This is a genomic window from Virgisporangium aurantiacum, assembly GCF_016863635.1.
GTDB lineage: Bacteria > Actinomycetota > Actinomycetes > Mycobacteriales > Micromonosporaceae > Virgisporangium > Virgisporangium aurantiacum.
In genome coordinates this window covers 57,268-113,346 of the sequence record NZ_BOPG01000023.1, presented here as the reverse complement: position 1 = coordinate 113,346, position 56,079 = coordinate 57,268, and the positions used below count along the sequence as shown (strand labels likewise).

Here is a 56,079-nt window from a genome sequence, read left to right as displayed (position 1 = left end):
TGATGCTGTTCCCGCGCCGGCGGGGACGCGTCGCCACCGCCGCCTCCGGCGTGGTCGCCAACCACGTGTTCCTGGCGCCGTTCTTCGTCCTCTGGCTGGCGCTGCCCGCGTCCGACCCGACCCGGGACGCCATAGGGACGTTGCTGCTCCTCGGAATCGGGCAGGCGTTGTTCAACTACCTGCCGATGCCGACCCTCGACGGGCTCCATATGGTGGCCCACCTGTTGGGGTTGTCGCGCCTCTCCGAGGAGTCGCGACGGTACACGCGCCTGCGCGTCGCGGCGTTGCTGGGGCGCCGCCCGGCGCCGGACGGTTACCCGCGCTGGGTCCGCCGGACGTACGTGGGCTTCCGCGTCTGGGTCCTCCTGGCCGGGACCGCGTCCGTCGTCCTCCTGGCGCTGCTCGGGTTCGCCGTGCTGCCGACCGGGGTGGCGTGGGCGCTGGCCGGCGTCGCCGCACTGTTCATCGCCTGGCGTCGGTACGCCGGGTGGAAGAAGGGAATCGCGACGTGAGCACACGTCAGTCAGACCGCCCGGCGGTCGTCGCCCGGGGCGTACACAAGGCGTACGGCGACGTGCGGGCCGTGGACGGGGTCTCGTTCACCGTCGACCGCGGCGAGTTCTTCGGCGTCATCGGCCCCAACGGCGCGGGCAAGACCACGCTCATCGAGATCCTGGAGGGCCTGCGCCGCGCCGACACGGGCGAGGTCGAGGTGCTCGGCCTGTCGCCGTGGCCGCGGAATCCCGCGCTACTGCCCCGGTTGGGACTGCAGACGCAGAACTCGGCGTTCTTCACCCGGCTCACCGCGATCGAACACCTGCGGACCGTCACCGCGCTCTACGGCGTCGACCGCCGGCGGGCCGACGACGTGCTGGCACTGGTGGGCCTCACCGGCAAGGCGTCGACGCGCGTCGACCGCCTCTCCGGCGGGCAGCGGCAGCGGCTGGCCATCGCCGCGGCGCTGACCCACGACCCCGAGCTGCTGTTCTTCGACGAGCCGACGGCCGCGGTCGACCCGCAGGCCCGCCGCTCGCTCTGGGACCTGTTGCGTCGGTTGAAGGCGACGGGCAAGACGATCATCTACACCACGCACCACATCGACGAGGCCGAGGCGCTGTGCGACCGGGTCGCGATCGTCGACCAGGGGCGGCTCGTCGCGCTGGACACGCCGCGGGCGTTGGTCAACGGCCTCAACCGGCCCACGGTCGTCCGGGTGCCGGCCGACCGACTGTCCACAGAGGACGCCCGCGGGATCGAGGGCGTCGACGCCGTGACCCTGGAGGCCGCGGTGCTGTCGCTGAGCACGCAGGTGCCGGGACGCGTCCTCGCCGCGGTCTCCGACCTCGCCGGGCCGCACGAGGTGCGCACCCACACCGCGTCCCTGGAGGACGTCTACCTGAGCCTGACCGGACGGGAGTACCAACCGTGAACGCCTACGTCGCCCTGTCGGGGGCCGTCGCCCGGTCCCACGTCCGGGACCGGATCACCCTGTTCTTCACGTTCCTCTTTCCGCTGATCTTCCTGATGGTCTTCGGCGTGCTCTTCGACGACCTGCCCGACGGCCGCGAGGCCATCGGGTTCCTCGCGCCGGGCGTGCTCTGCTGGGCGGTGGCGAACGGCGCGGTGTTCGGCGTCGCGTACACGCTCGTGCAGTGGCGGGAGAGCGGCGTGCTGCGGCTGCTCCGGATGACACCGACCTCGGTGCTGACGGTGCTCTCGTCGCGGTTCGTGGTCGCGGTGGGCGTCGCGCTCGCGCAGACCGTGTTCTTCGTCGGCATCGCGGTGCTGCCCCCGCTGGGGCTGCGGCTGGGGTCGCAGGCGGTCTTCGCGCTGCCGGTCGTGCTGTGCGGTGTCATGGCGTTCTTCGCGATCGGCATGGTGATCGGCAGCCACGGGACCTCGTCGGAGGCCATCGCCGCCATCGCGAACTTCCTGCTCGTGCCGATGGCGTTCCTGTCCGGCACGTTCTACCCGCTCGACCAGGCGCCGGGGTGGCTGCAGGGCGTGGCCAAGGTGCTGCCGCTGCACTACATGATCGAGGGGACCAGCGGCGTGCTGACCGGGACCGACGGTCCACAGTCGACGGTGCTGCCGTGCCTGGCGCTGCTCGGGTTCACCCTGCTGATGGTCGGCTTCGCCGCGAAGCTTTTCCGCTGGAGCAAAGACGCATGACCGAGAAGTTGTTGCACGATCTGCTCGCCGTGCGGGCGGCCCGCGCCGGGCTGCCGGCACCGCGGGTCGCGACGCTCGGCATCGAGGACGCCACCGCCGTCGTCGACGGCGTCGACCGGCACACCGCCACCGTCCACCTCACCCCGAACGCGGTTCTCGTGGGCCCCTGGGGCGGCCCGCCGACCGGCGGGGCCTGCGGGCACTGCCTCTCCATCCGGTGGCAACGGCTGCGCCCGGTGCCGACGCGGGACGCGCTGGAGACCGGACCCGGCTTCCAGTCCGCCGGCGAGTGGCCGTTGCCCACCCGGCACCTCGCCGACGCGGTGTGGGCCGTGTACGCGGGCACGTTCACGACGACGCCCACCGACGGCCCGGCCCGGGTCACGTCCGTCGACGTGCGGACGCTCATCGCGTCCACTTTCCCGGTCCTCCCCGAGGGCCGCTGCCCGCGCTGTTCGGTCGAGCGCGCGCCCGACCGCGCCGCCGCCGATCCGCGGCTGCGGTCGCGGACCAAGCCGGGCCCGGACACGTACCGGCTGCGCCGGCCGTCGGAGTACCACCTGCCGGTGGCCGCGCTCGCGAACCCGGTGAGCGGCGCGATCGGTGCGGAGTCGGTGTTGAACCTGGCGTCGACGACGACCGCACCCGTGCTCGGCATGTGGCGCAACCGCGCGCGGCACGGCCTGGCCGACATGAACTGGAGCGGGCAGACCAACAACTTCGCACGCAGCCGCGAGGTCGGTTTGCTCGAAGGGCTGGAACGCGACGCCGGCTCGCTGCCGCGCCAGAACGTCGCGCCGGTGATCGGCTCGCACCGCCAACTCGCCGGCGAGGCGCTCGATCCGCGCGACTGCGGCGTGTACAGCGACGAGGCCTACGCGTCGAGCGACCGGCTGGAGCCGTTCGACCCGGACCGCGCGATCCCGTGGGTGTGGGGCTGGTCGCTGCGCGACCGGCGGCCGATCCTCGTCCCGCGCCGCATCGCCTACTACAGCACCGGAACCGACACCGACCGCTTCGTCGACGAGTGCTCGAACGGCTGCGCCAGCGGGGGCAGCGTCGAGGAGGCGATCCTGTACGGCCTGCTCGAACTGATCGAGCGCGACGCGTTCCTGCTCGGCTGGTACGGCGCCGCCGAGCTCACCGAGATCGACGTGGCCGGCACGGCGACGCCGGCGGCCCGGGCGATGCTCGACCGGGCCCGGTTCCTCGGCTACCACGTGCGGCTGTTCGACAACCGGATCGACCTCCCGGTGCCGGCGGTGACCGCCGTCGCCGAGCGGCTCGACGGTGGCCCGGGCCTGCTCGGGTTCGCGGCGGGCGCGAGCCTCGACCCCGACACCGCCATCGAGGGTGCGCTGGAGGAGATCTGCAGCTACGTACCGAGTTTGCCGGTGAGCCACCGCCGCCGGCAGGCCGAACTGGAGGCGATGGCCGGCGACTTCAGCCTGGTGCGGACGCTGCGCGATCACGCCGAACTGTTCACGGTTCCGGCGATGCGCGAGCATGCCCGCCGGTACCTGGAACCGGCCCGCCGGCTGCCGAAGGAGGCGGTGTACGCGCGCCGGCGACCGGCGTCGACAGACCTGCTCGACGACGTGCGGTACCTGTGCGACGCGGTGACCGCGGCGGGCCACGACGTGATCGTGGTCGACCAGACGTCGCCGGAGCAACGGATGGTCGGGCTGCACAACGTCTGCATGATCGTGCCCGGCCTGATTCCGATCGACTTCGGCTGGAGCCTCCAGCGGGCATTACACCTGCCGCGCATGTTCACCGCCCAGCACCGGGGCGGCCTGCGCCCGGCCGCGCTGACCCCGGCCGACCTGCACCGCGTCCCCCATCCGTTCCCATGACCGGTTCCATGAGCGGGGACATGCTGGAGCTGTACGTCGATCTGCACCGCCACCCGGAGCTGTCCGGCGCGGAGGAGCGGACGGCGGCGCGGGTGGGCGGCGCGCTCGACCGGGCCGGGTTCGCGGTGACGTCGCGCGTGGGCGGGCACGGCGTCGTCGGCCGGCTGCGCAACGGCGACGGCCCGGTCGTGCTGCTGCGGGCGGAGCTCGACGCGCTGCCCGTGCGCGAGCGGACCGGGCTCCCGTACGCCAGCACCGGCCCGGCCATGCACGCATGCGGGCACGATCTGCACCTGGCCGCGTTGTGCGGTGCGGCCGAGGCGCTGTCGCGGTCGCGGGACCGGTGGCGCGGCACGGTCGTCGCGGTCGGCCAACCGGCGGAGGAGACGCTGACCGGGGCCGCGGCGATGCTCGCGGACGGCCTCTACACGCGGTGGGGGAGACCGGACGCCGCGCTGGCCCAGCATCTGGGCCCGTTCCCGGCCGGCTGGGTGGCCCACGCCCGGGACACCGTGACGGCGGGCAGCGCCTGGCTCGCGGTCACCGTGTTCGGTCGCGGCGGCCATGCCGGCCTGCCAGGCGCGGTGTCGAACCCGATTCCGGTCGCGGCCGCGATCGTGACCCGGCTCGGCGAGCTGTTCCCGGCCGAACCGTCCACATCGGACGGTGTGGTGCTGACCATCGGCGCCGTGCGGGCCGGTGACCGGGCGAACGTGGTGGCCGACCGCGCGACGATCCGGTTGACGGTGCGCAGCCTCGATTCCGCCGCCCTCGACCGCGCGGTGGCCACGGTCGACGCGGCCGTACGGGAGATCTGCGCGGCGGCGGGAAGCCCGGCGGAGCCCGAGATCGTCGTGACGACGCGGTCCGCGCCGGGCGTCAACGAGCCGCTGGCGGCCGAACGGGTCCGCGCCGCCCACGTGGCGACGTTCGGCGCGGCGCGGGTGCTGCCGGTGCCGCCGTCGATGGCCACCGAGGACTTCCCGTTGTTCGGCGCGGACGCGACCGTGCCCACCGTCTACTGGGCGGTCGGTTCCGTGTCGGCGGCGGCCTGGACGCGCGCGCCCGGCGCCGACTTCGTGGAGAAGCTCCGGAGCGTGCCCGTGAACCACTCACCGGAGTTCGCCCCCGACCCCGTGCCGACCCTGCGAACGGCGACCACGGCGATGCTCGCCGGCGCGCGGGCACTGCTCGATTCTCTCGAAGAGACGGAGACCCCGACATGAAGCACGGAATCTCGCTGCTGCCCGACTGCCGGCCCGAGCGCCGCTCCGCCACCGAGTACTACGCGGACGCGCTGGCGATGGCGCGGCTCGCCGACGAGGCCGGAATGCACTACGTCAAGATGACCGAGCACTACCTGGGCAACTACGGCGGCTACTCGCCCAGCCCGCTCACGTTCCTGGCGGCCGTGGCGGCACAGACCAGCCGGATCCGGCTGATGACGGGCTGCGTGCTGCCCGCGTTCCACCACCCGATCCAGCTCGCCGCGCACGCCGCGATGGTCGACGTGCTCAGCGGCGGCCGGCTCGACGTCGGCTTCGCCCGGGCCTGGCTGCCGTACGAGTTCGCGGCGCTCGGCGTGCCGATGGACACCAGCCGGGACCGCTTCGAGAAGACCATCGACGCGGTGCTCCGCCTGTGGACCGAGGAGAAGGTCACCGCGGAGTGCGACTACTTCTCGTTCACCGACGCGACGTCGTTGCCGGCCGTGGTGCAGGAACCGCACCCGCCCGTCTGGGGTGCCGCGATCGTCTCGCCGCAGAGCTTCGAATGGCTGGCGCGGCAGGGGATGGGCCTGCTGGTGTCGCCGTCGCTGTTGCAACGCGACCTGCCGCACACGAAGAAGCTCATCCGGATCTACCTCGACACGTTCCGCGAGACCCACCGGGGCACCGGCCGGGAACCGCGGGTGGCGGTGAGCATGCCGCTCTACGTGGCGCCGAGCGACGCGCGGGCGCGCGAGGCGGCGATCCCGCACCTGCTCGAATACAACAACGTCACCATCGAGGCGGCGGACGCGTGGACGCACGTCACGTCGAGCAGCTACCCCGGCTACGAGTCCATGCGGGACCGGCTCGCGGCAGTGACCGACGAGTCGTTGCGGGACGGCGCCTGCGCCGTCGTCGGGTCGCCGGAATCGGTCGTCGACACGATCCGCGCGGTGACGGAGTATCTGCACGCCGACGTGTGGCTGTGGAACATCGACTACGGCGGGCAGCCGCGCGAGACCATGGAAAGCAGCCTGCGGTTGTTCGTCGACGAGGTGCTGCCGCACGTCTCGGATTGACCCGCGTCGGGGTCCAGCGAAGTGTCACCGGTCTGTCCACCGGTGTCGGTTGTACTGGTGACCACCGAGTCATCGAGAGGAGGGAAACCCATGGGAGACGTCAAGAACCTGGCGACGCTGGCGAAGGAGCTCCAGGAGCTGGAGTCGGAGACGTTCGAGCTGCACGACTACGCCGAGGACATCGAGATGCTCATCGGCGCCTGCAGCTGCAGCAGCACCAGCAGCACGACCAGCAGCACCTGCGCCTGAGCGACACCGCACATCGAGATGGAGACAGTCATGGAAAGCACCACCACGTTGGCGTCGTTGGCGCGTGAGCTCCTGGAGCTCGAGTCCGACACGTTCGAGCTGCACGACTACGCCGACGAAACCGAGATGCTCATCAACAGCAGCTGCAGCAGCACCAGCAGCACGACCAGCAGCTGCTGCGCCTGAGATAGGGAGACCGACATGCACGAGGATCTGAACCTGGGCGTGCTCACGAAGGAGCTGCGCGCGCTGGAGGTCGAGACGTTCGAGGTCGTCGACCACGCCGAGGCCGACGAGATGCTGGTGGTTCCGCTGTGCAGCACCACCAGCAGCACGACGAGCACCACGAGTTGTTCGGCCTGACATGAACGAGGACCTCAACCTGGCCGTGCTCGGCGCCGAACTGCGGGCGCTCGAGACCGACACGTTCGAGCTCGTCGATTACGTCGACGAGGTCGACATGATGATCGTCTCGACGAACAGCACGAGTTGCAACTGCAGCACCTGCAGCAGCACCACCAGCTGACGCACATCCGACGGGCAGGGTCACCGCGCGGTGATCCTGCCCGTCTCAGGCGGGTCGGTAGGAGCACCGGGTGCCGGTGTGGATGCTCGCGCGCAGGTGCGTCGCGATCACCGAGTCGGCCCGGTCGACGGTGGCCAGCGCGCGGCGGATCGCCTTGCCCACAGCGATTCTGGCGCGTTCGGACTCCGTGGTGAACGACCGGATCCGGCCCGTGATGCCGGTGGCGGAACGGAGCTCGCCGAGGATCCAGTCGCGTTCGGCCGTCACCGCGGCGAGTTCCTCCGATTCCTCCGCGCGTCCCGTCCGCAGCCGGTCGAGGCGCTCGGTCAACTGCTCGACGCGTCGCCGGTACTGCTGAACGGCGGCCTGGTCGAGGACGGCATGGCCGGTGCGTCGGGTGCGGGATCGGGTGTCCGGTCCGGCGGACAGGTCGAGCGCGGACACGTCGCGGCTCGGATCCGTCAGCAGCGCGGCGAGATACGACATCCCGACGCTGTGCGGGATCAGCGCGGTGCGCCGGCCGTACCGAACCAACCACTGCTGTCCGGTGCGGACGCAGGTGGCGATGCGGGCCTCGCCGGGGACGCCGTCGGGGAACCGCGGCACGGGAATCCCCAGGATCGCGGCCACGTCGCCGGCCGCCGCGAGCGCCATCCGGGCCAGCGTCGCGTCGCCGTCGTGGTGCCGCCGGGCCAGCGCCTGCGCGTACCGGGCCCGCGACAACAGTACGGCCGGGCGGTGCCACAGCGCGAGGTTCGCGCGGATCGCGGCCGCGAAATGGTGGACCGCGCGGTCGGGCCGGCCCATGGTGAGCGCGGCGACACCCAACAGATGCTCGGCCGACCCGAGACACAACGAGCCGGCGCCGGTCACCGCGGGACGGTGCGCGTACGGGGTCACCAACTCGTAGACGCGGGCGCTGGTCTCGACGTCGTCGAGCAGGTGGGCGGCCTCGGCGAGGCCGAACATCGCCGGCAGCCACCCGCTGGTGTGCGGCAGGTCGGCGAGGTCGCGTCCACAGAGGACACCGATGGCGCCGGTCGCCGTCAACCGGTCTCCGGCCGTGGCGGCCGCGACGGCCAGCGCCGCGAACATCGAACTGTCGACGCCGCGCAGGTTCGGCGAGTGCACCTGCGTCTCGAGCAACGGCAGCAGGTCCGCCATCCGGCCCCGGTACCAGTGGACCGCGATGAGGTGGGCGGCGTAGAACCCGTCCGCGTCGACGTCTCCGAACTCCGTGCCCGCGTCGAACGCCGCCTTCGCCAGTGCCTGCGCGCGCTCGAACCGCCCGGACCGCACCGCGAGCGTCGCCTCGACGACGCCGGCCCGGTGCCCGACAATGCCGTGATCCCCCTGTGCCAGCAGGGATCGCAGCTCCGCCAGCTGGCGACCGGTCTGCGGATCGCCGTCGGCGAGCAGGTCGAGGGTGTACCACAGCATTCCGGCGAGCAGTTCGTCGCGCGTGCGGGTAGGTTCGCCGATCAGGTCGAGCGCCAGCCGTCGCCGCGTCTCGCCGTGGTCCGGGCCGAGGAGGCAGTGGTGCGCCAGGCTCAGCGCCAACGCGCGCGCCCGCGGGTCGCCGGCCCGGGTCGCCTCGTCGAGGGCGGCGAGGATCGCGGTGTGCGTGCCGGCGCGGTGGTCGCTCTCGCCGGCGAGGCGCACCCTGATCCGTAACGCGATCGCGGGATCGACGCGTTTCTCCAGCCGCCGCAACCGGTCGAGCATCACCGCGCCGTCGACCCCGGCGACCTCGGCCGCGCGCAGGCCACCCTGACCCAGCACGGCGAGCGCCATCGCGTCGGCGTCGCCGGCCCGCTCGGCGATCTCGTAGGCGTGTTCGAACCGCTGCCGCATGACCATCCTTCCCGCCACCACACCGCTCCCGGGAGGCACGCGGATATGCGGGTCTGCGTTCAGCCGAGTCGGATTTCCGGCAGGCCGGATCCGGCGCCCGCGGTGCGGGCCGGATCTACCGCTTGCGGGGGTGGGCGACGAAGAAGTCCCACACGATGTCGGTGGCGCTCATCGGCGCGTTCGGCACCGAGACCTGTCCGCCGCCGGTTCCGGGCCAGACGTGACCCATGTCGGGGACGACGTACACGTCGACGTCGCTGCCGTCGGCGCACCGGGCGACCGTCCGCTTGACGGGCGGCGCGGGAGCGGGCGCGGCGGCCGGCGTGCACCGCAACCGTTGCTGCCAGGTGGCGATGCCGGTCTCGAAGGTGGAGAAGTACCGGTCCTGCGTGCCGATGATGGTCACCACCGACACCGGACGGGTGGGGACGTAGGTCGTCGCCTCCGTGCGCGGGCCGCCGTAGCCGCCGCTGACGACCCCGACGGCGGCGAACGTGTCCGACGCCTCGACGGCGCCCCGGAAACTCATGTCGCCGCCGTTGGACATGCCGGTCAGGAACACCCGGTCGGGGTCGGCCCGCCACCGGTCCACGAGGTGTCGGCTGAGCGATGTCAGGAAGGCGACGTCGTCGGCGGTGCCGCAGCAGACCAATGCGTTGAACCCGCGGTTCAGCCCGTCGGGATAGGCGACGAGGAAGTTCTGCTGATCCGCTTTCGCGTCCATCCGGATCAGGTCGCGCATTCCCGCGCCGGTGCCGGGGTAGACGTGCATGGCGATCACCAACGGGAGCGGCGCGTTGCCGGTGTACCCGGGCGGTGCGTGCAGGAGGTACGTGCGCCGGACCCCACCCACGTCGATGGTCAGGCTGTGGTCGCCGGGGCCGGGCCGCTCGGGCGGTACCGGCGACAAGGACGGTGACGGCGAGCCCGACGGTGCCGACGCCGGCTCGCCCCCGTCACCGCAACCGGCGGCGACGAGGACCGACACCAAGGTCATGATCACCAACCGCCGCCTCATCGCCGCCCATGGTCGGACGGTGCCCGGCCGGCGTCAACGGTTTCGGCCGACGCCGAAGGCGTGCCAGACTGCGACGGTGCTGCTGCGGCTGTGGCTCGGAGCCGCCGACCTGGCCCGGGTGCGCGTCGCCGACGTCCCGCACCCGGCCGCCACCGTGTCCTTGGCGTGCCAGGCGTTGCGTGATCCGGCGACGGCGGTGCGGCTGCCCGACCTGGCGCAGCGGATGGCGGCGGCGGCCCCGCTCGTGCGTCCGCTGCACCACCTGGTCCCGTCGCACGGCCTGATGCCCGACTTCATGACCCCGTCCGACGGCCTGGAATCGCTGGAGGCGGGCCTGGCCGCGATCCGCTCGACCGCGCCGCACCGCGTCCGCGCACAGGTCGCCACGGCCTACACGAACGTGCCGGTCACCCCGATGCGGCGCCGTTTCGCGGCGGCCGACCCCGAGGTGCTCGACATCATGGTGACCGCGCTGCGGCACTACTTCCGGGCGGTGCTCGCCCCGTACTGGCCGGCGCTGGTGCGGGACCGCGGCCACGAGGTCGACGAGACCGGCCGCCGCTTCGCCCGCTCCGGCGTCGACGGCGTGCTGGCCGCGCTGCCCGCGGGCCTCCGCTGGCGGCCTCCGGTGCTGGAAGTGGACACCTGGCCCGCGGCCGGCACCCGCGACGTCCACCTCGACGGCGGCGGCGTCCTCCTGGTGGCGTCGCCGTTCGCCGGCCCCCGCCCGCGCGTCCTCGTCCAACCCGGCCGGCCCGCGTTCGTCGTCTACCGGACCGGCTCGCCCCTGGCCGTGACCCCGCCCCGGGCCGACGCCGTGCACCGCCTCCTCGGCCACACCCGGGCCGAGGTGCTGCGCCGGGTGGCCGGGCCCGGCCGGCACACGACGTCGAGCGTCGCCCGCGACGCCGGCATCAGCCCGTCGTCGTCCTCCGAACACCTGGCGGTGCTCCGCGCGGCCGGCCTGGTGACCAGCCACCGCAGCGGCGGCACGATGGTCCACCGCGCCACGGGCTCGGGAACGGACCTGCTCGGCCCGGGCTGAGTATCGTGGTGGGAGTGCATCCGGATGATCGGCTTCCGCTTCAGGACGGTGACCTGGAGACCCGCGAGGAATATCTGTATCACCTGATCGAGCGGTGCCGGGCGGGCGGCGACGACGATGCCGCCGAGGTGTTGCGGGCGTTGGTCCGTGACTACCGGGACTACCACCGGGGGCTCTACACGCGGGCGATGAACCACGCGGCCGTGTTCGGTGACGCCAGCCTGGAGGAGCCCCTGCTGGCCGCGCTGGCCGACACGCGCTACAACTGCCAGGCGTGGGCGGCCATGGGCTGCACGGCGCTCGGCTTCCGGTCGGCGGTACCAGCGTTGCGGACGATGCTCGATCATCCACAGTGGATCATGCGGGAGCAGGCGGTGATCGGGCTCGGCGAACTGGGCGACGAATCCGTGGTGCCCGACCTGGTGCCGCTGCTCGGGAACCCGACCGACTGGGTGCGCGAGCGGACCGCCGAGGCGTTGGCGGCGATCGGTGGTCCGGCGGCGCTCGTCGCCTTGTGGGACGAGTTGGAGAACCGCCGGTTCGCGCGCATCGGCTACATCGCCAGCGCGCTGGCGCGGTTCACCCCCGACGTCATTCCCCGCCTGGTCGAGGTGGCCGGTGCCGACGACCCCGACCAGCGGTACTGGGCCGCCGTCGCGCTCGGCTCGACCGGCGACGACCGGGCCGTGGCGACCCTGGAACGGATGGTCGCCGACGACAAAGGCACGACGGTGTTCGACGGCGAGGTCCGCGTCGCGGCGCGGAAGGGTCTGCGCACGCTACGCCGGATCCAGGCCGCCATCGCAGCACGTGGGCATGGCGCAGATCCTCCGCGCAACCGCGCCATGCCCGGCGCCTCGACCGGCTAGCAGATGGTGAACGTGTTCTGCCAGGCTCCACACGTGTACGAGCAGTCGCACTTGTCGGTGCACTTGCGCCGCTGCTGCAGGTGTGCCACGCAGCGGTACTGGTAGAAGGTGTCACCGGGCCTGCACGGGCACGCGCCCGCGCGGGCCTTCGGGACGAGGACGGCCAGCATGCGGTCGCCGATCGATTCGAGCATCTTTGCCATGTGCATCCTCCCGTTGGTGGATGATCGAATGCCGTGCATATTACGCAATAGGTGGCGACCGGTGGGGGTTACGAGGTCTGCTCGACGTCGTCGATGACGAAGTTGTCGTACGTCGGCGTCGTGCCGCTGGTGGAGAATGTGTGCCCGGTCAGGGCCGTCACGCCGGTGTTCGTCGGCGGAACCGTGCCCACGAGCGTCCCGTCGATGAAGACCTCGGCGGCCGTGAGGGTCGCGCGGACCTCGATGCCGCGCCATTGCTTCTGCGGGATCGCCTGCTCGACGGTGGTGAACTTGGTCCACGCCCTGGTGGCCGCGCTGTACCACGCGAGGCGCCCGTCGGACTGGACCGCGATCTGGAACGCCGGCACCGGTGCACCGGATGCGGTGACGCCGTTGGTGACGAAGCTCAGCGACCGGGCATAGCCGACCGACTGGAAGCGGAACCCCAGGTTCTGCGCCGGCGCGAGGGCGCTGACCCAGGTCGCCTGTGCGATCTTGTCGTTCCACGCGTCGGCGAGTCGCAGGGCGTGGCCGTCGCCGCCGGTGTCCTTCGTGGTGACGGTGGCGCCGATGGCGTTGGTGTACCCGCGCGGGACGTAGCCGACGGCGTCGTTCTCGAACGAGTCGGCGGTGGAGTAGAGCTCGATCTCGTTGAGCAGCGCGAGGCCGCGGTTCGGATCGGCGACGGTGACCCGCACGTACCTCGCCGCTACCCGGTCGATCGGGTAGTAGGTCAACGCGTAGCTCCGCAGGGATCCGATGTCGACCACCTTCGTCCACTGTGTACGGTCGGTCGACACCTCGACCACCGCCGTCGACGGAAGGCCCGGGTGCAGGCTGAGCCCGGCCTTCGTCAACGTGTACACGCGGTCGAGGTTCAGCGTGTACGTGCCCGTGCCGTCCCTTGTCGCACGAACCGCTGACGCGGCCCAGTCGGTACTGCCGTCGATCGCGCCCACCGGTCGCATCTCCGGCAGGTTGCGGTTGGTGCCCTTCATGTCGGTGTCCACTGTGATCTGTCCACTGTGGAACTTCGACAACAGGTCGATCCGGCCGACGCCGGGCGCGGCGATGTCGATGAACTTCTTCCAGACGCGGTACTCGCCGTCGACCTGGAACCCCGAGTCGGTGGCCGGGCAGCCCCAACTGGGCGCGCAGTTGTCACCCACCTGCAGAATCCGATTGGACCCGACGACAGCGCTCGCGCCGTTGCCCGACGAGCCGTGCGAGCGCTGGAACGCGCCGGTGTCCTGCTCCGGGAAGTTCTGGTACGTCACCTGTGCCTGCTCGAAACTGTTGCCCAGCCCGTCGGGCGAGATCGCGACCCAGTTGTCCGGCCGGCCGAACGTCAACGACATGATGCCGTTGGGAAGCAGGCGCAGCATCGGCATCACACCGGTCTGCGGCGCCGGCTCGCCCGACGCGGTGCTGATCGTCACCGGCACGGCCGCCGACCACGTCTTCCCGCCGTCGGCGGACCGCGCCGTGTGCATTTGGCTCAGCGTCGACCCGACGTGGCTGCGCGCCACCGCGACGAGTTCGCCGTTGACCGCCCAACTGATGCCGGTCTCGTTGAACGACCGGTTCCCCTGCGCCGGAAAGACGGTGGCGTAACGCCGCCAGGTGCGCCCCTTGTCGCGGCTGATCGCAACCTCCGACGAGCCCGCCGAGTCGCCCTGGCTGGCGGTGTAGTACGTCATCAGCAGGTTGCCCTGCGGGTCCTCGACGATGTCGCGGTGCACGCGGATGCCGCGGTCGAAGGCCGCGCTGTCGAACGTCCTGTCGGTGGTGAACAGGGAACGTTCGGTCTTCCAGGTGCGGCCGCCGTCGCCGGACCGCTTCTGCAGCAACAGGAGCCGATGCGCGTCGAGCACCGTGGCCGGGATGAACTCCACGCCGAGGATGCCGCCGTCGCGGAGCTTGCGGTACACGCCCGAGATGCCGTCGGCGTAACCGCTGGGAAAGCTGTGGCCGTTGTCGGTGGAGCGGATGAGCGTCCGCTCGCTGGCCGCCGCCGCGACGTCCTCGTTCGCCTGCCACGACACCAGAACAGTGCGCGACGGCCGGCCGTCTTCGTCCACTCCATCGACCGCGTCGGCGAACGGGTTGCCGGCGATCTCACCGGGTACGCCCTCGTAGACGGTCGAGTACTTCTGCTGGCCGATGAACGGCGCGTTCGGGTCACCACCGCTGCGGGCGGTGTCGGGCACGGGCGGCCCGGTGACCCCGGCCGGAACCGCCGCCGCGGCCGGGGTGCCCACCGGTTCGGCACCCGAGCCGGTGGCCATCGCGAGGGTGAGCGCGCAAACGGCGGACAGGGCGGCGACGGTGCGCTTCACGGGGCCTCCAGGCGGAACATGGAACGGCATTCCAGGACGGAGACGCTAGGGCGGGCATCATTCCATGTCAATCGCCGCGAGCGGAGCCTGTGGAGATTTCGTGAACGTGTCACTTCCGACGGCCGGGCGGTGCTTTACCAATGTGAGGAATGGTGGAAGGGGACGGCGTACCGGTGGGACGAGAGGACCTGGAACAGGTGTTCCGCTCGGCGTACCCGCACGTGGTCGCCGTCGCCGCGCGGGTGCTCGGTGCGCGGGACGAAGCGGAGGACATCGCTCAGGAGGTCTTCCTGGCGTTCGCCCGGTCGTCGGTGCCGGCGGGGGAGGCCCCGGGCTGGTTGTCGGTCGCGGCGGCGCATACGGCGCTCAACCACCTGCGGTCCAGCCGTCGGCGGGCATCCCGCGAGGAACGCGCGGAACAGGCGACACAGGAAGAAGACGTCGCCGACACCATCGTGCGGCGGGACGAGCGGCGTCGGGTCCGGGTGGCCCTGGCGCGGCTGCCGCGGCGGCAGGCGGTCGCGCTGGTGCTCCGGCACAGCGGCCTCAGCTATGCCGAGATCGCCGCCGCCCTCGAGCTGTCACCGGGCAGCGTCGGCACCACGGTGCGGCGCGCCGAGTCCGCCCTTCGGGAGGAGTTGAACCGTCATGCGTCATCCGGCTGACGGCACGCTTCGCCGGCTCCTGGACGAGCCGGACGGCGTCGCCGATTCCGATCGCGAGCACATCGTCGCCTGCCCGGCGTGCCGGGCCAAGTTGATCACCATGAAGGAGGATGCGGTGGCCGCGCGCAACGCCCTCGATTTCGAGGTCACCACCGACGTCGACGCCGCCTGGCAGCGGTTGTCCCACAGCGAACGCACGCCGGCGAAGGTCCGCACCAGGCGCTGGGGGATCAGCCGACCGCTCGTCGCAGTGGTCGGTGTGGTGGTGATTCTCAGCGGCGCCAGCACCGCCGCGGCCACCGACTGGTTGCAGATCTTCCGCGCCGAGCGGGTGGCACCGGTCTCCGCGCCGCGCGCCGACCTGATCAGCCTGCCCGACCTCGACGAGTTCGGGACCGTGGAGGTGACGTCGAAGGTCGACATCCGGCCGATGGCCGACGCCCAGGCGGCGGAGAAGGTCACCGGCTTCGCCGTCCCGCGCGTGGCGAAACTGCCCCGCGGCGTCACCGGCCAGCCGACGTACCACGCGGGCGCGCAGGCGACCGCCACGTTCACGTTCGAGGTCGCGAAGGCCCGGAAGACCGTCGAGGCCAAGGGCGGGACGTTGCCGCCGCCTCCGCCGGGTCTCGACGGCAGCCGGTTCCGGTTCGTCGCCGGTCCGGGCGTCATCGCGACGTGGACGCGCGAGCGCGGCACGCCCGGCCTGATCGTCGCCCGCGCGGTCGCACCGACCGTGTACTCGTCGGACATCCCGTTCGCGACCGCCCGTGACTACGTCCTGTCGCTGCCGAACCTGCCCGAGAGCGTCGCCTCGCAACTGCGCGGCTTCTCCGGCGACGGCACCACGCTGCCGCTGTTCGTCCAGGCCGAGAAGTTCAAGAGCAGCACGGCCGACGTCAACGGGAGCACGGCAACGGTGCTGGCGTCGCGCGACCGCGCGCTGGCCGGGGCGATCTGGGTCGACAACGGGACGGTCACCGCGGTCGCCGGCCCGTTGAGCGTCGACGAGGTTCTGGCGGTCGCCCGGGGACTGCGCGCATGAGCGCCGTGGACGAGGCGGAGCAGCTTCTCGCCGACCTTCCCGCGGCGCCGGCCGTGTGGTGTTCGGGGCTGCGCAAGCGCTACCGCCGGCGCGCCGCCGTCGACGGCGTCTCGTTCACCGTCGCCCGCGGCGAGGTGCTCGGCCTGCTCGGCCCGAACGGCGCCGGGAAGACCACCGTCATCAAGATGCTTCTCGGCCTGGTGCGTCCCGACGCGGGAGACGTGTTGCTGCTGGGACGGCCGGGACACGACCCGCGGGCCCGCGCCCGCGTCGGCTACCTGCCGGAGCTGTTCCGGTACCAGCCCTGGCTGACCGCCGCCGAGGTGCTCACGCTGCACGTCCGGCTCGCCGGTACACAGGTGCCACCCGAGGAACGCCGCGCGTGCCTGGCGATGGTCGGCCTCGCCGACCGGGCCGGCGACCGGGTGGGCGGCTTCTCCAAGGGCATGCAGCAGCGGCTCGGCCTCGCGGTCGCGCTGGTCGCCCGGCCCGACCTGGTGATCCTCGACGAGCCCACGTCGGCCCTCGACCCGATCGGTCGGGCCGACGTGCGCGACCTGCTGCTGTCGCTGAAGGAGCGCCGCGTCGCCGTCATCCTGAACTCGCACCTCATCGGCGAGGTCGAGCGGGTCTGCGACCGGGTCGTCATCCTCGACAAGGGCACCGTCGCCGCGTCGGGCACGCTCGAGGAACTGCTCGGGCAGCGCGAACTGCGCATGCGGCTCGACGGCGTCACCCCGGAGGCGGAGGCACGGCTCGCCGCCACCGGGCGCCTGTCCCACACCGGCGACGCTTACCGCGTCACCTTGCCGCCGGACCACGACGAGGCGCGCGTCCCCGATCTCATCACCGACCTGGTCGGCCTGGGGGTCCGGATCCACGCCGTGGAGCCCGGCCGGATCAGCCTCGAAGAGCGGCTGCTGGGAATCCTGCGAGGAGAATCCTCATGACCGTGCTCACCATCGCGGCCCTGACGCTGCAGGAGGCCGCGCGGCGGAAGGTGCTGCGCTCGCTGGCCGTGCTCACCGTGCTGCTGCTGTCGCTGAGCGGCTGGGGGTTCTCCCGCATCGACGCCGAGTTCGGCGGCCTCACCAGCGGCGAGGCGCTGATCGCCGCGGCGACCGTCCTCAACCTGGTGATGTTCGGGTTGAGCCTGATCGCGGCGCTCGGCACCGCGTTCCTCGCCGGACCCACGCTGGCCGGCGACATCGAGTCCGGTACGGCGCTGGCGATGCTGGCCCGGCCGGTCCGCCGGTCGTCGGTGCTGCTGGGCAAGTGGCTCGGGCTGGTGACGTTCGGCGGCGGCTTCGTCGTGCTGGCGGGCCTCGCCCAACTGGTCATCGTGCGGGCCACCACCGGCTACTGGCCGCCCCGTCCGGTCAGCGGGCTGGCGCTGCTCGCGTTCCAGACTGTCGTGCTGCTGACGCTCGGCCTGCTGCTGTCGACCGCGATCTCGCCGATGGCGTCGGGCATCGTGGCGGTCGGGCTGTTCGGGTCGACGTGGGTGGCCGGCGTGGTCGGCGGCGTCGGCGTCGCGCTCGACAACGAGAGCGTGGCGCAGGTCGGCACGGTGTCCCGGATGCTGCTACCCACCGACGGGCTGTGGCGGGGCGCGATGAACGCGTTCCAGGACCCGTCGCTACTGCTCCAGTTCAACGAGGCGTTCAAGGGGCACCCGTTCCTGAGCGCCACTCCGTTGAGCGGCGTCTACATCGGGTGGAGCGTGCTGTGGACCGCGCTCGTGCTCGGCCTGGCCGGCCTCTCCTTCCAACGGCGTGACCTCTGAACCCGGCCGTGCATACGTTTGCATATGCGGGCACGCTGTTTCGCGGGCACAATGGCGGACCCCTGCCGCCGACCCGAGTGAGGCCACCCGTTGACCGACGACGACCGGATCCGGCCCAACGAGACCACGGTGCCGGTGCTGCACTGCACCTCCGTCGACGACACGCTGGAGTTCTGGCGCGCGCTCGGCTTCGCCGTGACCTACGAGATGCGCAAACCCTATCTGTACCTGGCATTCCGGTGGAGCGGGTTCGAGCTGCACTACGGTCCCACACCGTCCACTGTGGACGCGGCGAAGGAGAAAACCGGCGGCTGCCTCGTGATGGTCGACGCCGTCGCGCCCTACCATGCGGCCTTCACCGCCGCGATGCGTCAGGCGTACGGCAAGGTTCTCGCGAAGGGACTGCCCCGGATCACCCGCTACCGGCCGGGCGCGTCGCGGTTCAGCATCGTCGACCCGTCCGGCAACACGATCATTTTCATTCAACGGGACGAGCCCGCCGACCTCGACTACGGCGGCTCCCGCGACCTGCAGGGCCTCGCCCGCGTCCTCGACAACGCCCGCGTCCTGCGCGAGTTCAAGAACGACGACAAGGCCGCCTACCGCGCCCTCAACTCCGGCCTGCGCCGCCACGGCGACACGGCGTCCACAGTGGAGCAGGCGCTCGCCCTCGCCGGCATCATCGAGGTGCTACCGGCCATCGGCGAACCCGACCGCGTCGAGGAATTCGGCGCCCGCCTCCGGCAACTCACCCTCACCGCCGACGAACGCGAGCGGGTCTGCGCCGCGGTCGCCGACCCGCCTCGCTCGATCCGTGGCTGCCCGCCTGACCGGTCACGCCGTTCGCAGGTACTCGTCCAGGTTCCGGGGGTCGGGGGTGGTGCGTTCGCGGACCGGCGGGGTGCCGGTGACCGGGCGGTAGCCACCGAAGTCGGTTTCGAGGGAGCCTTCGCCGCCGGTGGTGCCGGGCAGCTGGCGCTGGACCGCCGGTACCGCGGTGGCCGGCAGGAGGGCGGCGATCGTCACGAGGTCGCCGTCGCGGGTCTGTCCGGTGACCGAGGCGCCGGCGCGGGCGAGCACCGACAGGGTCGGGCCGACGGTGTCGACCGGCACCTCGACCCGGGCCCGCGCGAGGGGTTCGCACACGCGCGTGCCGGCCTCGTCCAGGGCCCGCATCAGCACCACCGGGGTGAGGCGGCGGAAGTCGGCCGCCGTGGTGTTCGGGGCCTGGTAGCCGCTGCGGACCACGGTGACGACGCAGTCGGTGACCTCCCAGCCGGCCAGGCCCTCGGCCAGCGCCGCGCGGATGTAGCCGGCCATCATGTCGCCGAACGCGTCCTGCCGCTTGTAGACGTACATCGGCACGCCGGCCAGGTCGACGTCCGTGCGGACGGTCACCCCGGAGCCGGGCGGGGCCGGCTCCACCCGCAGGCCGAGGGTGGCCGTGAACGGGTTGCCGGGCGCGAAGATCACCTCGGCCGCCTCGCCGGTTCCCGCCGGGCGTTCGACGCAGATCGGCGTCGTGTCGCGGAAGGTCACGGTGACGCCGTACTCGTCGGCGAGCGTCGACGCGACGACCTCCTTCTGCACCTCGCCGTACAGCGACAGGGAGATCTCGTGCCGGACGTCGTCCTGGCGGACGTCGATCAGCGGGTCCTGCTCGGCGAGCTCGTTGAGCGCGGCCCGCATCGCGGCGCGCTCGTCGTCGCGAGCAGGAACGACCACTGTGGACAGTGTGGGCGGAGCGAAGTGTGGTGCGGCGGTGGCGGCGCCGGACCCGATGGCGTCGCCGACCCGCACGTCCGTCAGGCCGCGCATCACGGCGATGCCGCCCGGTCCGACCCGCGGCGCCGGCGCACCGTCGACGGTGAGGCCGGTGACCCGGCCGGCGGGGCGGCCACCCGCGGTGATCCGGTCGCGCAGGCACACCGTCCCCGAGAACATGCGAACGTAGGCGAGCCGGCCGCGTTCGATCTTGAACACGCGGCCGTCGACCGGCCCCGAAGGGTCGCCGCCGGCGGCCGGGAGGAGATCGGCGAGCGCGTCGACGAGCGGGGGGATCCCGGCACCGGTGATCGCCGAGCCGAAGAACACCGGGTGCACGCGGCAGCGGCGGGTCTGGTCGGCGAGGGCGCGGCGCAACCGCCGGTCGGACACGGCGGCCTCGTCGGAGACGTACGCGTTCACGATGGCGTCGTCGTGGACGCTCAGCGCGTCCAAAAGGATCTTCCGGGACGCGGCCCGCGCCCACGGTATGAACCGCGCGCCGGGGAAGCCGGGGTCCTCCACGCGGCCCATCGGGACGATCGCGGGCGTGAGGCGGCCGGCGATCGCGTCGAGGATCCGCTGCTCGGCGGCGCCGCGTCGGTCGATCTTGTTGATGAACAACAGCGTGGGGACGCGCAGCCGGCGCAGGGCGCGCATGAGCACCCGGGTCTGCGGCTGCACACCCTCCACCGCCGAGACGACGAGGACGGCGCCGTCGAGCACGCCGAGAACCCGGTCGACCTCGGCGATGAAGTCGGGGTGACCGGGGGTGTCGATCAGATTGACCGCCGTGTTCCGGACGGCGAACGACGCGACGGCCGACCGGATCGTGATGCCGCGCCGGCGTTCGAGCGCCATCGAGTCGGTGCGGGTGGTTCCGGCGTCGACGCTGCCGATCTCCGTGACGACGCCCGCGTGGTAGAGCAGGCGTTCGGTCAGCGAGGTCTTACCGGCGTCGACATGGGCGAGAATTCCGAGGTTGAGCGTGCGGCGAGGCAAGCGGGAAACCCTTCACGGTCATCATTCCTCCACACCTGGACATGACCGTTCCTCGCATGACCTCTCCTCTGTTCGCGGACCTGCATGATCCCGCCACCGGCCGGTTCCCGCACGCGATTTTCCCGGGCGCCGCTCGCCCCGAATTTGTAGGTACAATGCTTCAGATGTAGGCAACTTGGGTGGAGGATCGATGAGTCAGGTATCGGTTCGGGAGTTCTCGTACAACCCCAGTTCCATGTTCGCCCGGGTCGAGCAGGGCGAGACGATCCAGGTGACCCGGCACGGAAAGATCATCGCGGTCCTGCTTCCCGGGGCGAGTGGGCTGGGCCGGTATGCGCCGTTGGTCGCCCGGGGAGTTCTGCGGCTGAAGGCGACCACGACCGGTGACCTGGACCGGATTCCCCGGTACGGCGTGCCCGCAGATGTCTCTCCGCTGGATCTCCTGCTGTCCGATCGCGAGGAGGATGACCGTTGATATATCTGGATTCCTCCGCCCTCGTCACGCTCATCTCCGAACGCACCTACGCGGAGGAACTCCACAGCTTTCTGTCGGGGCGGCCCGCGATGCCGATGGCCACCAGCACACTGGGATTCATCGAGACGGTGCGCACGATGGACCAGGTCGGTGACTTCCCCGGATTGATGGAGGACCTGATCGGTCAGTTCACCGAGATTCTGCTGACCGACGATGTGCGCAATGCGGCGGCCGCGCTGCCCGGTCGCCTGCGAACGTTCGACGCCATCCATGTCGCGAGCGCTCAGGTGCTCGGCGATGCCCTCGACGTCCTGCTGACCTACGACAAGCGGATGCTCGAGGTTGCGCGATCGGTGGGCATCCCGGCGGAGGCGCCCGGGCAGGCGTAGGCCTTCGCCCGGCCGGGCGTCCGTGTCCCGGTAGGCAATCTGCCCAATTCGGGTGGAAATCTTCACTATGGTGAGGGTTGTTCATACACGTACGGGCGGGTGGCGAACCGAGGTGAATGACCGTGGGCGGGCAGTCGCTGGTGTTCCGGGCCGACACCCACCTGGCGGCGATCGGGCTGGAGCACGTCACCGAGGTGTTGCGGCCGTTGCCGGTCGAGGGGTTGGCCGGGGTGCCGCCGTACGTCCGGGGGATCTGCGTCCTGCGGGGCAGGCCGGTGCCGGTGGTCGACATCGGGCTGCTGCTGGGCGGCGAGCGGCTGACGGGCGAGTACGGCGCCGCCCGGTTCGTCGGGGTGCGCACCGGGCCGCAGACGGCGGTGCTGGCGGTCGACACCGTGGTCGGCATCCGTGACATACCGCTGGACCGGTTGCACGACCTGTCGTCGGTGACCGGGTCGGTGGCCTGCACGGCGGTCGGCGCGATCGGCCGGGAACCGTTGCTGCTGCTGGAGACCGGCCGGGTGATTCCGGACTCGGTCTGGGACGCCCTGGAGGCGGCATGATGTCCGCCGACGTGGACCGGTTCCGGCAGGTCATCATCCGGTGGACCGGGCTGACCCTGCACGCCACCGCGACGGACCTCCTCGAAGCCCTGCTCGCCGAGCGGGCCGCGGCGACCGGATCGTCGCCGGAAACGTACCTGGACCGCCTGGAAGCCGACCGCTGCCGGTCGGAGCTGGCCGCGCTCGCCCCGCTGCTCACCGTCCCGGAAACGTACTTCTTCCGTAACAGCGAGCAGTTCCGTGCACTGGTCGACATCGCGATCCCGGCACTCACCCGCACCCGCGGGCACCACCCGTTGCGGCTGCTGTCGGCGGGATGCGCCACCGGCGAGGAGGCCTACACGCTGGCGATGGCCGTCTGGGAGGCGCTGCCCGGCGCGCCGGTGGAGATCACCGGGGTCGACGTGAATCCGGCGGTCCTGGAGCGGGCGCGTCGCGCCCGCTATTCGGAGTGGTCGATGCGGGCGACACCGCCGGGGATGCGGCGGCGGTGGTTCCGGCCCACCGGGGACGGCGTGATCGTGGACGACGAGATCCGCGACCTGGTGCGGTTCGTGCCCGGAAACCTGGCCGCGGACGATCCGTCGTGGTGGGCACCGGGGAGCTACGACGTCATCTTCTGCCGCAACGTCATCATGTACCTCACGCCGTCACATATCTCGGCCGCGATCGCGCGGCTGGTCGCGGCGCTCGCGCCCGGCGGCTTCCTCTTTCTCGGCCACGCGGAGATCAACTACGGCCGCACCGGCGGCCTCGACCTGCGGCACAGCCACGAGACGTTCTACTTCCAGCGCACCGACGATCCCCGGCCGGAGCAGGCCACGCCGCCGCCGAACCGGCCGCTCGCCGGTCGCCCGCCGCCGAGCCGGCCGCTCGCGGGTCGGCCGCCGCCCGCCGCCCACAGCCGACCGCGGGCGCGCACGGGTGGCGAAGCTGTCGCCCGGGCCATGGACCTGTTGCGCCAGGAGCGCTTCGACGACGCCCTCGCCCTCGTGCGCGCCGAGCCCGGCACCGACGCGCACCTGCTGCGCGCCGTGCTGCTCACCGCCCTCGGCCGCCTCGACGACGCGGAGACCGAGTGCGGCCGCCTCCTCGACACCGACGGCCTGCACGCCGGCGCGCACTACCTGCTCGCCGTGACCCGGGAGGGCGCCGGCGACCCGGCCACCGCCGGATCGCACGCCCGCACGGCCGCCTACCTCGACCCCGGCTTCGCGATGCCGCGGCTGCGGCTGGGGCTGCTGGCCCGCGGCCGCGGCGATACCGCGACGGCCCGGCAGGAGTTCGCCGCGGCGCTGACGTTGCTGGCGGGGGAGAGCCCGGACCGCCTGTTGCTGTTCGGCGGTGGGTTCACGAGAACGGCGCTGGCCGACCTGTGCCGCACCGAACTCCGCGCGTGCGGAGCGGCCGCGTGAGTGCCGGAGCGAAGCGCAGGCGCTCGCGCGGCGGGTCTGTGCGGGATTTCGGAGGCAGAGCGTGAGCGTAGGCAGAACATGAACACGAACGAGCGGCTGGCCGAGCTCCAACGCGTCTTCGACGCCTCGTTCGCGCTCCCGCCGACGCCGCGCGACGACGACCTGATCGACCTGCTCGCCGTCACCGCCGACGCCGACTCCCTCGCCGTTCCGCTCGCGGCGATGGCCGGCCTCGCCGCCGACCGCTCCGTCACACCGTTGCCGGGGTCGCCGCCGGACCTGCTCGGCGTCGCCGGGCTGCGCGGTCACCTCGTCCCCGTCTACGACCTCGCGCGCGTCCTCGACCCGCGTCGCGCGTCCCGAACCAACGGCAGCGCGACCGTCCGCTGGCTGGTCCTGGCCGCCGGGACGCCGTCGTTCGCGGTGGCCGTCGACCGGGTCGACGGCCACCTGCGCGTCCCGCGCGACGCGATCGCCGAACCGGCGGCCGGGGCGCACACGGCCACCGGGCCGGTCGTGCACACCGCCGACGGCCCGCGGCCGGTCATCGACCTCACCGCCGTCCGTCACCGGATCACCGCCCGGGTACCAGCCGAGGAGACCTGATGCCACGCCGCACCACGTTCAGCCAGAAGGTCGCCGCCGGGCTCGGTGTCGCGGCGGTGCTCACCCTTGCCGTCGGCGCGGTCGCGGTCGGCGCGCTGCACAGCGTCGTCGAGAGCAAGGACGAGGTGATCTCCGTCCACGCGCAGCGGCTCATCAACACCGAACGGCTTCGGGTGGACGTCGAGCGGAAGACCGCGGCCAGCCGGACCTACCTGCTCACCGGTGACCAGACCTACCTCCAACAGATGGCACAGGCCCGCGCCGTCCTGCTCGCCGGCATCGACCGCCTCGAGCGCAGCTCCGCCAGCTCGAACGCGCGGGCGATGCTCGCCGACCTGCGGGCGGCCGAGGCCGTGCACCAGCAGGCGGCCGACGAGGTCAACGAGATGCGCCGGTCCGGCGTCGCGCAGGACGTGGTGGTCAAGGCGTTCGAGGACAACCCGGCGCCGAAACGCGCCCAACTCGACGCCGACATCGACGCGTTCACCGCGCTCGTGGACCGGGAACTGCGGACCGCCCGGCAGGAGGCGACCGACATGGCCACGCGGGCCAGCATCCTGGTCATGGTGATGGGCGTGGTCGCGACCGTCCTCGCGACCGTGCTCGCCGTCCTCCTGGGCCGGGCCCTGAACCGGCAGATCGGCACGGTGGTCGGCCAGGTGCAGACGTCGTCCGCCGAGCTCGAGGCCGTCGCCAACCAGCAGGCGACCGGTGCCAAGGAAGAGGCGACCGCGATGAGCGAGATCACCACCACAATCAACGAACTGCTCGCCACCTCGCGGCAGATCGCGGACGGGGCACAGCGGGTGGCCCGCATCGCCGACGACACGGCCGGCGCCGCCCGTGTCGGCGAGAACACGATCGAGCAGGCGAACGAGTCGATCGCCGCGATCCGGGGCCAGGTCGACCTGATCGTGCGGCACATGCTCGAACTCGGCGCGAAGTCGCAGCAGATCGGCGCCGTGCTCGACATCGTGAGCGAACTCGCCGAGCAGACGAACATCCTCGCGATCAACGCCACCATCGAGGCGACCAGCGCTGGCGAGTCCGGGCGCCGGTTCGCCGTGGTCGCCGACGAGATCCGCAAGCTGGCCGACCGGGTGTCCGGATCGGCCAAGGAGATCCGCGGCCTGATCGACGACGTCCGCGGCGCCGTCAACACGACGGTGATGGCGACCGAGACCGGGTCGAAGGCCGTCGACGCCGGCATGCGCCAGTTCGGCGACGTCGCGGCGACGTTCGACCAGATCACCGGACTGGTGACCACGACAACCGAGGCGGCCCGCGAGATCGAGCTGTCCACCAAGCAGCAGAGCACCGCCGTGGAGCAGGTCAACGTCGCCGTCGTCGACGTCGCGCAGGCCACCCGGGCGACCGAGGCGAGTTCGACGCAGACCCAGCAGACCGCCGCGCAACTGGCCGGGCTGTCGCTGGACCTGCTGCGGCTGGTCCACTCCGGGGCCGGCAAGTAGACCATGGCCGGTGACCCGTACCGCTACTTCCGCATCGAGGCCCGGGAGCTCTCCGACGACCTCGCGGGTGGAGTCCTGGATCTCGAACGGGGTGCGGAGCCGGTCGACGCGCTCGCCCGGGTGCTGCGGGCGGCGCACACGCTGAAGGGCGCGGCCCGGGTGGTGCGCCAGGCGGGGATCGCCGAGGCGGCGCACGCGCTGGAGGAGGTGTTCGAGCCGTACCGGCACGACCCCGCGGCGGTGCCGGCCCAGGCGATCGCCGCGGCCCTCGCCGACGTCGACCGGATCGACGCCGGAATCGCCGCCCTCCCGAGCGCCGAACCGCAGGCGACACCGGCAACGGCCCCGCAAGCAGCCCCGCGGATGGCCCCGCAAGCGGCGCCGCAGCCAGCCCCGCAAACGGCATCGCAGACCACGCCGCAGACCACGCCGCAGCCGGCATCGCATGCGGCCTCGCAGACCGCATCGCAAGCGGCGCCGCAGACCGCGCCGCAGACCGCGCCGCAGACCGCGCCGCAGGCGCCGGCACCGCCGGCCGAGGCGCCACCCAGGCCGGCACCGGCAGCGGCGGCGGCTTCGGATGCGCCGGCCGTCATGCGGACCGACGCCGCCGACGTCGACGACCTGCTGGAGGCCATCGGCGAGGCGCAGACCCACCTCGCCCCGTTGCGGCGCGGCCTCGACGAGCTCGACCGCATCCGCCGCGGCATCGACCTCCTGCAGGCCCAACTCGAAGCGCCCGGCGCGGCGTCAAAGACAGCAGCGTCCACGACGGGCGACACCCGCGACCGGTTCCGGGCGATCGCGTCCGGACTCGGCAACGATCTCGCCGCGGTCGCCCACGACCTCGCCCGGTCGGTGGAGCACGGCGAGCGCGAACTGCGTCAGATCCGGGGCAGCGCCGAGCAACTGCGTCTCGTGCGGGCCGGCTCGGTGTTCCCGGCGTTGCACCGGGCGGCCCGGGACGCCGCCGCACAGCTCGGATGCCGGGTCGCGTTCACCGGCGCGGGCGGCGACACCCGCCTCGACCCGCAGGTACTGTCCACTGTGTACGGTTGCCTGCTGCACGTGGTCCGCAACGCCGTCGCGCACGGCATCGAGCCCGTCGCCACCCGGCGGGCGGCCGGCAAGCCCGACGAGGGACGCGTCACCGTCGAGGTCGGCCGGCGCGGCACCCGGATCGTGTTCACCTGCCGCGACGACGGGCGCGGCGTCGACACCGAAAAGGTGCGCCGGTCCGCAACAGCCAAAGGCATCGACACCGCCGGCATGAAGGCCGCCGACGTCGCCACGCTCGTGCTGCGCGGCGGGATCAGCACCGCCGAGCGGGTCACCGAACTCGCCGGGCGCGGCGTCGGGATGGACATGGTCCGCGACACCGCCCACCGCCTCGGTGGCGACGTGACCATCACCAGCACACCCGGCGCCGGCACCACCGTCGAGGTCACCGTGCCGTTGTCACTGCTGGCGGTCGAGTGCCTGCTGGTCGACGCCGCCGGCACCATCGCCGCCGTCCCGCTGGACGCGGTGCGCCAGTGCCTGCGTCTGCCCGACGCCGAGGCGACGGCCACGACCGTCCGGTACGCCGCGCACACCGTCCCCTTCCTTCCGCTCGCTGTCGCGCTCAAGGAGACGACAAAACAACCGGAACCCCGCGTCGCGATGATCGTTTCCGCACCCGCCGGCACCGCCGCGATCGGCCTCGACCGCGTCGTCGACACCGCGACCGTCGTCGTCCGGGCCGCGCCCCCGCTCGCACCGACCGGCGCGATCGTCGGCGGCCTGTGCCTCGACGGCGAGGGCAACCCCCGCATCGTGCTGGACCCGGCCGGGCTGGTCGCGGCGGCAGCCAGGATCCGGGTCCCCGAAAGAGCGGCCGACGCGCCGCAACGGCCGGTGCTCGTCATCGACGACTCGCTGACCACCCGCATGCTCGAACGCAGCATCCTCGAATCCGCCGGCTACGCGGTGGAGACGGCCGCGTCCGCCGAGGAGGCACTGGTCAAGGCGCGCGACACGAGCTACGGGCTGTTCCTCGTCGACGTGGAGATGCCGGGAATGGACGGCTTCACGTTCATCGAACAGGCCAAGGCCGACCCGCGGCTGCAGGACATCCCGGCGATCCTGGTCAGCTCGCGCGCGTCAGAGGCCGACCGGGAACGCGGCCGGCAGGCCGGCGCCGTGATGCACGTCGCGAAGGGCGCGTTCGACCAGAACGAACTGCTCGATCACATCGGAAAACTGGTGGTGGGCGGATGATCCGGGTACTGGTGGTCGAGGACTCCGCGACCGTGCGGGACCGGTTGCAGCAGGCGCTCACCGCCGACCCGTCCATCGAGGTGGCCGGCGTCGCCGAGACCGGGCACGCCGCGGTGGAGCTGGCCCGCACGCTGCGCCCCGACGTGATAACGATGGACATCATGCTGCCCGGCCTCAACGGGCTGGCGGCGACCGAACACATCATGGCCCACTGCCCGACCCCGATCCTCGTCGTGTCGTCGTCGGACAACAGGTCGGAGGCGCTCACCACCTGCGCCGCCCTCGCGGCCGGCGCCGTCGACGCGCTCGACAAACCCACCGGCGACACGCCCGACGACGTCTGGGACTCTAGGCTGCGGTCGGCGGTCCGGGTTGTTTCGAAGGTCGCGGTGATTACCCACCCAAGAGCAAAGTTGACGGCGTTGCGGCCGCCGCCAGCACCGCAGGGCCCGGTTGGCGGTGTGGTCGGCAAGGCGATCGGCAGGCAGCACCTGATCGCGATCGGTGCGTCGACCGGCGGGCCCGGCGCGGTCGTCGACCTGCTCCGCGCCGTCCCCGCCGGGGTCGGGGTGCCGATCCTGCTGGTCCAGCACATCGGTGCGCCGTTCGCCGCGTCGTACGTCGAGTGGCTGGGCGGGCAGGTCCCGCACCGGGTCACCTGCGCGACGGACGGCGAACCGCTCCTGCCCGGCCGGGTCAGCGTGGCGCCGGCCGACCATCACCTGGTCGTCCGGGACGGGCGGATGCGCCTGAACGACGGTCCGGAGCGCCACTCCTGCCGGCCGTCGGTCGACGTCCTGTTCGAGTCGATCGCGGCGGAGTACCCGGGCGCCGCGACCGGGTGCCTGCTCACCGGCATGGGCCGCGACGGCGCCACCGGCCTGCTCGCCATGCGCCGGGTCGGCTGCCGGACGTTCGCCCAGGACGAGGCGAGCTGCGTGGTGTACGGGATGCCGCGGGAGGCCGTCCTCCTCGACGCCGTCGACGAGGTCCACCCGCCGGCCGAGATCGGCCGCCGCCTGGCTCTGGTCCGGTCACCATGACCGAGCGGAGCGAGGTCATCATTCGGCTCAGCAGAGCCGATGCGCTCGCGAAGCGAGCGGATCGGCGGCATGGCCGCACCGCGCGAAGCGAGGTGCGGCCGTGAGGGTGCTCATCGTCGACGACAGCCTCACGGTCCGGATGGACCTGGCCGAGGCGTTCGAGGCCGGCGGCCTCGAACCGGTGCCGTGCGCCACGGTCGCCGACGCCCGCAAGATCCTCGACCACGAGGGCCCGGACGGCGAGGGCCCGGACGCGATCATTCTCGACGTCCACCTGCCCGACGGCGACGGCGTCGAACTCCTGCGCGAGATCCGCGCCGACGTCCGCTACGGCGCCACGCCGGTGCTGATGCTGTCGAGCGAGGCGGAGGTGAAGGACCGCATCCGCGGCCTGCGCACCGGCGCCGACGAGTACGTGGGCAAGCCCTACGACTCCGGATACGTCGTCGCCCGGGCACGGGAACTGCTCGGTGACCCGGGCGGCGACGAGTCGTCCTCGGTGCTGCTCATCGACGACAGCCGCACCCTGCGGGCCGAACTGCGCCGGAAACTGGAGGTCGACGGCTACACCGTGCGGACCGCCGCCAGCGGCGAGGACGGGTTGCGGATGGCCGGCGTGCGTCGACCGGGCGTCATGATCGTCGACGGCACGCTGCCCGGCATCGACGGCGCCACCGTGATCCGCCGGGTGCGCCTGGACCCCGCGCTGCGCGACGTCCCCTGCATCCTGCTCACCGGATCCACCGACCACCTCCTCGAACTCGACGTGCTCGACGCGGGCGCCGACGCGTTCGTCCGCAAGTCCGAGGACACCGGCGTCCTGCTGGCCAAGGTCGCCGCGATCCTGCGGCAGACCACCGGCGACGGCCACACCCGGCACCCCAGCCTGCACGCGCCGAAGCGGATCCTCGCCGTCGACGCCCACCCCACATACCTCGACGAACTCACCGCCTGCCTGCGCGAGGACGGGTGCGAGGTGGCCAGCGCCCGCACCGGCGAGGAGGCCGTCGAACTGCTCGCCACCCAGTCCGTCGACTGCATCCTGCTCGACCCGCGCCTGCCCGGCCTCAGCGGCGCCGACACCTGCCGGCTCATCAAGGCCGCGCCGGCCGTGCGCGACATCCCGCTCATCGTGCTCGGGATCAGCGACGACGCCGCGTCCGTGCGCGCCGGTCTCGGCGACGGCGCCGACGACTACGTCGTCAAGTCCGACCGGTTCGATGTGCTGCGGGCCCGGGTCCGCGCGCAGTTGCGGCGCAAGCACTTCCAGGACGAGAACCGGCGGGCCCGCGAGGACCGGTTGCAGCAGGAACTGAAGGACGCCGAGGCCCGCGCCGCCACCGAACTGGCCCGGGCCCGGGCCGAGCTGATCACCGAACTGGAGTGGAAGAACAGCGAACTGGAGGCGTTCAGCTACTCGGTCTCGCACGACCTGCGCAACCCGCTCAACATCATCGACGGGTTCAGCCGGGCGCTGCTGGAGGACTACGGCGACGTCCTGGACGACACCGCACAGACCTACCTGCACAGCATCCACGCCGCCGCCGGCCGGATGGGCGACCTGATCCGGTCGTTGCTGGAACTGTCGCGCGCCGGCCGGGCCGCCATCACCCGCGTACCCGTCGACGTCACCGCCGCCGCCCGGGCGACGGTGTACGCGATGCGGTTGCGCGAACCCGACCGCGACATCGACGTCACCATCACCGACGGCCTGCGCGCCGACGCCGACGCCGACCTGGTCCGCGTGGTCCTGGAAAATCTGATCGGCAACGCGTGGAAGTACACCCACCGCACGGCCGCGCCGAGGATCGACATCGGTGCCGACCTCGACGGTGCGTTCTACGTGCGCGACAACGGCGCCGGTTTCGCGATGGACCACGCCGAGAACCTGTTCCGCCCGTACGGGCGCCTGCACGAGGACCACGATTTCCCCGGCACCGGAATCGGCCTGTCGACGGTGTTCCGCGTCATCGACCGCCACGGCGGCAGAATCTGGGCCGAGGGCGAGGTCGGCGTCGGCGCCACGTTCCACTTCACCACCGGGCCGCCGAACGCTTGACCCGCCGCGTCTACGGGATGTCGACGGCGGTGAGCAGCGCGCCGGCCGCGAGCGCGACGAGCGTCGTCCCCAGGGCGAGGGTCGCGAGCGTGCCGTCGACTTCGTGTTCGTGGAACCGGGCCCGCCCGCGGCAGGCGGCCCGCAGCGCCGCGGGTCCGGTGCCGAATGCCGCGCCGCGCAGGACCACGTTGCCCGCCGGTCGCACGTGGACGAGCCGGGCGACCGAACCGGGTCCCGCGTGCACGACGTGCACCGCCTCGACGTCGGCCCACGTCACGTGGAGCGCACCGGTCCGGATCCCGCTGTCGTCGAGCACCGTCCGGCCGAGGAACCGCTTCGCCGTCGCCCGCGCCAGCAGCAGAGCGACCAGCGCCAGCAGAGCCACCGAGGACAGCAACGCCCACCCGGCGACCACCGCGAGCACGACCGCCAGCGCCAGCAAGGCCACCGGCACCAGCCGCCACCGCAGCGGCGCCCGGAGTTGTTGGTGCGGCACGGCTTCGGTGGCACCGGTGACCGCAGGCTCCTCGGGTGCCCGGTCGTCCACGTCGACCCGTCCGCCGCCGAACCCGGCCACCGCCGCGCGGAACCCGTCGTCGTCCGGGACCTTGAACATGAACGGCGCGCCGGGTCGGCGCATGTTCAGCGGGGGTCCGGCGAGGGCGCGGTCGGATGCGGCGGTGTGAACGACGGCGTGGCGGACCGGGACGGCCGGTACGAGCGCGCCGATCCAGACGTGCGTGACCTCACCCCACGGCACCCGCACCGGATGACGGGCGAACCCACCGCTCGACAGCGTCAACCCGTCGGCGTCCAGGAGGGTCGACCCGCGCTCGAACATCGGCCGCAGCGCGAACCACCCCGCGAGTCCCGCGGGCACCACGCCGAGCGCGTAGAGCGGCTGCGACGTCATCGCGGCCAGCGCCACCGGCACCGCCACCACTCCGGCCAGCACGAGTGCGCCGCCCACCCAACCGGCCGACTCCCGGACGACGTACCGCTCCACCCGACCTCCCCCGACTCCGCACGCACACTAGCGAAGTGGTGCCCGTCGTCACGTCGTGGTGTCGGCGACCAGCGCGTTGAACACCACCTCGGCCCGGTCCCGCTTCGTGTAGAGGTCCCACGCGGTGTCGGCGAGGTCGTCCGGGTCGAGCGTGTGCCCCTTCGCCGCGCCGAACAGGTCGGGCTGCGCGGTGACGAACCGGTGGATGTCGCCGCGTTCGATGAGGCCGCCGATGGTGAGGGTGCCGGCGTAGACGCCGTGTTCGGCGAGCGCCGCGTTGAGCGTCACCGCGTAGTTCCGCAGCGCGGCCGACGACAGCGCGAGGTTGCCGAGCGCCGGCATCGGAACCACGGAGCTGAGGCCGCCGGCGAACAGCAACCCGCCGCGGCCGCGGTCGAGCATCGCGGGAAGCACCAGGCCGGCGAGGTCGACGGCGGCGTAGACCCAGGTCATGGCCGCCCGGACCGATTCGGCGTCGGCCTGCAGGATCGGCGTCGGGTGGCCCGAGGCGTCGTCGAGCGCGGCGGGCCCGTAGTAGACGATCTCCGGCGCGTCGACCTTGGTGAGGACGGACGCCATCTGCTCGCGGTCGCGGACGTCGGCGACGAACGCCTCCGCCTCGATTCCGGCGTTTGCGAGCGCGTCGACGTATCCGGCGTGGCGGGTGTCGGTGCGCGAGACCAGCGCGACCCTGTGACCCTCCCGCCCGAACCGGTGCGCGATGGACATGCCCAGCCCGGGCCCGACGCCGACGACGAGCACTGTTCCCATGGATCCTCCAAAGTTGAGGCAGCCCTCAGATTCGCTGGAACCGTAGCATCAACCTGAGGGACGCCTCAACTTCGTAGAATGGTGACCATGGGAACAAGGCCGATGCGGGCCGACGCCGCACGCAACCGCGACCGCCTCCTGGCCGCCGCCACCGAGGTGTTCGCCGAGCGCGGTCTCGACGCCTCGCTGGAGGAGATCGCCCGGCGCGCCGGGGTGAGCATCGGCACCCTCTACAACCACTTCCCCACCCGGGAGAGCCTGTTCGACGCGATCTTCCCGGCGCGAATGTCCATATTGGACGAACGCGCGGCGGCCGCCCTCGCCGACGCCGACCCGTGGAGCGGGTTCGTCATGTTCACCGAGGCGCTCTTCGCCCTGCACGCCGAGGACCGCGGTCTCAACGACGCGCTGGCTCAACGCGTCCCGCTCTCGCCCGGCCTGATCGAGGCCTGTCACCGCTGCTTCGGTCATCTCGACCGGCTGATCGCGCGGGCGCGCGACAGCGGCCAGTTGCGTGCCGACTTCGAGACCGCCGACTTCGCGACGCTCGTCTGGGCGATGGGACAGGTGATCCGCGAGTCGGTCGACGTCGCCCCCGACGCCTGGCGGCGCTGTCTCGCGTTCTTCCTCGACGGGCTGCGCGCCGACGCCGCCCACCCCGTGCCGGTGCCGGCCCTCACGCCGGATCAGCTGTCGAGGCTCCTGGCTACCTGATCAGGCTCAGCGCGGTGTCGGCGAGTTCTTGCGTCGGCGAGCAGATGTCGTAGGGCGGCTGCGGGTCGTACTCGATCGCGAGCTGCACCGCCCGCGCGGTCTCGTCGTCGGCGGCCTCGCCGAGCAGCGTCAGCGCCATGTCGATCCCGGCCGACACGCCGGCCGCGGTGACGATGGAGCCGTCCCGGACGATCCGCTCGCTGACCGGCACGGCACCGACCGCCGCGAGCCGATCGAGCCACCCCCAGTGCGTGGTCGCCCGCCGCCCGCTGAGCAGACCGGCGGCGCCGAGCACGAACGAGCCGCTGCACACCGACGTGGTCCACCGCGCGTGCGCGTGCGCGGCGGCGATCCAGTCGAGCAGCGCCCGGTCACCCATGGCCTCGGCCGTGCCCGGCCCGCCCGGCACGAGAATCACGTCGGGCCGTTCGACGTCGCCGTACGCGGCGGTGGCCTGCAGCGTCAGGCTGCCGACGTCGTCGGTGACCGGTTGCGCCTCACCCGCGACGAACGTGACCGTCCATCCGGGCGCGAACGCGAGCACGGTGTAGGGCCCGACCGCGTCGAGGGCCGTGAACCGCGGGTACAGCGGAATGGCGACGTGCATGGCTGTCTCCTCAGTGGGTTGCGAACCTGCGGCGGTACTCGCCGGGAGCGACCCGCCACAGCCGCCGGAACACGCGGAACAGCGTCTCCGGCGCGCCGATGCCGGTTTCCCGGGCGATCCGGTCGAGCGGGTGGTCGGTGGTTTCGAGCAGCCGGCGGGCCGCCTCGGCGCGGCTGCGTTCGACGTAGCGGCCGGGCGGCAGTCCGGTCCGCTCGGCGAAGACCCGGGCGAAGTGACGCTCGCTCAGGCCGGCCCGGCGGGCCAACGCCGGCACGCTGAGATCGTCGCCCGGGCTGCTGTCGATGTAGGCGAGCAGTTCCCGCATCGACTCGTCCGGCGCCGTCCCGCGGGCGCGCATGGCGGCGCTGAACTGGCTCTGCCCGCCCGGCCGGTGCAGGTACACCACGAGACCACGCGCGACGTCCCGCGCGAGCCGCCCTCCATGGTCATCGGCGACGAGCGCCAACGCCAGGTCGATCCCCGCGGTGACCCCGGCCGACGTCCACACGTCCCCGTCCCGCTGGTAGATCCGATCGGCATCGACGGCCACCTGCGGATACCGGGCCAGGTCGGCCGCCGCCAACCAGTGCGTGGTGGCCCGCCGCCCGGCCAGCAACCCCGCCTCGGCGAGCAGCAACGCACCGTTGCACACCGACGCCGTCCGCCGCGCCAACCCCGACAGCCGGGCGATCTGCCCGGTCAACACCGGATCGGGCAGATGCCCCGCCACCGACAACCCCCCGACCACGACGAGCGTGTCGATCTCGCCGGTGACATCCCCGATCGCCGTGGGCGCCGCCACGGTGATACCGGTGTTCGCGGTGACCGCCCCCGCCCGCGACGCGGTGACCTCGATCCCGTACCCGTCCGCCCGCGCCACCAACGTGGCGGCGGCGAACACATCGGCGGGCCCGGCGAGGTCGAGCAACTGAAACCCGTCGAAGACCACGAACACGACCCGCCGCTGCATGGACTCATCGTGTCCACCGGCGGCGGTGGCAGCAATGCCGCAGACATTGCATTTCCTGCCATCAGCACGCGCCGATCTCGGACTTCCGACACGCTCGCGGTCGCTCGACGTGACGCGAAGCCGTTCGCACGAGGCCGCGATACGCGGATCTTGGACTCCTGCAGGGGTTATGGCACCTCGCGCAGTCCAAGATCCGGAACGCGCAAACAAACTCGGCAAGATACGCAGTGCTAGTCGGCGGCCAGGGCGCGTAGGACGTCTACGCGTGCGGCGCGGCGGGCCGGCGGGCCGGCGGTGAGCATGGCGGCGAGCACCGCGGCACCGGCGCAGGCCGCGAGCGGGCCGATCGGCACGTGCGTCGCGGACAGGTCGAGGGCCCGGGTAGCGGCCCACCCCACGAGCGTGCCGAGGGCGAGCCCGACCACGGCACCGGTGGCGGCCATGATGGCGGCTTCCCAGCGCAGCATCGTGCGCACCTGCCGGCGTTGCATTCCGAGCACCCGCAGCAACCCCAGCTCGCGGACCCGTTCCAGCACCGACAGCGCGAGCGTGTTCACGATGCCGAACAGCGCGATCAGGATCATCAGCCCGAACAGCGTGTAGTACACGCGCAGCGCGGGCGCGAGCTCGGCGGCGGCGCGTCGTCGGAGGTGGTCGCGGTCGGAGATTTCCACGGTCGGCTGGTCGGCGAGTGCCCGCGCGATGGCGGCCCGGGCGGCGGCCGGGGCCACGCCGGCGCGCACGGTCGCGTAGACCCGGGTGACGGCCGGATCGCCGACCAGCCGTTCGTAGTCGGACGGAGTGATCAGGCTGTCGTAGATCGGAAGGTGCGCGATCGAGTAGCCGCCGAGGCCGGAGGTGTCGTAGATGGCCCGGACGGTGAACGTCTGGCCCGGGTCGTCGACGCCGGTGCGCAGGCGCACGGTCGAGCCGATCGTGGCTCCCCGCTCCCGCGCGACGGTGCGCCGCAGCGCGATGCCGCCGTCGGCGAGGTCGGACAGCGCACCGCCGGTGACGGGCAGCGCCAGGACGGAGCCAAGGTGCGCCGGATCGACCGCCGCCAGCTCGACCGTGGCGGGGCCGGCCGCGGTGGTCGGCCCGGTGGTCGTCTCCATCGCCAGCTCGGCGTCGGCTGCCTGAAATGCGGCCACGGCGGCCAGCTCGGGGAGGGCGGCCAGCCGCCGTGGCACGTCGGGGGTCATCGCGACGTCGGGGTCGAACGCCTGGATCTGGTAATCGGCTCGCAGGGCGCGGTCGAAACCGCCGACGGTCGACGCCCGGCTGCCGGCCGCCAGCGTGGTGACGAAGCCGATCAGCGCGAGCCCGATCACCAGTGGCAGGGTGGTGGCCGCCGCGCGCCGGGGGCTGCGTACGGCGTTGTCGGCGGCGAACCGCCCGGGAACACCGCGACCGCGCCGGACGGCGGCACCCACCAGCCGCGCGACGGGCAGCGCGAGCACGGGCCCGAGCACCAGCACGCCGACGCCCGACAGCGCCGCACCGGCCGACACCATGGCGTCGACGGCCGGATCGGCGAGCCCGCCGGCCAGCACGAGGCCGATGCCGGCCAGCAGCAACAGCCCGCCGGACCACGTGCGGAACCGGCCGGCCCGGCGGTCGAGCGCGAACACGTCGCCGCGCAGCGCCGCGACCGGCGGGACCAGGGTCGCCCGGCGGGCCGGGCGCCAGGCCGACACGAGCGCGGTGACGATTCCGGCGGCGAGCGCGACGGCGACCGTGCGGGGGAGGACGTGCGGCGTGCGACCGGTGACGTCGACCTCGATGGCGCCGCCCGCCTCCAGCAACGACGCGACGCCCCAGCCGAGCGCCACGCCCAGCACCAGCCCACCGAGCGACGCGACCGCGCCGACGACCGCCGCCTCCAGCAGCACCGCGCGGCGCAGCTGCCGGCGATCCGCGCCGATGCAGCGCAAAAGCGCCAGCTCGCGGGCGCGCGACGCGAGCACGATCGTGTAGGTGTTCCGGATCAGGAACGTGCCGATGAACAACGCGACCAGGCTCGCGATGAGGAAGAGCCGGGCGAACAGCGACGGTGGTTCGGCCGCACGGGCCAGCTCGGCGTCGAGGTCGGCGCCGGTGCTCGCCGCGTACTGACCGCCGAGCGCCGCCGCGATGCGGTCACGCAGCTCGCGCTGGGACACGCCGGACGCCGCCCGCACCTCGACGAAGCTGACCTGATCGGCGCGGGGGAGCAGGTACCGGGCGGCACCCGGGTGCAGGCCGACGAACGCCGCACCGGCCAGCTCCGGCGCGCCGAGCAGCCCCACCACCGTGACGGACTCCGGGGCGCGGCCCGCGACGACCACCCGCACCCGGTTGCCGACCCGGAGGTTCAGGGCGGCGGCCGTGGCCGGGTCGATGACCACCTCCGCGGGACCGCCCGGCACCCGCCCGGCGCGCAGGCTGCCCGCGAACGACGGGTCGACCGTGCGGGCGACCGGTTCGCGACCGGCGACCGGGTGGCCGTCGCGGCCGAGCACCTGGGCCCGCCCGAGGACCACGCCGGTGGTGGCGGCGACCCCGTCGACCCGGGCGAGCCGGTCGACCAGCGCGGCCGGCACCGGCCCGCGGAACGGGACGGGTACCGCTTCCTCGCCGTGCTGGGCGGCGCCGACCACGACGTCGACGCCGCGCGGCGGGCGGTGCGCGGCCTCGTCGGCGGCCGCCCGCCACGTGTCGATCAGGACGAACGTGCCGGCCACGAGGCCGACACCGAGCACGATCGCGACGGCGGTGAGCAGCAGGCGCCCCTTGTGCGCCAGGACGCTCGCCAGCGTGTAGCGCAGCATGTCAGTCGACCTCCGCAAGGCTCTTCATCCGGTCGAGCACGCGCTCCGCGGTGGGCGCGTCGAGCACGTCGGCGATCCGGCCGTCGGCGAGGAACAGCGCCCGATCGGCGTACGCCGCCGCCACCGGGTCGTGCGTGACCATCACGATCGTCTGACCCAGGGAGTCGACGCAGTGACGCAGGAAGCCGAGCAGGTCGCCGCGGGCCGCCGAGTCGAGGTTGCCGGTGGGCTCGTCGGCGAAGACGATCTCCGGCTGGGCGGCCAGCGCGCGGGCGGCGGCGACCCGCTGCTGCTGGCCGCCGGACAGCTCGGCCGGCCGGTGCGCGAGCCGGTCGCGCAGCCCGACCGCGTCGACCAGCCGCTCGAACCAGGCCCGGTCGGGCCGGCGCCCGGCCAGCGCGAGCGGCAGCCGGATGTTGTCGGCCGCGGACAGCGTGGGCAGCAGGTTGAACGACTGGAAGATGAAGCCGATCCGGTCCCGCCGCGGCCGGGTGAGCCGCCGATCGTCGAGGCCGGTGAGGTCGGTGCCGGCGATCTCGACCGCGCCCTCGTCGACCGAGTCGAGCCCGGCCAGGCAGTGCAGCAGCGTCGACTTGCCCGAGCCCGACGGACCCATGATCGCCGTGAAGCGGCCGCGCACGAACTCGACCGAGACCCGGTCGAGCGCCGTGACAGCGCCGGGCCCGTGCCCGTACGTCTTGCTGATGCCGACCGCCCGGGCGGCCACGGTGTCGACCAACGAGATCATGGATACGAGCCTCGCGGCCCACCGCCGCGCGGAACATCGGGCAAGCCTTCGCCCGGATTACGGAAAACCGGAAGGGCCAGCCGGGTGCCGACCCGACAGCCCGTCCGGCACGCTGGAACCGTGGCGTGGGACCTCAAAGCGACATCCAAGAGGCTGCTCTACGCGCTGACCGGCGGCCCGCTCGCCCTGCTGGGCCTCGCGTTCGCGCTGCTGGTGCTCCTGCCCGGCCTGGTCGCGTCGCTGACCCTGATCGGCCTGCCCTGGCTCGCCGTCGGCGTACGGGCGGCCCGCGGACCGGCCGCCGCCCACCGATGGCTCGTGCGCGTGCTGCTCGGTGACCGCATCGAGGCTCCGCCCCGGCCGAAGAAGGGATTCCTGGCCGCGCTCACCGACGCGCCCGGCTGGCGGGCACTGGCGTACCTGGTGCTGCGGCTCCCGTCCGCATTGTTGGCCACCGTGGTGACGGCGTTCCTCTGCTTCGAAGGGCTGGTCGCCGCGCTGTACCCGATCTGGAGCCGGTTCACCGTCTTCCCGTCCACCACCGACGAGAACGGCGCCCACCTGGTGACCCTCACGATCGACGACTGGACCATGCCCGAATGGCTGTACGTCACAAGCGCGGGCGTAGCCGGCCTGCTGATGCTGGCGGCCGCACCCTGGGTCGCCCGCGCGCTCATCCTGCCCGACCGGCTGCTGGCCCGCGCCCTGCTCCGGCCGACCCGCGCCAGCCGCCTGCGCCAGACCCGGACCCAGGCCATGGACGACTCGGCAAAGGACCTACGCAGGATCGAGCGCGATCTCCACGACGGCGCGCAGACCCAACTCGTCGCGCTGGCGCTGGCGCTGGGCATGGCGCGCGACGAACTGGTCGAAGGCGACGCGGACGCCGCGCTACGGCTGGTCGACACCGCCCACCAGGGCGCCAAGCAGGCCCTCGCCGAGCTGCGGGACCTGGTCCGCGGCATCCATCCGCCGGCGCTCGACACCGGACTGCGGCCCGCGTTGCAGACGCTGTCCGCGCGCAGCACCGTCCCCGTGTCGTTGAATTTCGACCTGCCCGACCGGCCGTCGCCCGCGATCGAGACCATCGCCTACTACACCGCGGCCGAACTGCTGGCCAACGTCGCCAAGCACAGCGGGGCGCGGCGCGCGGTCCTCTCGATACAGCAGACGCGGCCCGGCTGGCTGCGACTCACCGTGCGCGACGACGGCATCGGCGGCGCCCGGGCCGCGCCGGGCGGCGGCCTGGCCGGGCTGACGCAGCGGGCCGGCACCGTCGACGGCCGCCTGGAGCTCGTCAGCCCGCCCGGCGGCCCTACGGTGGTGACCATGGAACTGCCGGTGCAGACCTGATGCGGGTCGTCGTCGCGGAGGACTCGGCGCTGCTGCGCGACGGCCTCGTGCACCTGCTGGAACGGCACGGGCACGAGGCGGTCGCCGCGGTGGCCGACGCCGACGCGCTTCTCGCCGCCGTCGCCGAGCACCGGCCCGACATCGCCGTCGTCGACGTGCGGATGCCGCCGACCCACACCGACGACGGGCTGCGGGCGGCGCTCACGCTCCGCAAAAAGAGCCCGGACGTGGCGCTGCTCGTGCTCTCCCAGTACATCGAGACCCGCTACGCCACCCAGTTGCTGTCCGGGCGCTGCGACGGCATCGGTTACCTGCTCAAGGACCGGGTGGCCGACGTGGGCGAGTTCCTCGACGCGCTCGTCCGGGTGGCGGGCGGAGCCACGGTGCTCGACCCGGAGGTCGTCACCCAGATCCTCGGCGCGAGCCGGCGGGTCTTCGCCCTGGAGACGCTCACCGCGCGCGAGCAGCAGGTGCTGCGACTGATGGCCGAGGGACGGTCGAACTCGGCGATCGCGGCGGCGCTCGTGGTGAGTCCGGCGTCGGTCGAGAAGTACGTCAGCGGCATCTTCGCCAAGCTCGGCCTGCCGCCGTCCGACGCCGACCACCGCCGGGTGCTCGCGGTGCTGCGATACCTGGGCTCATGAAAGAGGGCTCATGACGACAGACGGGCCGCGGTGATCGCCGAGATGAGCTGCCGCACCACGGCCGCCGCCCGCGACAGGTCGCTGTCGCTCGCATCGGCCACCGCGTCGGACATCAGGCTGCCCAGCGGCACGAAGTAGTCCCGGGCCAGCGTCAGCGCGCGGGGCTCCATGGTGATCGTCACGCGCCGGCGGTCGCCGGGGTCGCGGGTGCGGCGCACGTGGCCGGCCGTCTCCAGCCGGTCGACGAGCGCGGTGGTGGCCGGCGCGCCGAGCCCCAGACGGGCGGCCAGTTCACCGGCCGTGACGGGACGACCGGCGGCGGCGCCCGAGCTGATCCACATGATCGCGTTCATGTCGCTGCGGCCGAGGCCGTGCGCGCGGGCGAACACGTCGACGAAGACGTCGCTCTCCACGGTGAACTCCTGGAGCGCCGCGATCAGCTCCTTCATGATCGCGGCGCGGCCCTCCGGTTGCTGTGCCACCACGGGCAACATATCCTTCGGTTGTCGAAATGTTCAATCATCGAAACATTGGGGTTCCGATGCGTCACGGCTGGGCAGCCAGGATAACGAGTCGGGCCGGCGCCATCGCGGTGCTCGTCGCCGCGCTCGCGTTGACCGTCCTCACGATCGTCACCTCGCCGGAGCAACCGGACGCCGAACCGACCGACGGCCTTCCCGCCGACGCGCAGTCGACCCGGGTCACCGACCTCCTGGACCGCTTCCCGAGCGGACGCGCGGCCCCGGTTCTCATCGTGGTCGAACGCGCCGACGGCCCCCTCACCGACGCCGACAAGGCGGCCGTCGAGAAGCTGAGCACTGCCACCAAGCCGATCCCCGCGCCCGACGGCCGCGCCGTGCTCCTGATCATCGAGATCGAGGCCGGCGACGAGCAGAACGCCAGAGTGGACGCGCTGCGCGCCACCGTGCGCGACGCCGACCTGCCCGACGGCCTGTCGACGTGGGTGACCGGCGGCCCCGCGTTCGGCCGCGACATCGCCGCCGCATTCGACGGCGCCGACCTCAACCTGCTCCTCGCGACCGTCATCGTCGTCGCCCTGCTGCTGATCGTCACCTACCGCAGCCCGCTGCTCTGGATCGTTCCCCTGCTGGTGATCGGCGCCGGCGACCAGGCCGTCGCGCGGCTCCTGCCGTGGGTGGCGCGGCTGCTCGGCGAGCGCACCGACGCCTCGGTGAGCGGCATCGTGTCGGTGCTCGTCTTCGGCGCCGGCACGGACTACGCGCTGCTGCTCATCTCCCGCTACCGGGAGGAACTGCACCGCACGCCCGACCGCCGAAAAGCAATGGTGGACGCGCTGCGCGGCATCGGACCGGCCGTGGTGGCCAGCGCGGGGACCGTGATCCTCGCGCTGCTGACGCTGCTCTTCGCGGTCCTCACCTCGAACCGCACGCTCGGCATCAGCGCCGCGATCGGCGTGGCCGTGGCGCTGCTGTTCGGGCTCGTCGTGCTGCCGGCCGCGCTGGTGTGCATGCCGCGCGGGATCTTCTGGCCGTTGGTACCGAAGGCCGGTGACGGCGAACGCGCCGGCCTGTGGGCGGCCGTCGGCCGGGGCGTCGCGCGCCGTCCCGTCGCCGTGCTGGCACTGGCGATCGTCGCGCTCGGCGCGCTGTCGGCCGGGCTGGTCCGCACCGACATCGGGCTGGCGCAGACCGAGCAGTTCCGCACCGAGGTCGAGTCGGTGGATGGGCAGGAGGCGCTCGGCCGGCATTTCCCGGCCGGGGCTTCGCAGCCGGTCACGGTGATCGCGGACGCCGCGGCCGCAGATTCCGTTGCGGCCGCGGCAAAGCGGGTGGACGGGGTGGCAGCCGCCGGTCGCGTCGAGCGCTCGACCGACGGGCGGCTCGCGAAGATCCCCGTCGAACTGTCGGCGGCCACCGGTACGCCGGCCGCCGACCGGGCCGTGCGCGACCTGCGCGCGGCCCTGGGAGACGGTGCCCTGGTCGGCGGCGCGCCGGCCGCCGACCTGGACAAGCGCGAGGCGACGCTGCGCGACACCCGGCTCATCGCGCCCCTGATCCTGGCCGTGGTGCTGATGGTGCTGATCGCGCTGCTGCGCTCGGTGGTGGCGCCGGTGCTGATCCTGCTGACGGTGGTGGCCACCTATGCCGCCAGCCTCGGCGCGGCCACGCTGCTCCTGACGACCGTCTTCGACTTCCCGGCGCTCGACGCCACCGCGCCGCTGCTGAGCTTCCTGTTCCTCGTGGCGCTCGGCGTCGACTACAACATCTTCCTCGTCACCCGGGCCCGCGAGGAGACCCGCGACACCGGCGACACCCGCGCCGGCATGGTCCGCGGGCTGGCCGCGACCGGCGCCGTCATCACCTCGGCCGGTGTGCTGCTGGCCGCCGTGTTCGCCGTCCTCGGCGTGCTGCCGGTGATCGTGCTCACCCAGATCGGCGTGATCGTCGGCATCGGCGTGCTGCTCGACACCCTGCTGGTGCGCACGGTCGTCGTCCCGGCGATCGCGCTCGTGCTCGGCGACCGCTTCTGGTGGCCGGCCCGGCCGGCGGGAGGCGACCCGGAACCGGCCGGGCCGCCGCACGTCGCTATGTCCACCGCGCGCGGTGGAGCTTGACCGTCTCGGCCAGCCACCGGAGGTGCCGGTCGCCGTCCTCCTCGGTCGGTGGGATCGCGGACCCTTCGCTGTAGCCGTTCCAGTAGTCGACCGAGACGCCGCCGGTGCCGAACTCGACCGCCAGATCGCGCTGGGCGGCCAGCCATTCCGGGCTGTAGCCGTAGATTTCCAGGTGCGGCACGTCCCGGAAGACGATGTGGGCGTCGTAGCCCGGGATCATGTTCGCGATCAGCGGGACGCCCGACGACACCCATTTCGTGAGGATGTTGCGGGCGTACCGGAGCCGCTCCTTGTCGGTCTCCGGCCGCTCCGGCTCGGTGTCGAACGGTCCCTGTGACGTGATGTTGAACGGGTTGACCGCCACCACGCTGCGCGTCTGGCGGATGGCCGCCGGTTCCGGGCCGTGGTGGACCCCGTAGGGCGGATTCGGGGACGGGTCGATCGTGAACCCCACCGGGTAGCCCAGTTCCGCCTGGAGCAGGTCCGAGGCCCGGTCGAAGCCGGCGGCGAACCGCACCGGGTCGATGGGGCTGCCGTGGATGGTCTCGATGAGGCTGATCACCCGCCGGGGCCGGCCGGTACGGTCGAACATCCGCAGGAACGCCGGCGAGTCGCCGAAGTTGCGCAGCAGCCACCCGGCCCGCTTCACCAGCTGGGTGAGGTCGTCGGGGAAGTAGGCGAAGAACGGGTTCGAGAGAACCGACACCTCGATCATCGGCGTGACAAGAAGATTGGCCTTCTCCGCCGCCTGGAACAGCTGCCGCGCCTTGGCGATCTGCTCCGCCTCGGTGTAGGTCGGCGGCCCCGCCTCACCCGGCCACCGGTTCTTCGAGAACAGCAGGGCGGGCGCCGACTCGTCGGTCTCCTGCGGCCCACCCTCGTGCCCCCAGTACGACAACTTGATGACGTTCAGCCCCGGCTTCGTCACCTGCGCGACGGCGAATGCGATGTCACCCTCGTCCGACCAGTCCAGCCGATCGGCGTCGAGAGGGCTCCGGGTGTAGAGGTTGTCCCGGGTGAACGGCTTCGGCGGCCCGCCGAAGAACAGGCCCGAGTACACGCGCTGGTTGAGGTGCTTGGGGTTCGCGATCCGCCCCGGAATGGGCAGCGGATCGACGTCGGCCGCCGCCGCGCCGCCTGCCAGGGCCGCCGCCCCGCCGCTGAGCCCGGCCGCCGCGACCGCCGCCGCCCCACCGAGTACAGCGCGGCGCGTCGTTCCGTTCCGCCCAGCCCCGTTCTGGTCTGCCATGATCTGCCTCCGCCCTGGTCGTGGACGCGCCAACCGCACCCACGACACCAGCGTCCTCAGCACCCTTGCAGAATGGTTGCAAAGTCAACGATCCCGGCCCACCGAGACGCGGAGGCTTTCCGGGGTGACGGGGGCGGCGCAGTGCCGGCACACCACGTCGACGGCCAACGGGTGACCGCAGTCGTGCCCGAAGCTGGCGGACGGCTCGTCGAGCGCCCAGCGCTCGCCCCACTCGCGCAGCGACAGCAGCACCGGGAACAGGTCCCGGCCGGCCTCCGTGAGGTGGTACTCGAACCGCGGCGGGTGCTCGTTGTACCGCCGGCGTTCGACGACGCCCGCGGCCTCCAGTTTGCGGAGCCGGTCGGTGAGGATGTCGCGGGAGGCGCCGGTGAACCGCGCGATGCGGTCGAAGGTGTGCACCCCGTAGCCGAGTTCCCGGATCGCCAGCAGCGACCAGCGTTCGCCGATCACGCCGAGCGCCGCCGCGATCGGGCACGGACGCGGTGCCGGCGGCAGGTCCGCGAGCACGGACATCCCGTTGTCGTCGCTCATCTCACACTCCGTCTCCCACCCGGTCAGTTGTGTTCTCCAACTGACCAATGCTAGCGTCCGAACCAGTAAGTAGGAAAGTCCAACTCACAGGAGGCACACCCCATGGACGTCACCGGATCCGTCGCCCTCGTCACCGGTGCGAACCGCGGCCTGGGCGCCGCCTTCGCCCGCGGCCTGCTCGCCGCCGGCGCCAAGACCGTGTACGGCGCCGCCCGTGGTCCGTTCGAGCCCGAGCATTCCGGCATCGTCCCGGTGCGGCTCGACATCACCGACCCGGAACAGGTCGCGGCCGCGGCGGCGCGCCTCACCGACGTCACCCTGCTGGTGAACAACGCCGGTGTCTTCCACGCCGCCGACGCTCTCACCCCCGACGCCGAGACCGCGCTGCGACAGGACTTCGAGACCAACACGGTGGGCCCGTTCTCCCTCGCCCGGGCGTTCGCGCCGGTGCTGGCGGCCAACGGCGGTGGCGCCGTCGTCAACGTCCTGTCCATCGCCTCCTGGACCACGTTCCCGCGGTTCGCCGCCTACGCGGCGTCGAAGGCGGCGGCCTGGTCGCTGACCAACTCGCTGCGGCTGGCCCTGACCGAGCAGGGAACGCTCGTGGTCGCCGTCCACTCCGGGTACCTCGACACCGACATGGCGGCGACCGTCACCGCACCCAAGACCGCGCCGGACGCGGTGGTGACCCAGGTGATCGACGCGTTGGCCGCCGGTGCCGAGGAGGTTCTCGTCGACGACGCGACGCGCCAGGTGAAGCGGTCACTCGCCGCCTGACGAAGGGCGGAAGTCGTCGGTGTGGTCGGTGGCCCATTGGACGAACGTGCGGGCGGGCCGGCCGAGCAGCTCCGCGACCGTGTTCGTCACGGGCTCGGGCTCGTCGACGAGGCCGGCCCAGTACCGCATCGCGTTGTCGGTGAAGGACTCGCCGGCCCACTGTGCCATCGCGGCACGAGCCTCGTCGAGCGGTTGCTCCACCACCTCCGGGCGGCTGCCCACGGCGTCACCGATGATTTTTACCTGATCGGCCATCGTGACCACGGACGGTCCGGTGAGTACGTATTCCTTGCCGTGATGCCCGGAACCGAGGAGGACGTGGACGGCGACGTCGGCGATGTCGCGTTCATGGATCAGTGAGCGGGCGGCCCGCGGGAACGGCATGCACACCGGGTCGCCGGCGCGGATCGCCGGTGCCCACTCCAATGTGTTGGTGGCGAAGCCGCCGGGGCGCAGGAACGTGTACGGGGAGCCGCTGCGGCGCACCGCGTCCTCGACCGCGCCCCACACACCGCCCTGCGGCGCGCTCATCGCCGACACGTAGACCACGGGCAGCCGTCCGATGGCCGAGGCGACGGCGTCGGCGCCGTCGGCGGTCAGGAACGGCCAGAGCAGGAAGACGGCGTCGGCGCCGTCGGCGGCCTTCCCGACCGAGTCGGGGTCGGTGAAGTCGCCGGCGACGTCGCCGTCCTGAGACGGATTGCGCGTCATCGCGCGGACGTCGTGGCCCCGCTCGCGCAGGCCGGTGACGACGTGACGGCCGATGTTGCCGGTGGCTCCGGTGACGAGGATTCTCATGACCCCAGCCTCAAACTTAAACAAAGGTTGAAGTCAAGCGTAGGCTCGGACGCGTGGCCGACCTCACCATCGGGGAACTGTCCGCGCGCAGTGGCGTCCCCGCGTCAGCACTGCGTTTCTACGAGCGTGAAGGGCTCATCCACAGCCGGCGCACCACCGGGAACCAGCGCCGCTACGACCGCACCACGTTGCGGCGCATCGCGTTCGTGCGCGCGTCGCAGAGCGTCGGCATCCCGCTCGCGCTCATCCGCGAGGTGCTCGGCTTCCTGCCCGAGGGTGCGCCGCCGACGAAGGAGTTCTGGCAACGGGCGTCGCAGTGCTGGGCCGAGGAGATCAACGCCCGCATCGCCAAGCTCGAACGCATGCGCGACCGGTTCACCACCTGCATCGGCTGCGGCTGCCTGTCGTTCGACGAGTGCCAGCTGGTCAACCCGGACGACTCGCTGGCGGCGCGCGGCCCCGGCGCGCATCTACTCAATGCTGAAAAGCGCGGCGGATGAACGCCTCGATCGCCGCCCACGTCGGCGGGGTGTGTTCGACGCGCTCCCGGCCGGCTTCGAAGACGCGCAGCGTCGTACCGTCCTGTGTGGACGGATCGAGCACCTCCGTCAGGCTGTGGCCGGCCGCCGGCACCGAGTAGAACGCCGCCGTGGCGCCCGCGGCCGTCAACGCCTCGTGCAGCAGCACGCTCTGCCCGTGCGGGACGAGCGGATCCTGGCCGCCGTGCAGCAGCATGATCGGCGGGCTCGTCGCACCCACGTAGGTGAGCGGGCTTGCCTTCTCCGCAACGGGGCTGGTTTGGATCGGGCCGCCGACGAGGCGGGACTCCGGCGACAGCGGGTCGTCGTGGCAGTCGGTGAGGCCCATCATCTCGTTGAAGGCCGCGCACGCGCCGGGCAGCATCTGCTCGTCCATGCGCCGGAAGTCCGTCGGTGGGTAGAACGCGACCGCGACGCGTACCGCATCGTCGGTGAGCGCCGCCATGACGGTGGTCCAGCCGCCCGACGAGTCGCCCATGACGGCGATCCGGTCGGGGTCGACGCCGTACGTGCCGGCGTTGGCGCGCAGGAACCGGATCGCGGCCCGGATGTCGTCGAGTTGCGCCGGGAACGTCGCCTGCGTGCTCGACCGGATGCTGACGCCGGCGACCGCGTAGCCCAACGGGTTGAAGACCTCGGCGATCGGGCCGGCGCTGTCCTTGCCGTTGTCGGCCAGCCACGCCGACCCGCCGGTCCAGATGATCAACGGCAGGCCGGTGCCCGCGGGCACGTACAGGTCGAGCAGATGGGCCCGGCCCACCGGTTCCGCGTACGCGATGTCGGCGATCACGCCGGTACCTCCTCGTCGACCCGCTGCACCGCGACGGACGTCGCCGCGGCCAGGATCACCAGGACGGTGAATCCGATCATGAGACGATAATCGACGACGAGGATGAGCGCCGCCGCCGCGAGCGTCGCCGTCAGCTGCGGCACGTTGATGGCCATGTTCGACGCCGCCGACACACGCCCCTGCAGCGTCGGTGGGGTCAGCCGCTGCCGCAGCGTCACGAACGCGACGACCGTCCACGACACCCCGACACCGGCCGCGACCAGCCCGACACAGATCAGCGCGAGACTCGTGCCGATCGTCGTCGCGGCGCCCAGCCCGAGCAGCGTCAGCCCGAGGGCGGCCGTCGCCAGCTCGCCGAACCGGGCGACCAGCAGGCCCGCGGTCAGCCCGCCCACCACGGCGCCGACGCCCTGCAGGCTGGCCAGCACGCCGAGCAGCTCCGGCCCCTTGCCGAGGCCGACCTCGATGGCGGCGAAGTTCGTCGTGTTGGTGAGGCCGGTGGCGCCGACCGCCGCGGCGAGCGCCACCGTCATCCCGGCCAGGCCCGGCGTGCCGAACAGGTGCCGGAACCCGGCGGTGACGCTGCGATCGTCGGGCGCGGGTGGCGTCTCGGTGAGGCGGACGGTGGTCATGCCGACGGCCGCGACCGCGAACAGCACCGCCGTCGTGGCGACGACCGGCCCGATCCCGATCGACGTGTACAGGCCCGCCCCCACCAACGGCGTGAGCAGCCGCAGCCCCTGGTCGATCGTGGTCAGCAGGCCGTTGGCCGGCGCCAGGTGCTCGTCGGGAAGCAGGTCGCGGACGAGCCCGGACTGCGCCGCGGCGAGCAGGTACCCGATCGTCGCGTAGACGAGCGTCACCGAGTAGATCACCCAGAGCCGGTCGGTCACCAGCAACGCGAGGACGACCACCGCCGCGACGAGGCCGGCGATCGTCACCAGGCGCCGGCGCGACATCCGGTCGGCGAGATGGCCGGTGAACGGCGCCAGCAGGGCCGGCGCGGCGAGGCACGCGAGCACCAGGCCGGCGGCGCTGTCGGAATCGGTGAGGTCCTTGACCCAGATGGCGATCGTGAGGAACAGGAGGCTGTCGGCGAAGTTGATGAGCGTCCACACCAGCACCAGCCGGCGGAAGCCCGGCGCCCGCAGTGCCGCCCTCACGGTTCCGGGTCCAGCTCGGGGTTGAGCGCGGCGAACAGGATCGCCAGCCGGGCTCCGTCGGGACGCAGGTCGGGCCGCTCCCACCGGTCGGTGAACCGGCTGGTGATCTCCTGCAGGTCGTGGGACAACTGGGCCAGCTCCGCCGGCGTCGCCCAGAACGCCGACTTGAGCAGGCCCACCGAGTCGCGGAGCTCCGGCGGCAGCCGGTGGATGTTGGCCAGGAACGCGGCGATCCGCTCGGTCTCCCGCAGCAGGGTCAGCTCGGCGAGCGCGCCGACCGCCCGCACCGAGGCCGGGTCGTCGAAGTCCGGCGTGGCCGTGCGGCGCCGGTTGACCGCCCGCCACGGTTTCTCCCGGCCGCGCCGCTCGCCCGCCTCGATGAAGCCGTACTTGGCGAGGATGCGCAGGTGGAACGAGCAGCTGGCCACGCTCTCGCCGATCGCCTCGGCGCACTGCGTGGCCGTGCGCTCCTGGCCGTGTTCGAGCAGGTCGAGCAGGGCCAGCCGGATCGGGTGGGCGAGCGCCCGGACCCGCTCGGGGTCGCTGACGACGGTCGCCTTCAATTCCTCCGCCATGCGGGGAGGCTAGCATTCTAAAGAGATCTTTAGAAAGGAATCTTTAGAATGACGCGCGACAGCGCCGGTGCCAAGCCGGCGCCATCGTGGTGCCACTCTGAGCCAAGGTGGCTTGTGTGTGGCACCACGGTGTGCCATATTGGTGCCATGGACTTGACCCCGTTTGTGGCCTCTCTCGGACGTGAGCTGCTCACGGCCGTGGAGACCGGTGGTGACGACGGCACCGCGGTCGTCGAGCGGCTGACCGTCTCGATGGAGTCGGCGATCCGGCTCGCGCTGCTCGAAGCGCTGTCGGCCGCCGCCGACGAGATCACCCGGGACCTGGCGCCCGGCTCGGTCCAGGTCCGCCTGCGCGGCCGTGACCCGGAGTTCCTCGTGGCGGTCCCGCAGGTGGAGCAGCCGCGGGAGGACGTCCCCGAGCCGGCCGACGATCCGGCGACGACCTTCGACGACGGCGCCACGGCGCGCATCAACGTGCGGCTGCCGGAACAGCTCAAGGCCGCGGTCGAGGAAGCGGCCGGCAGGGAGGGCCGGTCGGTCAACGCGTGGCTGGTGCGGGCCGCGTCGACCGCGCTGCGGTCCACCAACCCCGCCCCCGGACGCGATCCCGACCGGCACACCAAGCCCGGCGCCCAGCACTTCACCGGCTGGGCCCGCTAACACCTTCACGTCTCCCACCTGCGGAGACGCGCTTCCGACCCACTTCGAGGGGACAACCATGCCTATTTTCGACACCCCGGAACCGATCTCCGTCACCATCGACCTCTCCGTCGGCAACGTGCGGATCGTCGCGACCGACCGCACCGACACCGTGGTCGAGGTGCGCCCCAGCGACGCGTCCGACGAGTCCGACGTGAAGGCCGCGGAGCAGACCCGCGTCGAGTACGCCAACGGCGAGCTCACCGTGCGCGGGCCGAAGAGCCGCGCGTTCGACTTCTCGCGGAAGAAGCGGTCGGTCGCCGTGCTCGTCGAACTCCCCGCCGGCTCGGCCGTGCGCACCGACACGGCGGTCGGCGACGTCGACAGCACCGGCGGGCTGGGGGAGTGCCGGTTCAAGACGTCCGTCGGGCACTTCCGGATCGACCGGACCGGGCCCGTCCGGCTCGACACCACCGGCCACATCACGGTCGGTACGGTCGCCGGCAACGTGGACGCGACCACGGGCAGCGGCCGCATCCGCATCGGCCAGATCGACGGCACCGCGGTCATCAAGAACTCCAACGGCGTCATCGAGGTCGGCACCGTCACGGGCCAACTGCGGGCGCGCACGGCGAACGGCGACATCTCCGTCGAGCGGGCCGGCGCCGGCGTGGAAGCCAAGACCTCCAACGGATCCATCCGCGTCGGCGAGGTCGCGCGCGACGCGGTCACGCTGACCACCGCGACCGGCGACCTGGAGGTCGGTGTCGCCACCGGCACCGCCGCGTGGCTCGACCTGAAGACCGGCCACGGGCGGGTGACCAACGCGCTCACCGACATCGGCACGGGACCGGAGAAGTCCGAGGGGACCGTCGAGGTCCGCGCGCAGACGTCCTTCGGCGACATCACCGTCCGCCGTTCCTGACCTTTCGGAGAGGAACCCCCCCATGACCATCACCGTGACCGGGCTGCGCCGGTCGTTCGGCGACCACGTCGTGCTCGACGGCATCGACCTGACAGTCCCCGGCGGCACCGTCTTCTCGCTGCTCGGCGCGAACGGCGCCGGCAAGACCACCACGGTCAAGATCCTGTCGACGCTGATCCGCGCCGACGCGGGCAGCGCGCGGATCGCGGGCCACGACCTGGCCACCGAGCCCGACGCGGTGCGGGCCGCGATCGGCGTCACCGGCCAGTTCTCCGCGGTCGACAACCTGCTGACCGGCCGGGAGAACCTGGTCCTGATGGCCGACCTGCACCACCTGGGCCGGGCGGCGGGCCGGCGCCGGGCCGCCGAACTGCTCGACCAGTTCGACCTGGCGGACGCCGCCACGAAGCCGGTCTCGACCTACTCCGGTGGCATGCGCCGGCGGCTCGACCTCGCGATGACGCTCGTCGGCACCCCCGAGGTGATCTTCCTCGACGAGCCGACCACCGGGTTGGACCCGCGCAGCCGCCGCGGCATGTGGCAGATCGTGCGCGACCTGGTCGCGGGCGGCGTCACCATCTTCCTCACCACGCAGTACCTGGAGGAGGCCGACGAGCTCGCCGACCGGATCGCGGTGCTGGACCACGGCCGCATCGTCGCCGAGGGCACCGCCGACGAGCTCAAGCGCCGCATCCCCGGCGGTCACGTCCTGTTGCGGTTCGCCGCCCTCGGCGACCTCGAAGCGGCCGCTCGCACCGTGGGCGGGATCTCCCGTGACAGCGAGGCGCTCGCGTTGCGGGTCGCGCACGACGGCAGCGTCCGCGCGCTGAAGTCGCTCATCGACCGGCTCGACGAGAACGCGATCGCGGTCGACTCGCTGAGCGTCCACACCCCTGACCTCGACGACGTCTTCCTCGCTCTGACCGGCAACGCCCTTTCCAGCAACGCCCTCGCCGGCAAACCGAAGGTGGCCACCCGATGACCTACGCACTGATCGACTCGGCGACGATGCTGCGCCGCAACCTCAAGCGCATGCTGCGCTACCCGTCGATGACGGTGCTGCTCATCGGCATGCCGATCGTCTTCCTGCTGCTGTTCGTCTACGTCTTCGGCGGCACGCTCGGCGCCGGGATCGGCGGACCGTCCGGCGGGCGGGCCGAGTACGTCAACTACGTCACCCCCGCGATCATCCTGATGACGATCGCGTCGGCGGTGCAGGGCACCACGATCTCGGTCGCCATGGACATGACCGAGGGCATCGTCGACCGGTTCCGCACCATGGCCATCGCCCGCGTGTCCGTCCTCACCGGACACGTCCTCGGCAGCCTCATCCAGACGATGCTCAGCATCGCGGCGATCATCGGCGTCGCACTGCTCATCGGCTTCCGGCCGACGGCGAGTCTCGGCGACTGGCTCCTGCTCGTCGGCGTGCTGCTGATGATGTCCTTCGCGTTCATCTGGCTGTCGGTGGCGCTCGGCCTGGCCAGCAAGACCGTCGAGGCGTCGAGCAACGTCGGCATGCCGCTGATCCTGCTTCCGTTCCTCGGCAGCGGGTTCGTACCGACCGACTCGATGCCCACCGCGCTGCGCTGGTTCGCCGAGTACCAGCCGTTCACGCCGCTCATCGAGACGATCCGCGGACTCCTGATGGGCACGCCGATCGGCAGCAGCGCCGTCATCGCCGTCGGCTGGTGCGCCGGCATCACCGTCGGCGGCTACCTCTGGTCGAAGAAGCTGTTCAACCGCGAATCCACCCGATAACCCTGGAGGAATCACATGTTCGGCTGGCTGGGCAGATTTGTCGTGCGCAGGGCCTGGTGGGTGATCGCCGGTTGGCTGGTCGCGTCCGCCGCGATCATCGGGCTCTCGCCGTCGTTGAGCGACATCACGTCGGCGGAGCAGAGCGACTTCCTGCCGGACAAGTACGAGTCGGTGCAGGCGATCGCGCTGGCGCAGAAGGCGTTCCCGCAACAGGCGACCGCGAGCGCGCTGATCGTGGTCAAGCGCTCCGACGGCGCGCCGCTGACCGACGCGGACAGCGCGGCGGTCGGTGCGGTGGCCACCAAGCTCAAGGCCCGCGGCATCGACCGCACCCAGGGCTTCGTCACCGGCCCCGAGACGCGCGCACCGGACGGGTCGATCCAGCTCATCACCGTGGGCCTGGAGGCCGACTCGCCAGACGACCCGGCGTTGCTCGACGCGATCCGCGACCTGCGGTCGGCGCTGACCGACGACCTCGCGGGCACGAACCTGACCGCCCGGGTGGGCGGCGACGTGGCGATGTACGTCGACAACGAGAAGACGTTCAACAGCGCGTTCGCCCTCGTCGGCGCGGCGACCGTGGTGCTCATCATCGGGCTGATCCTGGTCATCTTCCGCAGCCCGATCGCGGCCCTGCTACCCATCGTCGTCATCAGCATCGTCCTGTCGGTCACCACCGGCGTCATCGGCATCGTCGGCAAAGCCCTCGACTGGAACGTCGGACAAGACCTCCAAACCATCCTCCTCATCGTCCTGTTCGGCATCGGCACCGACTACATCCTGTTCATCCTCTTCCGCTACCGCGAACGCCTACGCGCCGGCGACGACAAAAAGACCGCCATGGTCACCACCGTCGAACGCGTCGGCGAAGTCATCGCCTCCGCCGCCGGCGCCGTCGTCGTCGCCTTCCTCGTCCTCCTCCTCGCCTCCCTCGGCTTCTTCGGCTCCCTCGGCCCCGGCCTCGCCATCGCCGTCGGCGTCATGCTCATCACCTCACTCACCCTCATCCCCGCCATCGTCTCCAAACTCGGCCGCTTCGTCTTCTGGCCCTCCAAAGCCTGGCAGAAGCAGCCCAAGGCCAGCCTCTCCCGCAAACTCGGCGTCCTCGTCGGCAACCGGCCGGCCCTCACCGCGGCGGTATCGGGCCTGATCCTGGTGGCGCTCGCCAGCGGCGTGCTGATGTACAAGGCCGACTACGACTTCAGCGCGGGCTTCCCGCAGGACACCGAGTCGGCGCTGGCGCAGGCGGACCTCGGAAAGGCGTTCGCGGCGGGTGCCGCCCAGCCGACCGAGGTGTACCTCACCACCATCGACGGGTCACCGCTCGCCCCGCAGGCGATCGAGGAGTTCGCCGCGGCGGCCAAGGGCGGGCCCGGCGTCGGCCAGGTGCGGGCGGCCGTGCCCGGCAGCCAGCCCGGCGTCGTGCGCATCGACGTGCTGCTGAACATGAACCCGGTGTCGAACGAGGCGATCGAACTCGTGCGCGACGACCTGCGCGACTACCTGCACGGCAAGGCACCGGCCGGCACCCGGGCACTGGTGGGCGGAACGACCGCCGTGTTCGCCGACATCAACACGGCCAACAACCGCGACCTGTCGGTGATCCTGCCGGTGGCCGCCGTGCTGATCGCCATCATCCTGGCCCTGCTGCTGCGCAGCCTGGTCGCACCGATCTACCTCGTGATCGCGGTGCTGCTCAACTTCGCCGCGACGCTCGGCGCGACGGTCTACGTCTTCCAGGGGCTGCAGGACAAGCCGGGCGTCAGCTTCCAGTTGCCGATCATCCTGTACCTGTTCGTCGTCGCCATCGGCACCGACTACAACATCCTCATGATCGCCCGACTACGCGAAGAAGCCCGGGAAGGCCACGAACCACGCGAAGCGGCCGCACTCGGCGTCGAACACGGCGGACCCACCGTCGCCGCGGCAGGCCTCATCCTCGCCGGCACCTTCGGCGTCCTGATGCTGGCACCGATCTCGTTCCTGCAGCAGATGGGCTTCGCGGTCGCCATCGGCATCGTGCTCTCCGCGTTCGTCATGTCCTACTTCTTCGTCCCCTCGTTCACCGCACTCATCGGGCACGCCGCCTGGTGGCCCGGCCACGGCGACCGGGCCCCGCGGTCACGTGGCGACGGTGAACGTCGCGCGCAGCAGGACCTCGTCGCGCGATGACGGGCCGACCAGCAGGTCGAACGCGCCGGGCTCGACGATCCGGCGGCCCGTAGCGTCGACCAGCGTGCACGCGGCCACCGGGAGCTCGATCGGCACCGTCACGGCCTCGCCGGGGGCTACCGACACCTGTCGGTAGCCCTTGAGCTCCTTCTCGGCCCAGGTCACCGACGTCACGGTGTCGCGCACGTAGATCTGCACGGTCTCGATCGCCGGCCGGTCGCCGGTGTTGGTCACGGTCACCTCTGCCCGCACGGTGCCGTCGGTGGAGACCACCGGCGTCGAGACCCGCAGGTCGCCGTACTCGACCGTGGTGTACGAGAGCCCGTCGCCGAACGCGAAGGCGGGCGTCTGGGTCAGGTCGGCGTAGCGGGTGCCGTGCTGGCCGGGGATCTGGTTGTAGTAGACGGGCAACTGGCCGACGTGGCGGGCGAACGTGATCGGCAGCCGGCCGGCCGGCTCGATCAGGCCCAGCGCCAGTTCGGCCACGGCCCGGCCGCCGCGCATGCCGGGGTTGAACGCGTAGACGATCGCCGCCGCGTTCAGCGCCGACGGCGGCAGCACCAGCGGCTTCGACGCGATCACCACGACGACCATCGGCGTACCGGTCGCGGCCAGCGCGTCGAGCAGCGCGATCTGGCCGCCGACCAGGTCCAGCGTCGCGGTCGAGCGGCCCTCGCCGATCAGCTCGATCCGGTCACCGACGACGGCGACGACGTAGTCGGCCGCTTCCGCCGCGGCGACCGCGGCGTCGATCAACGCATCGTCCGGAGGCGAAGGGATCACGACCTCCGGCCGCGGCTGCCCGTCCGGAAAGTGCGTGCCCTCCGGGTCGACGCCCACGGTCAGGATGTCGGCGCCGCGTTCATGGGTGACCGTCCACGATGGAGGGACGACCGCGCGGAACCCGTCGAGCACCGTCTCGATCATCTCGCGGGGCTGGCCGTCGGTGAGCCAGTCGG

General features: G+C 72.2%; 55 protein-coding genes and 1 pseudogene (2 of these 56 cut by a window edge). 37 read left to right on the top strand and 19 right to left on the bottom strand.

The genetic code is table 11. From position 1 onward, the window contains the following. From Vau01_RS17755 to Vau01_RS17710, 10 genes are all read left to right on the top strand, one after another. Positions 1 to 512: the 3' portion of a M50 family metallopeptidase gene (locus tag Vau01_RS17755; protein ID WP_203993729.1), read on the top strand. 688 nt of this gene lie to the left of the window's left edge; only the last 512 of its 1,200 coding nucleotides appear in the window; the start codon falls outside the window, past its left edge; it ends in the stop codon at positions 510 to 512. Beyond that, complete coding sequence (locus Vau01_RS17750) at positions 509 to 1,429, top strand: ABC transporter ATP-binding protein (protein WP_203993726.1); 921 nt, start codon at positions 509 to 511, stop codon at positions 1,427 to 1,429. Before Vau01_RS17755 ends, Vau01_RS17750 begins: the two co-directional genes overlap by 4 nt. Next, positions 1,426 to 2,172: an ABC transporter permease gene (locus Vau01_RS17745; protein WP_203993723.1), complete on the top strand. Its 747-nt coding sequence runs from the start codon at positions 1,426 to 1,428 to the stop codon at positions 2,170 to 2,172. The genes Vau01_RS17750 and Vau01_RS17745 overlap by 4 nt, the downstream gene beginning before the upstream one ends. After that, the gene (locus Vau01_RS17740) at positions 2,169 to 4,028 is read left to right on the top strand and encodes a TOMM precursor leader peptide-binding protein (protein WP_203993720.1); all 1,860 of its coding nucleotides are present in this window, start codon (positions 2,169 to 2,171) and stop codon (positions 4,026 to 4,028) included. Before Vau01_RS17745 ends, Vau01_RS17740 begins: the two co-directional genes overlap by 4 nt. 8 nt (positions 4,029 to 4,036) lie before the next feature. Beyond that, positions 4,037 to 5,254, top strand: a complete 1,218-nt coding sequence (locus Vau01_RS17735; RefSeq protein WP_203993717.1) for an amidohydrolase — start codon at positions 4,037 to 4,039, stop codon at positions 5,252 to 5,254. Beyond that, entirely contained in the window at positions 5,251 to 6,318 is a 1,068-nt protein-coding gene (locus Vau01_RS17730; protein WP_203993715.1) for an LLM class flavin-dependent oxidoreductase, read from the top strand. Before Vau01_RS17735 ends, Vau01_RS17730 begins: the two co-directional genes overlap by 4 nt. 90 nt (positions 6,319 to 6,408) lie before the next feature. Continuing rightward, positions 6,409 to 6,567 carry a thiazolylpeptide-type bacteriocin gene (locus Vau01_RS17725; RefSeq protein WP_203993713.1) on the top strand — a complete coding sequence of 53 codons (159 nt, stop codon included), beginning with the start codon at positions 6,409 to 6,411 and terminating at the stop codon, positions 6,565 to 6,567. 30 nt (positions 6,568 to 6,597) lie between these two features. Continuing rightward, entirely contained in the window at positions 6,598 to 6,753 is a 156-nt protein-coding gene (locus Vau01_RS17720; protein ID WP_203993711.1) for a thiazolylpeptide-type bacteriocin, read from the top strand. A gap of 15 nt (positions 6,754 to 6,768) precedes the next feature. Continuing rightward, positions 6,769 to 6,930: a thiopeptide-type bacteriocin gene (locus Vau01_RS17715; RefSeq protein WP_203993710.1), complete on the top strand. Its 162-nt coding sequence runs from the start codon at positions 6,769 to 6,771 to the stop codon at positions 6,928 to 6,930. A gap of 1 nt (position 6,931) precedes the next feature. Beyond that, on the top strand, positions 6,932 to 7,093 hold the full coding sequence (locus tag Vau01_RS17710; RefSeq protein ID WP_203993708.1) for a thiazolylpeptide-type bacteriocin: 162 nt from the start codon (positions 6,932 to 6,934) through the stop codon (positions 7,091 to 7,093). 45 nt (positions 7,094 to 7,138) lie between these two features. Here the strand turns inward: Vau01_RS17710 and Vau01_RS17705 are convergent, their stop codons facing one another. Then, positions 7,139 to 8,947, bottom strand: a complete 1,809-nt coding sequence (locus Vau01_RS17705) for a hypothetical protein (protein ID WP_203993706.1) — start codon at positions 8,945 to 8,947, stop codon at positions 7,139 to 7,141. A gap of 115 nt (positions 8,948 to 9,062) precedes the next feature. After that, positions 9,063 to 9,944 carry a CE1 family esterase gene (locus Vau01_RS17700; protein ID WP_239151670.1) on the bottom strand — a complete coding sequence of 294 codons (882 nt, stop codon included), beginning with the start codon at positions 9,942 to 9,944 and terminating at the stop codon, positions 9,063 to 9,065. Positions 9,945 to 10,041: 97 nt separating this feature from the next. On the opposite strand from Vau01_RS17700, the gene Vau01_RS17695 reads away from it, so the two are divergent. Together Vau01_RS17695 and Vau01_RS17690 are read left to right on the top strand one after the other, a co-directional pair. Further along, complete coding sequence (locus Vau01_RS17695; protein ID WP_203993703.1) at positions 10,042 to 11,010, top strand: ArsR/SmtB family transcription factor; 969 nt, start codon at positions 10,042 to 10,044, stop codon at positions 11,008 to 11,010. Between the two features lie 14 nt (positions 11,011 to 11,024). Beyond that, positions 11,025 to 11,879, top strand: a complete 855-nt coding sequence (locus tag Vau01_RS17690) for a HEAT repeat domain-containing protein (protein ID WP_203993700.1) — start codon at positions 11,025 to 11,027, stop codon at positions 11,877 to 11,879. On the opposite strand, the gene Vau01_RS17685 is transcribed toward Vau01_RS17690, so the two are convergent. Further along, entirely contained in the window at positions 11,876 to 12,082 is a 207-nt protein-coding gene (locus tag Vau01_RS17685) for a hypothetical protein (protein ID WP_203993697.1), read from the bottom strand. The two genes, Vau01_RS17690 and Vau01_RS17685, sit on opposite strands and share 4 nt — an antisense overlap. A 68-nt stretch (positions 12,083 to 12,150) precedes the next feature. Beyond that, positions 12,151 to 14,421, bottom strand: coding sequence for a discoidin domain-containing protein (locus tag Vau01_RS17680; RefSeq protein ID WP_203993694.1), 2,271 nt, complete (start codon positions 14,419 to 14,421; stop codon positions 12,151 to 12,153). Positions 14,422 to 14,594: 173 nt separating this feature from the next. Here Vau01_RS17680 and Vau01_RS17675 point away from each other — a divergent pair, with 173 nt between their 5' ends. The 5 genes and pseudogenes from Vau01_RS17675 to Vau01_RS65770 form a co-directional block, all read left to right on the top strand. Then, positions 14,595 to 15,086: a sigma-70 family RNA polymerase sigma factor gene (locus Vau01_RS17675; RefSeq protein ID WP_239151669.1), complete on the top strand. Its 492-nt coding sequence runs from the start codon at positions 14,595 to 14,597 to the stop codon at positions 15,084 to 15,086. After that, on the top strand, positions 15,070 to 16,128 hold the full coding sequence (locus tag Vau01_RS17670; RefSeq protein WP_203993690.1) for a hypothetical protein: 1,059 nt from the start codon (positions 15,070 to 15,072) through the stop codon (positions 16,126 to 16,128). The genes Vau01_RS17675 and Vau01_RS17670 overlap by 17 nt, the downstream gene beginning before the upstream one ends. Continuing rightward, entirely contained in the window at positions 16,125 to 17,078 is a 954-nt protein-coding gene (locus Vau01_RS17665; RefSeq protein ID WP_203993688.1) for an ABC transporter ATP-binding protein, read from the top strand. The genes Vau01_RS17670 and Vau01_RS17665 overlap by 4 nt, the downstream gene beginning before the upstream one ends. Beyond that, positions 17,075 to 17,914 (top strand): ABC transporter permease subunit, encoded by an 840-nt coding sequence (locus tag Vau01_RS17660; RefSeq protein WP_203993686.1) that lies wholly within the window; start codon positions 17,075 to 17,077, stop codon positions 17,912 to 17,914. The genes Vau01_RS17665 and Vau01_RS17660 overlap by 4 nt, the downstream gene beginning before the upstream one ends. A 129-nt stretch (positions 17,915 to 18,043) precedes the next feature. Then, positions 18,044 to 18,649: pseudogene (locus Vau01_RS65770) on the top strand (DUF8817 family protein); the annotation flags it as partial. Positions 18,650 to 18,748: 99 nt separating this feature from the next. On the opposite strand, the gene Vau01_RS17655 reads toward Vau01_RS65770, so the two are convergent. Beyond that, complete coding sequence (locus Vau01_RS17655) at positions 18,749 to 20,680, bottom strand: elongation factor G (RefSeq protein ID WP_203993684.1); 1,932 nt, start codon at positions 20,678 to 20,680, stop codon at positions 18,749 to 18,751. A 190-nt stretch (positions 20,681 to 20,870) separates the two neighbouring features. Here Vau01_RS17655 and Vau01_RS17650 point away from each other — a divergent pair, with 190 nt between their 5' ends. The 9 genes from Vau01_RS17650 to Vau01_RS17610 all read left to right on the top strand — a co-directional run bounded on the left by Vau01_RS17650 (position 20,871) and on the right by Vau01_RS17610 (position 30,961). Then, positions 20,871 to 21,155, top strand: coding sequence for a type II toxin-antitoxin system Phd/YefM family antitoxin (locus Vau01_RS17650; RefSeq protein WP_203993682.1), 285 nt, complete (start codon positions 20,871 to 20,873; stop codon positions 21,153 to 21,155). Then, complete coding sequence (locus tag Vau01_RS17645; RefSeq protein WP_203993679.1) at positions 21,152 to 21,544, top strand: type II toxin-antitoxin system VapC family toxin; 393 nt, start codon at positions 21,152 to 21,154, stop codon at positions 21,542 to 21,544. The genes Vau01_RS17650 and Vau01_RS17645 overlap by 4 nt, the downstream gene beginning before the upstream one ends. Before the next feature lie 122 nt (positions 21,545 to 21,666). Continuing rightward, entirely contained in the window at positions 21,667 to 22,107 is a 441-nt protein-coding gene (locus Vau01_RS17640; protein WP_203993677.1) for a chemotaxis protein CheW, read from the top strand. Then, positions 22,104 to 23,522 (top strand): CheR family methyltransferase, encoded by a 1,419-nt coding sequence (locus tag Vau01_RS17635; protein ID WP_203993676.1) that lies wholly within the window; start codon positions 22,104 to 22,106, stop codon positions 23,520 to 23,522. Before Vau01_RS17640 ends, Vau01_RS17635 begins: the two co-directional genes overlap by 4 nt. A 78-nt stretch (positions 23,523 to 23,600) precedes the next feature. Next, positions 23,601 to 24,128: a chemotaxis protein CheW gene (locus Vau01_RS17630; protein ID WP_203993674.1), complete on the top strand. Its 528-nt coding sequence runs from the start codon at positions 23,601 to 23,603 to the stop codon at positions 24,126 to 24,128. Beyond that, positions 24,128 to 25,600 (top strand): HAMP domain-containing methyl-accepting chemotaxis protein, encoded by a 1,473-nt coding sequence (locus Vau01_RS17625; protein ID WP_203993672.1) that lies wholly within the window; start codon positions 24,128 to 24,130, stop codon positions 25,598 to 25,600. Before Vau01_RS17630 ends, Vau01_RS17625 begins: the two co-directional genes overlap by 1 nt. A gap of 3 nt (positions 25,601 to 25,603) precedes the next feature. Continuing rightward, positions 25,604 to 27,859, top strand: a complete 2,256-nt coding sequence (locus tag Vau01_RS17620) for a hybrid sensor histidine kinase/response regulator (RefSeq protein WP_203993670.1) — start codon at positions 25,604 to 25,606, stop codon at positions 27,857 to 27,859. Then, on the top strand, positions 27,856 to 28,902 hold the full coding sequence (gene cheB / locus Vau01_RS17615) for a chemotaxis-specific protein-glutamate methyltransferase CheB (RefSeq protein ID WP_203993668.1): 1,047 nt from the start codon (positions 27,856 to 27,858) through the stop codon (positions 28,900 to 28,902). The genes Vau01_RS17620 and cheB overlap by 4 nt, the downstream gene beginning before the upstream one ends. A gap of 100 nt (positions 28,903 to 29,002) precedes the next feature. After that, entirely contained in the window at positions 29,003 to 30,961 is a 1,959-nt protein-coding gene (locus Vau01_RS17610; RefSeq protein WP_239151668.1) for a response regulator, read from the top strand. Between the two features lie 10 nt (positions 30,962 to 30,971). On the opposite strand, the gene Vau01_RS17605 is transcribed toward Vau01_RS17610, so the two are convergent. Further along, positions 30,972 to 31,967 (bottom strand): hypothetical protein, encoded by a 996-nt coding sequence (locus tag Vau01_RS17605; protein ID WP_203993666.1) that lies wholly within the window; start codon positions 31,965 to 31,967, stop codon positions 30,972 to 30,974. Positions 31,968 to 32,015: 48 nt separating this feature from the next. Next, complete coding sequence (locus tag Vau01_RS17600) at positions 32,016 to 32,738, bottom strand: SDR family NAD(P)-dependent oxidoreductase (protein ID WP_203993664.1); 723 nt, start codon at positions 32,736 to 32,738, stop codon at positions 32,016 to 32,018. Positions 32,739 to 32,825: 87 nt separating this feature from the next. Here Vau01_RS17600 and Vau01_RS17595 point away from each other — a divergent pair, with 87 nt between their 5' ends. Continuing rightward, on the top strand, positions 32,826 to 33,452 hold the full coding sequence (locus tag Vau01_RS17595) for a TetR/AcrR family transcriptional regulator (protein ID WP_203993662.1): 627 nt from the start codon (positions 32,826 to 32,828) through the stop codon (positions 33,450 to 33,452). Here Vau01_RS17595 and Vau01_RS17590 read toward each other — a convergent pair. From Vau01_RS17590 to Vau01_RS17575, 4 genes are all read right to left on the bottom strand, one after another. Continuing rightward, a complete protein-coding gene (locus Vau01_RS17590; protein WP_203993660.1) occupies positions 33,445 to 34,059 on the bottom strand; it encodes a DJ-1/PfpI family protein in 615 nt (204 codons plus the stop codon). The genes Vau01_RS17595 and Vau01_RS17590 overlap by 8 nt on opposite strands. A gap of 10 nt (positions 34,060 to 34,069) precedes the next feature. Beyond that, on the bottom strand, positions 34,070 to 35,029 hold the full coding sequence (locus tag Vau01_RS17585; RefSeq protein ID WP_239151667.1) for a GlxA family transcriptional regulator: 960 nt from the start codon (positions 35,027 to 35,029) through the stop codon (positions 34,070 to 34,072). Between the two features lie 230 nt (positions 35,030 to 35,259). After that, a complete protein-coding gene (locus tag Vau01_RS17580; protein WP_203993658.1) occupies positions 35,260 to 37,839 on the bottom strand; it encodes an ABC transporter permease in 2,580 nt (859 codons plus the stop codon). 1 nt (position 37,840) lies between these two features. Continuing rightward, a complete protein-coding gene (locus tag Vau01_RS17575; RefSeq protein ID WP_203993656.1) occupies positions 37,841 to 38,587 on the bottom strand; it encodes an ABC transporter ATP-binding protein in 747 nt (248 codons plus the stop codon). 120 nt (positions 38,588 to 38,707) lie between these two features. Between Vau01_RS17575 and Vau01_RS17570 the strand changes: the two genes are divergently transcribed. Together Vau01_RS17570 and Vau01_RS17565 are read left to right on the top strand one after the other, a co-directional pair. Further along, positions 38,708 to 39,940, top strand: a complete 1,233-nt coding sequence (locus Vau01_RS17570) for a sensor histidine kinase (protein WP_203993654.1) — start codon at positions 38,708 to 38,710, stop codon at positions 39,938 to 39,940. Then, positions 39,940 to 40,584 carry a response regulator transcription factor gene (locus Vau01_RS17565; protein WP_203993653.1) on the top strand — a complete coding sequence of 215 codons (645 nt, stop codon included), beginning with the start codon at positions 39,940 to 39,942 and terminating at the stop codon, positions 40,582 to 40,584. Before Vau01_RS17570 ends, Vau01_RS17565 begins: the two co-directional genes overlap by 1 nt. A gap of 8 nt (positions 40,585 to 40,592) precedes the next feature. Here the strand turns inward: Vau01_RS17565 and Vau01_RS17560 are convergent, their stop codons facing one another. After that, a complete protein-coding gene (locus Vau01_RS17560) occupies positions 40,593 to 41,066 on the bottom strand; it encodes a MarR family winged helix-turn-helix transcriptional regulator (RefSeq protein ID WP_239151666.1) in 474 nt (157 codons plus the stop codon). 59 nt (positions 41,067 to 41,125) lie between these two features. Between Vau01_RS17560 and Vau01_RS17555 the strand changes: the two genes are divergently transcribed. Continuing rightward, positions 41,126 to 43,180 carry an MMPL family transporter gene (locus Vau01_RS17555; RefSeq protein WP_203993648.1) on the top strand — a complete coding sequence of 685 codons (2,055 nt, stop codon included), beginning with the start codon at positions 41,126 to 41,128 and terminating at the stop codon, positions 43,178 to 43,180. On the opposite strand, the gene Vau01_RS17550 is transcribed toward Vau01_RS17555, so the two are convergent. Both Vau01_RS17550 and Vau01_RS17545 read right to left on the bottom strand, forming a co-directional pair. Beyond that, positions 43,152 to 44,429 carry a hypothetical protein gene (locus Vau01_RS17550; protein ID WP_203993646.1) on the bottom strand — a complete coding sequence of 426 codons (1,278 nt, stop codon included), beginning with the start codon at positions 44,427 to 44,429 and terminating at the stop codon, positions 43,152 to 43,154. The two genes, Vau01_RS17555 and Vau01_RS17550, sit on opposite strands and share 29 nt — an antisense overlap. Positions 44,430 to 44,513: 84 nt before the next feature. Next, positions 44,514 to 44,981, bottom strand: coding sequence for a winged helix-turn-helix transcriptional regulator (locus tag Vau01_RS17545; RefSeq protein ID WP_239151665.1), 468 nt, complete (start codon positions 44,979 to 44,981; stop codon positions 44,514 to 44,516). A gap of 102 nt (positions 44,982 to 45,083) precedes the next feature. Between Vau01_RS17545 and Vau01_RS17540 the strand changes: the two genes are divergently transcribed. After that, positions 45,084 to 45,758, top strand: a complete 675-nt coding sequence (locus Vau01_RS17540) for an SDR family oxidoreductase (RefSeq protein ID WP_203993644.1) — start codon at positions 45,084 to 45,086, stop codon at positions 45,756 to 45,758. Here the strand turns inward: Vau01_RS17540 and Vau01_RS17535 are convergent. Then, positions 45,744 to 46,556, bottom strand: a complete 813-nt coding sequence (locus Vau01_RS17535; protein ID WP_203993642.1) for an SDR family oxidoreductase — start codon at positions 46,554 to 46,556, stop codon at positions 45,744 to 45,746. The genes Vau01_RS17540 and Vau01_RS17535 overlap by 15 nt on opposite strands. 53 nt (positions 46,557 to 46,609) lie before the next feature. On the opposite strand from Vau01_RS17535, the gene soxR reads away from it, so the two are divergent. After that, positions 46,610 to 47,056 (top strand): redox-sensitive transcriptional activator SoxR, encoded by a 447-nt coding sequence (gene soxR / locus Vau01_RS17530; RefSeq protein WP_203993639.1) that lies wholly within the window; start codon positions 46,610 to 46,612, stop codon positions 47,054 to 47,056. Here soxR and Vau01_RS17525 read toward each other — a convergent pair. The 3 genes from Vau01_RS17525 to Vau01_RS17515 are packed head-to-tail and all read right to left on the bottom strand — an operon-like array spanning position 47,031 to position 49,623. Next, on the bottom strand, positions 47,031 to 47,885 hold the full coding sequence (locus tag Vau01_RS17525) for an alpha/beta hydrolase (protein WP_203993636.1): 855 nt from the start codon (positions 47,883 to 47,885) through the stop codon (positions 47,031 to 47,033). The two genes, soxR and Vau01_RS17525, sit on opposite strands and share 26 nt — an antisense overlap. After that, the gene (locus tag Vau01_RS17520; protein WP_203993633.1) at positions 47,882 to 49,048 is read right to left on the bottom strand and encodes an MFS transporter; all 1,167 of its coding nucleotides are present in this window, start codon (positions 49,046 to 49,048) and stop codon (positions 47,882 to 47,884) included. Before Vau01_RS17520 ends, Vau01_RS17525 begins: the two co-directional genes overlap by 4 nt. Then, the gene (locus Vau01_RS17515; protein WP_203993630.1) at positions 49,045 to 49,623 is read right to left on the bottom strand and encodes an ArsR/SmtB family transcription factor; all 579 of its coding nucleotides are present in this window, start codon (positions 49,621 to 49,623) and stop codon (positions 49,045 to 49,047) included. The genes Vau01_RS17520 and Vau01_RS17515 overlap by 4 nt, the downstream gene beginning before the upstream one ends. A gap of 147 nt (positions 49,624 to 49,770) precedes the next feature. On the opposite strand from Vau01_RS17515, the gene Vau01_RS17510 reads away from it, so the two are divergent. Genes Vau01_RS17510 through Vau01_RS17490 form a run of 5 tightly spaced genes read left to right on the top strand, consistent with a single transcriptional unit; the run spans position 49,771 to position 55,120 of the window. Further along, positions 49,771 to 50,283: a ribbon-helix-helix protein, CopG family gene (locus Vau01_RS17510; protein WP_203993627.1), complete on the top strand. Its 513-nt coding sequence runs from the start codon at positions 49,771 to 49,773 to the stop codon at positions 50,281 to 50,283. A 58-nt stretch (positions 50,284 to 50,341) separates the two neighbouring features. Then, positions 50,342 to 51,187, top strand: coding sequence for a DUF4097 family beta strand repeat-containing protein (locus Vau01_RS17505; RefSeq protein WP_203993624.1), 846 nt, complete (start codon positions 50,342 to 50,344; stop codon positions 51,185 to 51,187). A 22-nt stretch (positions 51,188 to 51,209) separates the two neighbouring features. Beyond that, positions 51,210 to 52,169, top strand: a complete 960-nt coding sequence (locus Vau01_RS17500) for an ATP-binding cassette domain-containing protein (protein WP_203993621.1) — start codon at positions 51,210 to 51,212, stop codon at positions 52,167 to 52,169. Then, positions 52,166 to 52,948, top strand: a complete 783-nt coding sequence (locus Vau01_RS17495; RefSeq protein WP_203993608.1) for an ABC transporter permease — start codon at positions 52,166 to 52,168, stop codon at positions 52,946 to 52,948. The genes Vau01_RS17500 and Vau01_RS17495 overlap by 4 nt, the downstream gene beginning before the upstream one ends. A 15-nt stretch (positions 52,949 to 52,963) precedes the next feature. Then, positions 52,964 to 55,120 (top strand): MMPL family transporter, encoded by a 2,157-nt coding sequence (locus Vau01_RS17490; protein WP_203993605.1) that lies wholly within the window; start codon positions 52,964 to 52,966, stop codon positions 55,118 to 55,120. On the opposite strand, the gene Vau01_RS17485 is transcribed toward Vau01_RS17490, so the two are convergent. Continuing rightward, on the bottom strand, positions 55,070 to 56,079 hold the 3' portion of the coding sequence (locus tag Vau01_RS17485; protein ID WP_239151664.1) for an exo-beta-d-1,3/1,6-glucosidase. It continues 1,225 nt past the right edge of the window; 1,010 of the gene's 2,235 nt are visible here — the last part of the coding sequence; its start codon lies off the right edge, out of view; its stop codon occupies positions 55,070 to 55,072. The two genes, Vau01_RS17490 and Vau01_RS17485, sit on opposite strands and share 51 nt — an antisense overlap.

Coding starts and splice junctions, on each gene's coding strand:
- Vau01_RS17740 (WP_203993720.1), top strand. CDS start 2,169: ATGACCGAGAAGTTGTTGCACGATCTGCTCGCCGTGCGGGCGGCCCGC.
- Vau01_RS17735 (WP_203993717.1), top strand. CDS start 4,037: ATGAGCGGGGACATGCTGGAGCTGTACGTCGATCTGCACCGCCACCCG.
- Vau01_RS17730 (WP_203993715.1), top strand. CDS start 5,251: ATGAAGCACGGAATCTCGCTGCTGCCCGACTGCCGGCCCGAGCGCCGC.
- Vau01_RS17725 (WP_203993713.1), top strand. CDS start 6,409: ATGGGAGACGTCAAGAACCTGGCGACGCTGGCGAAGGAGCTCCAGGAG.
- Vau01_RS17720 (WP_203993711.1), top strand. CDS start 6,598: ATGGAAAGCACCACCACGTTGGCGTCGTTGGCGCGTGAGCTCCTGGAG.
- Vau01_RS17715 (WP_203993710.1), top strand. CDS start 6,769: ATGCACGAGGATCTGAACCTGGGCGTGCTCACGAAGGAGCTGCGCGCG.
- Vau01_RS17710 (WP_203993708.1), top strand. CDS start 6,932: ATGAACGAGGACCTCAACCTGGCCGTGCTCGGCGCCGAACTGCGGGCG.
- Vau01_RS17705 (WP_203993706.1), bottom strand. CDS start 8,947: ATGCGGCAGCGGTTCGAACACGCCTACGAGATCGCCGAGCGGGCCGGC.
- Vau01_RS17700 (WP_239151670.1), bottom strand. CDS start 9,944: ATGACCTTGGTGTCGGTCCTCGTCGCCGCCGGTTGCGGTGACGGGGGC.
- Vau01_RS17685 (WP_203993697.1), bottom strand. CDS start 12,082: ATGGCAAAGATGCTCGAATCGATCGGCGACCGCATGCTGGCCGTCCTC.
- Vau01_RS17670 (WP_203993690.1), top strand. CDS start 15,070: ATGCGTCATCCGGCTGACGGCACGCTTCGCCGGCTCCTGGACGAGCCG.
- Vau01_RS17665 (WP_203993688.1), top strand. CDS start 16,125: ATGAGCGCCGTGGACGAGGCGGAGCAGCTTCTCGCCGACCTTCCCGCG.
- Vau01_RS17660 (WP_203993686.1), top strand. CDS start 17,075: ATGACCGTGCTCACCATCGCGGCCCTGACGCTGCAGGAGGCCGCGCGG.
- Vau01_RS17650 (WP_203993682.1), top strand. CDS start 20,871: ATGAGTCAGGTATCGGTTCGGGAGTTCTCGTACAACCCCAGTTCCATG.
- Vau01_RS17635 (WP_203993676.1), top strand. CDS start 22,104: ATGATGTCCGCCGACGTGGACCGGTTCCGGCAGGTCATCATCCGGTGG.
- Vau01_RS17630 (WP_203993674.1), top strand. CDS start 23,601: ATGAACACGAACGAGCGGCTGGCCGAGCTCCAACGCGTCTTCGACGCC.
- Vau01_RS17625 (WP_203993672.1), top strand. CDS start 24,128: ATGCCACGCCGCACCACGTTCAGCCAGAAGGTCGCCGCCGGGCTCGGT.
- Vau01_RS17620 (WP_203993670.1), top strand. CDS start 25,604: ATGGCCGGTGACCCGTACCGCTACTTCCGCATCGAGGCCCGGGAGCTC.
- cheB (WP_203993668.1), top strand. CDS start 27,856: ATGATCCGGGTACTGGTGGTCGAGGACTCCGCGACCGTGCGGGACCGG.
- Vau01_RS17600 (WP_203993664.1), bottom strand. CDS start 32,738: ATGGGAACAGTGCTCGTCGTCGGCGTCGGGCCCGGGCTGGGCATGTCC.
- Vau01_RS17595 (WP_203993662.1), top strand. CDS start 32,826: ATGGGAACAAGGCCGATGCGGGCCGACGCCGCACGCAACCGCGACCGC.
- Vau01_RS17590 (WP_203993660.1), bottom strand. CDS start 34,059: ATGCACGTCGCCATTCCGCTGTACCCGCGGTTCACGGCCCTCGACGCG.
- Vau01_RS17585 (WP_239151667.1), bottom strand. CDS start 35,029: ATGCAGCGGCGGGTCGTGTTCGTGGTCTTCGACGGGTTTCAGTTGCTC.
- Vau01_RS17580 (WP_203993658.1), bottom strand. CDS start 37,839: ATGCTGCGCTACACGCTGGCGAGCGTCCTGGCGCACAAGGGGCGCCTG.
- Vau01_RS17575 (WP_203993656.1), bottom strand. CDS start 38,587: ATGATCTCGTTGGTCGACACCGTGGCCGCCCGGGCGGTCGGCATCAGC.
- Vau01_RS17565 (WP_203993653.1), top strand. CDS start 39,940: ATGCGGGTCGTCGTCGCGGAGGACTCGGCGCTGCTGCGCGACGGCCTC.
- Vau01_RS17555 (WP_203993648.1), top strand. CDS start 41,126: ATGCGTCACGGCTGGGCAGCCAGGATAACGAGTCGGGCCGGCGCCATC.
- Vau01_RS17550 (WP_203993646.1), bottom strand. CDS start 44,429: ATGGCAGACCAGAACGGGGCTGGGCGGAACGGAACGACGCGCCGCGCT.
- Vau01_RS17545 (WP_239151665.1), bottom strand. CDS start 44,981: ATGAGCGACGACAACGGGATGTCCGTGCTCGCGGACCTGCCGCCGGCA.
- Vau01_RS17540 (WP_203993644.1), top strand. CDS start 45,084: ATGGACGTCACCGGATCCGTCGCCCTCGTCACCGGTGCGAACCGCGGC.
- Vau01_RS17535 (WP_203993642.1), bottom strand. CDS start 46,556: ATGAGAATCCTCGTCACCGGAGCCACCGGCAACATCGGCCGTCACGTC.
- Vau01_RS17515 (WP_203993630.1), bottom strand. CDS start 49,623: ATGGCGGAGGAATTGAAGGCGACCGTCGTCAGCGACCCCGAGCGGGTC.
- Vau01_RS17510 (WP_203993627.1), top strand. CDS start 49,771: ATGGACTTGACCCCGTTTGTGGCCTCTCTCGGACGTGAGCTGCTCACG.
- Vau01_RS17505 (WP_203993624.1), top strand. CDS start 50,342: ATGCCTATTTTCGACACCCCGGAACCGATCTCCGTCACCATCGACCTC.
- Vau01_RS17500 (WP_203993621.1), top strand. CDS start 51,210: ATGACCATCACCGTGACCGGGCTGCGCCGGTCGTTCGGCGACCACGTC.
- Vau01_RS17495 (WP_203993608.1), top strand. CDS start 52,166: ATGACCTACGCACTGATCGACTCGGCGACGATGCTGCGCCGCAACCTC.
- Vau01_RS17490 (WP_203993605.1), top strand. CDS start 52,964: ATGTTCGGCTGGCTGGGCAGATTTGTCGTGCGCAGGGCCTGGTGGGTG.